Annotated in this window: 49 protein-coding genes and 1 tRNA gene (1 of these 50 running past the window's edge); 11 read left to right on the top strand and 39 right to left on the bottom strand. The window is 36.5% G+C overall.

Annotated features, from left to right (window positions below):
* The 5 genes in view from yqeK to TS1_RS04470 are tightly spaced (at most 21 nt apart) and all read right to left on the bottom strand, a layout consistent with a single transcriptional unit that may run on beyond the window.
* On the bottom strand, window positions 1–28 hold the start of the coding sequence (yqeK, locus tag TS1_RS04490; protein ID WP_068708266.1) for a bis(5'-nucleosyl)-tetraphosphatase (symmetrical) YqeK. 581 nt of this gene lie to the left of the window's left edge; only the first 28 of its 609 coding nucleotides appear in the window; the start codon lies at window positions 26–28; the stop codon falls past the left edge of the window.
* Window positions 18–659 carry a nicotinate-nucleotide adenylyltransferase gene (locus TS1_RS04485; protein WP_068708264.1) on the bottom strand — a complete coding sequence of 214 codons (642 nt, stop codon included), beginning with the start codon at window positions 657–659 and terminating at the stop codon, window positions 18–20. The genes yqeK and TS1_RS04485 overlap by 11 nt, the downstream gene beginning before the upstream one ends.
* Window positions 660–680: 21 nt before the next feature.
* Window positions 681–992, bottom strand: coding sequence for a ribosome assembly RNA-binding protein YhbY (gene yhbY / locus TS1_RS04480; RefSeq protein ID WP_068708262.1), 312 nt, complete (start codon window positions 990–992; stop codon window positions 681–683).
* Between the two features lie 9 nt (window positions 993–1,001).
* Complete coding sequence (gene yqeH, locus TS1_RS04475; protein ID WP_068708260.1) at window positions 1,002–2,111, bottom strand: ribosome biogenesis GTPase YqeH; 1,110 nt, start codon at window positions 2,109–2,111, stop codon at window positions 1,002–1,004.
* On the bottom strand, window positions 2,108–2,635 hold the full coding sequence (locus tag TS1_RS04470) for a YqeG family HAD IIIA-type phosphatase (RefSeq protein ID WP_068708255.1): 528 nt from the start codon (window positions 2,633–2,635) through the stop codon (window positions 2,108–2,110). The genes yqeH and TS1_RS04470 overlap by 4 nt, the downstream gene beginning before the upstream one ends.
* A 249-nt stretch (window positions 2,636–2,884) precedes the next feature.
* Between TS1_RS04470 and TS1_RS04465 the strand changes: the two genes are divergently transcribed.
* Together TS1_RS04465 and TS1_RS04460 are read left to right on the top strand one after the other, a co-directional pair.
* Window positions 2,885–4,084 (top strand): ATP-grasp domain-containing protein, encoded by a 1,200-nt coding sequence (locus TS1_RS04465; protein WP_068708254.1) that lies wholly within the window; start codon window positions 2,885–2,887, stop codon window positions 4,082–4,084.
* A 14-nt stretch (window positions 4,085–4,098) separates the two neighbouring features.
* Window positions 4,099–4,851: an esterase family protein gene (locus tag TS1_RS04460; protein ID WP_068708252.1), complete on the top strand. Its 753-nt coding sequence runs from the start codon at window positions 4,099–4,101 to the stop codon at window positions 4,849–4,851.
* Window positions 4,852–4,903: 52 nt separating this feature from the next.
* On the opposite strand, the gene TS1_RS04455 is transcribed toward TS1_RS04460, so the two are convergent.
* A complete protein-coding gene (locus tag TS1_RS04455; RefSeq protein ID WP_068708250.1) occupies window positions 4,904–5,722 on the bottom strand; it encodes an alpha/beta hydrolase in 819 nt (272 codons plus the stop codon).
* 535 nt (window positions 5,723–6,257) lie between these two features.
* Here TS1_RS04455 and TS1_RS04450 point away from each other — a divergent pair.
* Window positions 6,258–8,834 carry a vitamin B12-dependent ribonucleotide reductase gene (locus TS1_RS04450; RefSeq protein ID WP_217994583.1) on the top strand — a complete coding sequence of 859 codons (2,577 nt, stop codon included), beginning with the start codon at window positions 6,258–6,260 and terminating at the stop codon, window positions 8,832–8,834.
* 21 nt (window positions 8,835–8,855) lie between these two features.
* Complete coding sequence (locus TS1_RS04445; RefSeq protein ID WP_068708248.1) at window positions 8,856–9,485, top strand: cob(I)yrinic acid a,c-diamide adenosyltransferase; 630 nt, start codon at window positions 8,856–8,858, stop codon at window positions 9,483–9,485.
* Between the two features lie 198 nt (window positions 9,486–9,683).
* Here TS1_RS04445 and TS1_RS12650 read toward each other — a convergent pair whose 3' ends face one another.
* The 3 genes from TS1_RS12650 to TS1_RS04430 form a co-directional block, all read right to left on the bottom strand.
* On the bottom strand, window positions 9,684–10,592 hold the full coding sequence (locus TS1_RS12650; RefSeq protein WP_217994582.1) for an IS3 family transposase: 909 nt from the start codon (window positions 10,590–10,592) through the stop codon (window positions 9,684–9,686).
* Window positions 10,583–11,266 carry a helix-turn-helix domain-containing protein gene (locus TS1_RS12645; RefSeq protein WP_217994581.1) on the bottom strand — a complete coding sequence of 228 codons (684 nt, stop codon included), beginning with the start codon at window positions 11,264–11,266 and terminating at the stop codon, window positions 10,583–10,585. Before TS1_RS12645 ends, TS1_RS12650 begins: the two co-directional genes overlap by 10 nt.
* 512 nt (window positions 11,267–11,778) lie before the next feature.
* Window positions 11,779–12,465 (bottom strand): fructose-6-phosphate aldolase, encoded by a 687-nt coding sequence (locus TS1_RS04430; protein ID WP_068708246.1) that lies wholly within the window; start codon window positions 12,463–12,465, stop codon window positions 11,779–11,781.
* Window positions 12,466–12,745: 280 nt separating this feature from the next.
* Between TS1_RS04430 and TS1_RS04425 the strand changes: the two genes are divergently transcribed.
* From TS1_RS04425 to TS1_RS04415, 3 genes are all read left to right on the top strand, one after another.
* The gene (locus TS1_RS04425; RefSeq protein WP_068708244.1) at window positions 12,746–13,963 is read left to right on the top strand and encodes an argininosuccinate synthase; all 1,218 of its coding nucleotides are present in this window, start codon (window positions 12,746–12,748) and stop codon (window positions 13,961–13,963) included.
* Window positions 13,960–15,339, top strand: coding sequence for an argininosuccinate lyase (gene argH / locus TS1_RS04420; RefSeq protein ID WP_068708242.1), 1,380 nt, complete (start codon window positions 13,960–13,962; stop codon window positions 15,337–15,339). The genes TS1_RS04425 and argH overlap by 4 nt, the downstream gene beginning before the upstream one ends.
* Before the next feature lie 221 nt (window positions 15,340–15,560).
* Window positions 15,561–15,645 (top strand) — tRNA-Leu (locus TS1_RS04415).
* Between the two features lie 74 nt (window positions 15,646–15,719).
* Here TS1_RS04415 and TS1_RS04410 read toward each other — a convergent pair.
* The 6 genes from TS1_RS04410 to TS1_RS04385 form a co-directional block, all read right to left on the bottom strand.
* Window positions 15,720–16,481 carry a MurR/RpiR family transcriptional regulator gene (locus tag TS1_RS04410; RefSeq protein WP_068708240.1) on the bottom strand — a complete coding sequence of 254 codons (762 nt, stop codon included), beginning with the start codon at window positions 16,479–16,481 and terminating at the stop codon, window positions 15,720–15,722.
* 140 nt (window positions 16,482–16,621) lie between these two features.
* Window positions 16,622–17,965, bottom strand: coding sequence for a 6-phospho-alpha-glucosidase (locus TS1_RS04405; protein ID WP_068708239.1), 1,344 nt, complete (start codon window positions 17,963–17,965; stop codon window positions 16,622–16,624).
* A gap of 4 nt (window positions 17,966–17,969) precedes the next feature.
* A complete protein-coding gene (locus TS1_RS04400; RefSeq protein ID WP_068708238.1) occupies window positions 17,970–19,580 on the bottom strand; it encodes an alpha-glucoside-specific PTS transporter subunit IIBC in 1,611 nt (536 codons plus the stop codon).
* A gap of 296 nt (window positions 19,581–19,876) precedes the next feature.
* On the bottom strand, window positions 19,877–21,094 hold the full coding sequence (locus tag TS1_RS04395; protein ID WP_281177360.1) for an ArgE/DapE family deacylase: 1,218 nt from the start codon (window positions 21,092–21,094) through the stop codon (window positions 19,877–19,879).
* A 343-nt stretch (window positions 21,095–21,437) separates the two neighbouring features.
* Window positions 21,438–22,730, bottom strand: a complete 1,293-nt coding sequence (locus tag TS1_RS04390; protein ID WP_068708236.1) for a PTS sugar transporter subunit IIC — start codon at window positions 22,728–22,730, stop codon at window positions 21,438–21,440.
* Window positions 22,731–22,741: 11 nt separating this feature from the next.
* A complete protein-coding gene (locus tag TS1_RS04385) occupies window positions 22,742–24,073 on the bottom strand; it encodes a glycoside hydrolase family 1 protein (protein WP_068708279.1) in 1,332 nt (443 codons plus the stop codon).
* Window positions 24,074–24,267: 194 nt separating this feature from the next.
* Between TS1_RS04385 and TS1_RS04380 the strand changes: the two genes are divergently transcribed.
* Window positions 24,268–25,050, top strand: a complete 783-nt coding sequence (locus TS1_RS04380; RefSeq protein ID WP_068708235.1) for a MurR/RpiR family transcriptional regulator — start codon at window positions 24,268–24,270, stop codon at window positions 25,048–25,050.
* A gap of 457 nt (window positions 25,051–25,507) precedes the next feature.
* The gene (locus TS1_RS04375; protein ID WP_068708234.1) at window positions 25,508–27,139 is read left to right on the top strand and encodes a peptide ABC transporter substrate-binding protein; all 1,632 of its coding nucleotides are present in this window, start codon (window positions 25,508–25,510) and stop codon (window positions 27,137–27,139) included.
* Window positions 27,140–27,202: 63 nt separating this feature from the next.
* On the opposite strand, the gene TS1_RS04370 is transcribed toward TS1_RS04375, so the two are convergent.
* Genes TS1_RS04370 through TS1_RS04355 form a run of 4 tightly spaced genes read right to left on the bottom strand, consistent with a single transcriptional unit; the run spans window position 27,203 to window position 30,473 of the window.
* Complete coding sequence (locus tag TS1_RS04370; RefSeq protein WP_068708233.1) at window positions 27,203–28,333, bottom strand: sodium ion-translocating decarboxylase subunit beta; 1,131 nt, start codon at window positions 28,331–28,333, stop codon at window positions 27,203–27,205.
* A 21-nt stretch (window positions 28,334–28,354) separates the two neighbouring features.
* The gene (locus TS1_RS12790; protein WP_068708226.1) at window positions 28,355–28,738 is read right to left on the bottom strand and encodes a biotin/lipoyl-containing protein; all 384 of its coding nucleotides are present in this window, start codon (window positions 28,736–28,738) and stop codon (window positions 28,355–28,357) included.
* Between the two features lie 26 nt (window positions 28,739–28,764).
* Window positions 28,765–29,052, bottom strand: a complete 288-nt coding sequence (locus TS1_RS04360) for an OadG family protein (RefSeq protein WP_068708224.1) — start codon at window positions 29,050–29,052, stop codon at window positions 28,765–28,767.
* A 17-nt stretch (window positions 29,053–29,069) separates the two neighbouring features.
* Window positions 29,070–30,473, bottom strand: coding sequence for an oxaloacetate decarboxylase subunit alpha (locus tag TS1_RS04355; protein WP_068708222.1), 1,404 nt, complete (start codon window positions 30,471–30,473; stop codon window positions 29,070–29,072).
* A gap of 395 nt (window positions 30,474–30,868) precedes the next feature.
* Here TS1_RS04355 and TS1_RS04350 point away from each other — a divergent pair, with 395 nt between their 5' ends.
* Window positions 30,869–32,173: a 2-hydroxycarboxylate transporter family protein gene (locus tag TS1_RS04350; protein WP_068708220.1), complete on the top strand. Its 1,305-nt coding sequence runs from the start codon at window positions 30,869–30,871 to the stop codon at window positions 32,171–32,173.
* A gap of 103 nt (window positions 32,174–32,276) precedes the next feature.
* Here the strand turns inward: TS1_RS04350 and TS1_RS04345 are convergent, their stop codons facing one another.
* The 11 genes from TS1_RS04345 to TS1_RS04295 form a co-directional block, all read right to left on the bottom strand.
* Window positions 32,277–32,909, bottom strand: a complete 633-nt coding sequence (locus TS1_RS04345) for a V-type ATP synthase subunit D (RefSeq protein WP_068708219.1) — start codon at window positions 32,907–32,909, stop codon at window positions 32,277–32,279.
* Between the two features lie 6 nt (window positions 32,910–32,915).
* Window positions 32,916–34,292, bottom strand: coding sequence for a V-type ATP synthase subunit B (locus TS1_RS04340; protein WP_068708217.1), 1,377 nt, complete (start codon window positions 34,290–34,292; stop codon window positions 32,916–32,918).
* Window positions 34,285–36,066: a V-type ATP synthase subunit A gene (locus TS1_RS04335; RefSeq protein WP_068708215.1), complete on the bottom strand. Its 1,782-nt coding sequence runs from the start codon at window positions 36,064–36,066 to the stop codon at window positions 34,285–34,287. The genes TS1_RS04340 and TS1_RS04335 overlap by 8 nt, the downstream gene beginning before the upstream one ends.
* 18 nt (window positions 36,067–36,084) lie before the next feature.
* Window positions 36,085–36,396 carry a V-type ATP synthase subunit F gene (locus tag TS1_RS04330; protein WP_068708211.1) on the bottom strand — a complete coding sequence of 104 codons (312 nt, stop codon included), beginning with the start codon at window positions 36,394–36,396 and terminating at the stop codon, window positions 36,085–36,087.
* Window positions 36,386–37,378, bottom strand: a complete 993-nt coding sequence (locus TS1_RS04325) for a V-type ATPase subunit (protein WP_068708210.1) — start codon at window positions 37,376–37,378, stop codon at window positions 36,386–36,388. Before TS1_RS04325 ends, TS1_RS04330 begins: the two co-directional genes overlap by 11 nt.
* A 15-nt stretch (window positions 37,379–37,393) precedes the next feature.
* Window positions 37,394–37,978: a hypothetical protein gene (locus TS1_RS04320; protein WP_068708209.1), complete on the bottom strand. Its 585-nt coding sequence runs from the start codon at window positions 37,976–37,978 to the stop codon at window positions 37,394–37,396.
* A 23-nt stretch (window positions 37,979–38,001) separates the two neighbouring features.
* A complete protein-coding gene (locus TS1_RS04315) occupies window positions 38,002–38,472 on the bottom strand; it encodes a V-type ATP synthase subunit K (protein ID WP_068708207.1) in 471 nt (156 codons plus the stop codon).
* Window positions 38,473–38,474: 2 nt separating this feature from the next.
* The gene (locus TS1_RS04310) at window positions 38,475–40,439 is read right to left on the bottom strand and encodes a V-type ATP synthase subunit I (RefSeq protein ID WP_068708205.1); all 1,965 of its coding nucleotides are present in this window, start codon (window positions 40,437–40,439) and stop codon (window positions 38,475–38,477) included.
* Window positions 40,429–40,749, bottom strand: coding sequence for a hypothetical protein (locus TS1_RS04305; protein WP_068708203.1), 321 nt, complete (start codon window positions 40,747–40,749; stop codon window positions 40,429–40,431). The genes TS1_RS04310 and TS1_RS04305 overlap by 11 nt, the downstream gene beginning before the upstream one ends.
* A 369-nt stretch (window positions 40,750–41,118) precedes the next feature.
* Window positions 41,119–42,477: an allantoinase AllB gene (allB, locus tag TS1_RS04300; RefSeq protein WP_068708201.1), complete on the bottom strand. Its 1,359-nt coding sequence runs from the start codon at window positions 42,475–42,477 to the stop codon at window positions 41,119–41,121.
* Between the two features lie 239 nt (window positions 42,478–42,716).
* A complete protein-coding gene (locus TS1_RS04295) occupies window positions 42,717–44,681 on the bottom strand; it encodes a beta-glucoside-specific PTS transporter subunit IIABC (protein ID WP_068708196.1) in 1,965 nt (654 codons plus the stop codon).
* Window positions 44,682–45,189: 508 nt separating this feature from the next.
* Between TS1_RS04295 and TS1_RS04290 the strand changes: the two genes are divergently transcribed.
* Entirely contained in the window at window positions 45,190–46,074 is an 885-nt protein-coding gene (locus tag TS1_RS04290; RefSeq protein WP_068708195.1) for a DUF368 domain-containing protein, read from the top strand.
* 57 nt (window positions 46,075–46,131) lie between these two features.
* Here the strand turns inward: TS1_RS04290 and TS1_RS04285 are convergent, their stop codons facing one another.
* From TS1_RS04285 to TS1_RS04245, 9 genes are all read right to left on the bottom strand, one after another.
* Window positions 46,132–48,660: a sigma 54-interacting transcriptional regulator gene (locus tag TS1_RS04285; protein ID WP_068708194.1), complete on the bottom strand. Its 2,529-nt coding sequence runs from the start codon at window positions 48,658–48,660 to the stop codon at window positions 46,132–46,134.
* A 162-nt stretch (window positions 48,661–48,822) separates the two neighbouring features.
* Window positions 48,823–49,650, bottom strand: a complete 828-nt coding sequence (locus TS1_RS04280) for a PTS system mannose/fructose/sorbose family transporter subunit IID (RefSeq protein WP_068708193.1) — start codon at window positions 49,648–49,650, stop codon at window positions 48,823–48,825.
* The gene (locus tag TS1_RS04275) at window positions 49,647–50,459 is read right to left on the bottom strand and encodes a PTS mannose/fructose/sorbose/N-acetylgalactosamine transporter subunit IIC (protein ID WP_068708191.1); all 813 of its coding nucleotides are present in this window, start codon (window positions 50,457–50,459) and stop codon (window positions 49,647–49,649) included. Before TS1_RS04275 ends, TS1_RS04280 begins: the two co-directional genes overlap by 4 nt.
* 192 nt (window positions 50,460–50,651) lie before the next feature.
* Entirely contained in the window at window positions 50,652–51,149 is a 498-nt protein-coding gene (locus TS1_RS04270) for a PTS system mannose/fructose/N-acetylgalactosamine-transporter subunit IIB (RefSeq protein WP_068708190.1), read from the bottom strand.
* Between the two features lie 11 nt (window positions 51,150–51,160).
* The gene (locus tag TS1_RS04265) at window positions 51,161–51,580 is read right to left on the bottom strand and encodes a PTS sugar transporter subunit IIA (protein WP_068708189.1); all 420 of its coding nucleotides are present in this window, start codon (window positions 51,578–51,580) and stop codon (window positions 51,161–51,163) included.
* Window positions 51,581–51,776: 196 nt separating this feature from the next.
* Window positions 51,777–53,195 (bottom strand): PTS transporter subunit EIIC, encoded by a 1,419-nt coding sequence (locus tag TS1_RS04260; protein ID WP_068708188.1) that lies wholly within the window; start codon window positions 53,193–53,195, stop codon window positions 51,777–51,779.
* Between the two features lie 15 nt (window positions 53,196–53,210).
* The gene (locus TS1_RS04255; RefSeq protein ID WP_068708187.1) at window positions 53,211–54,863 is read right to left on the bottom strand and encodes a glycoside hydrolase family 13 protein; all 1,653 of its coding nucleotides are present in this window, start codon (window positions 54,861–54,863) and stop codon (window positions 53,211–53,213) included.
* A gap of 67 nt (window positions 54,864–54,930) precedes the next feature.
* A complete protein-coding gene (locus TS1_RS04250; RefSeq protein WP_068708184.1) occupies window positions 54,931–55,929 on the bottom strand; it encodes a LacI family DNA-binding transcriptional regulator in 999 nt (332 codons plus the stop codon).
* Window positions 55,930–56,014: 85 nt separating this feature from the next.
* Window positions 56,015–57,484: a sucrose-6-phosphate hydrolase gene (locus TS1_RS04245; RefSeq protein WP_068708183.1), complete on the bottom strand. Its 1,470-nt coding sequence runs from the start codon at window positions 57,482–57,484 to the stop codon at window positions 56,015–56,017.
* Window positions 57,485–57,671: the final 187 nt, after the last annotated feature.

Below are 57,671 nucleotides of genomic sequence, written 5' to 3'. Positions count from 1 at the left end.
GTGCTCTAACTTTTTTATCATACTCCATCAAGATACAACCCCTTTTCTTGAATATAGTGTAACACATTTTTAGGTAGAAGGTAGTTAACTGAACATCCTTGCGTTATTTTTTTCCGCAAATCAGTTGAGCTGATATTCATATCGGGTACATCGATCCAAATAATCGGATAAGGTGTTTCCCTGGAATAACCAGGCCTTTTTACACCCACAAATTGAACAAGTTGGGTTAATTCATCGATTTTATGCCATTTTGGTAAATAATCGACCATATCCCCACCAATAATAAAGTAGAAGTCAGTATCTGGGTATTTTTGTGTTAAAAATTGCATAGTTTCGAAAGTATAGCTTTTGCCTTCACGCTCAAGTTCGCACTTTTCGATAGCAAGTAAGGGGTTGCCTTCAATGGCAAGTTCTAACATCTTTAAACGATGACTTGCAGCAATTGTTTCTTTAGGATCCACGTGTGGAGGTTCATTAGACGGCATCAAGTATACTTTTTCTAAGCCTAATGACGTTCCTACTTGATCAGCCATAATTAAATGTGCCAGATGCACAGGATTAAAATTTCCTCCTAAAATACCGACTTGTCTTCTGTTTGGCTTTGTTTGTTCTTCAACTTTTACAAATGTTTGTAGGTTGTTAACTACTTGTTGTTTCAATTTCCTACGCGCCTCCAATAATTACACTTTTTTCACTGCAGAAGAAATTTTTTGATTTTTTTCTTTAGTAGAAATTTTAAAAATAACTAATACGCGTCCGATAATTTGTACGATTTGACAATTTAGTTTTTGTTCTAAAATAGCTGCCACATCTCGTACGTCTTCTTCGGTGTTTTGTAACAAACTCACCTTAATAAGTTCTCGTTTTTCTAAAGCTTCTCCGATTTGGACGATAAGCTGCTCATTTAACCCACCTTTACCAATTTGAAAAATGGGTTGTAAGTGATGCGCTTGTCTTTTTAAAAAGCTTTTTTGTTTTCCTCTTAATTCCATAACTTCCTCCTAAACCAAGGCCTGACGTGTAATCACATCAACGCCTTTGGGTGCCCATCCACTGACAATTCCAGTATCTTTTACTGTAATCCAACCCAAACCAGCAAATACAATATCTGTTTTTTCTTTAATAGAAAACTCAAAACGAACAAGTTCAGGAAAATGCTCTTTTTCGTCTGCTCTGGGTGGTTGTAGTAATTCGCCTACATGATTTTTGTAAAAAGTGTCAGCTTTTTCTAATTTTGTGCGATGAATCATCAAATCGTTTGATACAAAAACGGTAAAAGAACTCTTTTCCCCTTGTATAAAATCAAAACGAGCTAGCCCTCCTAAAAACAGTGTCTGTCCAGGATTTAATTGATAGACTTTCGGCTTGATTTCTTTTTGTGGGGCAATGATTTTTAGATCTTTATCGCCTAAATAATGCGCCATCTGGTGCTGATGAATAATCCCAGGAGTGTCGATTAAAGAATGCCCATCTTCCAAGGGAATCTCAATTTTATCTAAAGTAGTACCAGGAAATTTTGAAGTCGTTATTAAGCCTTTAATATCAGCAGTCTTTTGAACAATCTGGTTAATTAGGGTCGATTTGCCTACATTTGTGACCCCTACTATATAAACATCGCGTCCTTTGCGATACTTTTCGATCATTTCCAGTAAGGAATCTAGCGCATCATTTTTTTTAGCACTCGTCAATAACACATCAACTGGGCGCAAACCTTTATCATGTGCTTGTTCTTTCATCCATTGTTTCAATTTATTTTTTTTCAATGATTTAGGTAGTACATCTATTTTGTTACCTACTAATAATACGGGATTATCTCCTACAAAACGGTGTAGCCCAGGAATAATTGAACCATTAAAATCAAAAATGTCTACCACATTGACAATGAGTGCATCTTTTTGTCCGATTTCATTTAGTAACTGCAAAAAGTCATCATCCGTTAACGAAACATCTTGAATCTCATTATAATGGCGCAACCGAAAACAACGCTGACAGTAGACTCCTCCACTTTCCAATCCTTTTTCCAGAACTGATTTTGGAGTATACCCCATCTTGTTTTTTTCTTCTGTTTGAATAACGGCTCCACAGCCTACACATCGAAGTGTCTCTGTCATTTTAATTCACCTTGCCATTTCATTTCAGGATTTTTCTTTAATAAAGACTTCATAATTTTCCGCTCAAAAAACCGATTAAAACGTGTTTTCCAACCATCTGTAGTGACAACTGGTTTGACTAAAATACTGCGAGTACCCGCACAATTTGCAGCTTTAATATCGGTCATCAGCTGGTCTCCTATCATCACGATCTCACCTTTGTCGACATTTAGTTGTTTACAAGCTTTATTAATACCAAAAGCCAGTGGTTTTAACGCTCGAGCCACATAACTTAATCCTAGTCGATCAACAACAAGACTGACCCTTTCAGCACTATTATTAGACACTACCATAACAGGAATACCGGCTTTTTTCATCTCTTGCAGCCATGTTTGTAATTCAATGGTGCCTTCTGGATAGTCCCAGGCAATTAATGTATTATCCAGGTCGGTTAACACGGCTTTTATTCCCACAGCCTTTAATTGTTCAGGCGTAATCTTATAAATCGCATCAACCATCCAGGTCGGTTTATATTTTGAAAACATTTAACATTTTTCTCCTCAAATTGAACTTTTTATGACTCTTGTCATAAACGTTCTTATCTCACTCTTTCTATTACTTCACAAATGTTGATTATACAATAAATTCTTTTAAAGGGAAAGCTTTCTCTTTTGCCTTGTAGTAATTTTGCGTTCAAAAAAATGCACTTAATTTTTAGAAAAATCAGAGTTTTCTAAAAATGATCGCTTTCTTATAAAAATTATGGTACTATACTCAAAAAGGAAGTGGATCATATGGACCAACCGAAAAATTTTATCGTTATTTCGCCACACTTTCCTGATAATTTTTCCACTTTTAGTGTCCGTTTACGAGAGCGTGGTTTCAATGTTTTAGGGATTGCAGATGTCGCCTATGAACAGCTGAGCGATACGTTAAAAAATAGTTTAACGGAATATTATCGAGTAAATAATATGAACGATTACGATCAAATGTATCGAGCCGTCGCTTTCTTTGCCCATAAGTATGGAAAAATCGATCGAATCGAATCCCATAATGAACACTGGTTAGAATTAGATGCTCATTTGAGGACCGATTTTAATGTTTTTGGTTACACTTTAGCAGAACTTGAACCTGCTAAAAAGAAATCCAGCATGAAAAAAAGATTTCGCGAGCTAGGTCTTCCTGTAGCAAAAGGACGGATATTCTCTGATCAAGAAGACGCCTTTTATTTGGCTGAAAAGCTGGGCTATCCAGTTATCGTAAAACCAGATAGCGGTGTAGGAGCAGGTGATACTTATAAAGTAAACGACTCTGATCAACTAGCAGTATTTTTTGAAAAGCGCGATCCAACAGTTGATTTTATTATGGAAGAATTTATTCCAGGAGATGTCGTTACTTTTGACGGATTATGTGATCAGGATGGGAATATCGTGTTTTATTCTAGTTTAGAATACAATATCGCTGTTTTAGAAACAGTCGAAAATGATAGCGATATGTACTTTTATTTACCTCGCGAAATTCCAGAAGATTTAATTGAAATGGGAACAAAAATTGTGGAGGGTTTTAATATTAAAGAGCGCTTCTTTCATTTCGAATTCTTCCGAACCTATCCAGAAGGTATTTTAATGCCGCTTGAAGTGAACATGCGCCCGCCTGGTGGTCCCACTATCGATATGTACAATTATGTAAATGAATTTGATATCTTTGCAGAATATGCCAACGTCGTTAAAGAAAACCAGTTTAAATCGCCCAGTAAACGATTATACAACTGTGCCTATATTTCTAGAAAAGCTAATAAAGATTTCAACTACCTTCATGATAACGAAGCTATTCGGCAAGAATTGGGTAAAGCCCTTGTAGGAATTCAGTCTGTACCTGATATCTTCTCAACAATTTTAGGAACAGAAGGTTATATTGTCCGTTCACCAGATTTAGAGGAACTATTTGAACACATCGCCTATATTAGTAAAAAACAAGACTCGTTTATTTCATAAAAGGAGGAAGCATCATGCATTTTGAACAACATAGCTTTTACAGTCGTTACTTAGAAAAAGAGATGCCTTTTAACATTTATGGGCACGCGGGCAAGCCGGTCCTTGTTTTTCCATCATCAGGCGGCAGCCAAAACGAGTACGCTGACTTTGGCATGATCGATGCTTGTCGTTCATTTATAGAATCAGGCCTTCTCCGTTTTTACACAGTTGCTTCTTATGATAACAAATCTTGGCTTGATCATAATAAATCCAGTCATGAGATGGCCCAGGCACATAATCTTTATGAAAGCTATATTATAAATGAATTTGTTCCTTTAATCTTTTATGAGACAAACGCAACGAAGGTGATTGCTACAGGATGTAGTATGGGTGGCTTTCATACAATGAACTTTGCTTTGAAGCATCCAGATATTTTTGGCACGGCCATTGCATTAAGCGGAGTTTATGATGTACGCTTTTTTACCGGAGATTATTATAGTGATTTAGCTGTGTATTTTAATTCTCCAATGGATTACCTATCCAATATGCAAGACCCTTGGTTTATTGAACGCTATCATGATAATACTTATATTATTTGTGTAGGCCAAGGAGATTGGGAGCTGCCTCATCTTTTGCAAACACAAAATTTCCAAAAAATATTTATGGAAAAGGGACTAGATGCTTGGTTTGATTACTGGGACGCTGATAGTGCGCATGATTGGGAATGGTGGAAAAAACAAATCACTTATTTTTTTGAAGAATTAAACACACAAAAATTATTAGTTTAAATAAAAACCAGCTACCGTTAGCTTTTATGTACGGAGCTGGTTTTAAAATCCCCTAATTTTTATCAAAAACAAAATTTAAAAACTCCCCAAAATGGTCTGCCCAGTATTTTTCAAAATGAGACTCTCCAGCAAAAATGCGTAACTGCACGCAATTTAGATCGTGGCTATTTTTCAACAGGGTATTATAATAATTGATTGAACTATCAATATAGGCTTGATCGGTATCTTTTGTTGTTAATAATTGATCGATTTCATTTCCTTCATTCGTCCCTGATTGGATATAGACCTTTGTTTTACTATCTATAGGATACTTTGCTATATATTGGGTAAAAGATTGCTCATCTATCCAAGAAGCTAACGAAAAAACACCCAGATTACCAAAAACCTCTGGATAAGCAGCTCCAGTAAAAGCAGTAATTACAGCACCTAATGAGCTACCAGCTAAAATGGTGTGTTTACGGTCTTGTTTCGTTCTATAGTGTTTATCGACAAACGGTTTAACCATTTCAACAAGCCACTGGGCATATTTTTCACCCATTCCACCTGCAAAAATGGACTGTTCATCATTTTGGATTTCCACTTGCCAAGGCATATATTCATCAAAACGGCTCTCTTCACTATTATCAATGCCTACAATAATCATTGGAGGCAATTTTTTTGCATATTTTAACAGCGGAATCAACTTCCAAGAATAACCGGAATAAGATTCACGACTGAAAAAAATATTTTGTCCATCATGCATATATACTACCGGATAATCATTAGCTTCCGTCTCATAATTACTGGGTAATAATACTCGTACGCGACGCTGCTTATCCGTATATGGCACTTTTAGGTAGTGGGTATAAAGGGCTAAATAATTTGAATCCATCTTCTATCCTTTCTTTTACTATTTTTGCTACCGGCTCTTTCATAACTAATTTTATAAAAAATTGAAAAACATGGGAATTCGACAAAGAGCTGCTAACTCCTTATCCATTAAAACAAAAAAGTCCATCGCTTTTTAACAGACCAAAATTTAAAAGTTTCAACCACGACTTTCTCAAGCAGATTTTAATCCAATTAAACCATGAAAAATAGTGAGATACAAATTTAAACCAACATCACATTAGACGCAACCGCGTTTATCTAAGTTTTTTGTAGTTGCTAGTAAATAAAAAATCATCTAAGAAATTTTTCTTTTTTTATTACTTCCTCCAACACAAACCATCTCATACCATGTTTTCTATTCTTTCTTATTCATTAATCCTTCGCTGGCAAATAAAAATCTTCGACCAAACTATTGTAAAAAAAGCGCTAAAATATTATACTGAATTGTACAATATATAGATAAAAGCAAAAGAAAAACACAAGATATAGTGTTTATAAATGCTTTTTTAAAGGAGTTTTTTGGTGTGAGCACACAAATAAAAGAACCACAACTTGATATTAAAAAATTAAATCAGGATATCGAACAATTTGAACAAGTTTATCCTATTACAAATGAAATGCACATCAAACGAGAAGGTGTATCGCGCTTAGTTATGCTCGATCGTTACGCTTATAAAGACACGGAACAACGTACACTTTCTATTGGCGATTTAGTTGTTTTAACGGTTAAAAGCGATCCAAATTATCCAGCGCGTGGAGTTGGAATTGTACAGTTTATCGATGACAATAAACAGCAAGCAGACATTTTAGTGGAAGAATCTTATCGTTTTGCAATTGAAGATCCAGACGAGCAAGCTTCTGGTATAGTCACACGGAATTTAAATGAAATTGACAAACCGCTTGAGATATTCTATGAACAAATCACTAAGCGTGTTGCTCATGCTTTAGCTGATGTCGACCAAACTATTGGTAACAAAACAATGATTGAAGAGGCATTTTACCAACAATTAAAAGATATGAATTTCGTACCTGCTGGACGTGTTCTTTACGGTGCTGGTTCGCAGGCAAATGTCACCTATTTCAACTGTTACGTAATGCCTTTTGTTCCTGATTCTAGAAGTGGAATCGCTGAACACCGTAAAAAAGTTATGGAAATTATGAGCCGTGGGGGCGGCGTTGGCAGTAATGGGTCTGCACTACGACCAAGAAACGCTATCGTACGCGGGGTGAACGGAAAATCATCCGGTTCTGTTTCCTGGTTGGATGATATCGCCAAATTGACTCATCTAGTTGAGCAAGGCGGTAGCAGGCGTGGTGCTCAAATGATTATGTTGGCGGATTGGCATCCAGATGTAATTGAATTTATTATTTCTAAAATGCAAAATGCACGTATTTTACGTTATTTACTAGAAAATACTAATGATGACCAAATCAAACAAGCCGTCCATGAAAAACTGAAATTTACTCCCCTTTCACAAGACGAACGAGAAATGTATCAATTTATTGTTGGCCAAAAACAAAGTATAGAAACCTTGTCTGCTGAAACAATTAAAGAAGCTCAGACCAAGCTACATGATGGTGGTACCTATAGTGTTAATAACCCTGAATTTTTATCTGGTGCGAATATTTCACTTACATTAACAGATGATTTCATGCAAGCTGTTAAAAATGATGAAGAATGGCCGCTTCGTTTTCCTGACTTATTTAATTATAATCAAGCAGAAATGCAAGACTATGACGAAAAATGGGCAGAAATTGGCGATGTACGCCAATGGGAAGATTTAGGTTACTCTGTTACGACCTATCGTACAATTAAAGCAAGAGAATTATGGAAGTTAATTAATATTTGTGCCACTTATTCTGCAGAACCTGGCATCTTTTTTATCGATAATGCCAATAACAAAACTAATGCTATAGCCTACGGGCAAAAAGTGGTTGCAACAAACCCTTGCGGTGAACAACCATTAGCCCCTAATTCGGTCTGCAATCTAGGGGCAATCAACTTAGCGAATATGGCCAATAAAGCAACCGCTGAAGTCGATTATGATAAATTAAAAGAAACCGTCAAGACAGCTGTACAAATGCAAGATGATGTGATTGATTCGACCCCTTACTTCCTAGAAGAAAATAAAAAACAAGCGCTAGGCGAACGGCGCGTCGGGCTTGGCGTGATGGGGTTAGCTGACCTACTTATCTATACCCACCATCGTTATGGTTCAGAAGATGGTAATCAGGTTGTTGATAAAATCTTTGAAACAATTGCGACTACAGCCTATAGAGAATCGATTCGTTTAGCTAAACTAAAAGGCAGCTTTCCCTTCTTAACTGGTAAAACCGAAGAAGAAACACAAGACCTGCGTCAGCGTTTCATCCAAACAGGTTATATGAAAGACATGCCTCAAGATATTAGAGAAGACATTCTAGCGCATGGAATTAGAAACTCTCATCTTTTAACAGTTGCTCCTACTGGTAGTACAGGGACAATGGTCGGCGTTGCAACTGGTTTAGAACCTTATTTTGCATTTAAATACTACCGCAGCGGTCGTTTAGGAAAATTCATAGAAGTCAACGCGCAAATTGTCCAAGAATATTTAGACGAACATCCTGAGGCAGATGCCAACCAATTGCCTGAATTTTTCGTTTCTTCGATGGAATTAGCGCCAGAAGAACACGTGGATGTGCAAACAACCATTCAACGTTGGGTTGATAGTTCAATTTCCAAAACAGTCAATGCGCCAAAAGGTTACACAGTTGAACAAGTAGCAACTATTTACGAACGCTTGTATGATGGCAACGCTAAAGGTGGTACAGTGTACGTTGATGGTTCAAGAGATTCACAAGTACTCACTTTACAATCTGAAGAAGATGCCATTGAACAAACACAGTTATTTGACACAGAGGACGTCCGCATTGTAGACGACTCTGAGGAATTAGAACAATTAGTCGAACAAGCGGAAAATGAACATATTCAACAAGAAGGTCATACAGATGACGTTGTGTATGGTTCTGAGGTTGGAGATACTTGCCCAATTTGCCGTCAAGGAATCGTTAAAGATATAGGCGGCTGCAACACTTGTACTAATTGTCAAGCACAGCTACGTTGTGGTTTGTAAGAAGCTAAGGAGGAAAAAGCGATGCAAATCTATACACGTACAGGCGATCAGGGAAGAACCCAACTGATTGGCGGTTTGCAAGTAGAAAAAGACGACGCTCGTATTGAAGCTTATGGAACAATTGACGAATTAAATAGCTTAGTTGGTAGTGTCGTAAGTCTACCGCAATTAGATGCCTCTTTTAAAGAAGAACTGGTTCAAATTCAACACTATCTATTTGATTGCGGCAATGATTTAGCGACGCCCACTTTTAAAGAGATGGGAAAAATTTCGCCTAGAACAAGAAACGCGAATGACCCATACTACCCTTATGTAGTCAAAGAAGAAAGTATCAAATGGCTCGAATCACGCATAGATGCTTACACTGATATTCCACCAGAAGTCGATTACTTTATTCTACCCGGGGGGACAAACGAAAGCGCCCAACTACATCTGGCACGTACCGTAGCTCGACGAGCAGAGCGTAAAATCGTTACTTTCCAACAAGAGGGACAAGTAAATCCTTTTGTGCTAAAATTCGTTAATCGTTTATCCGACTACTTTTTCATTTTAGCTCGAGTGATTAATAAACAAGCAGAAATCGAAGACATACGCTATAAACGTAGTAAAAAAGTCTTTCACACAGATTTAACAAAAGATGATATCCAATAAAATAAACCTAGGCAAGAGTTGATGGGCACCCCGTCAAGTGGACACGGAAATATAATAAAATTTTTAGAGAACGATTTGCTGGTTTTTGGCAAATCGTTCTTTTGTTTTTATGATGATTAAACTTTGACTACGATTGACTGAAGTATACTTTTGACGAGCGAACCCCCAAATATTTCACGCATGAAAAGTATACGACGATTATGCGGCCATCAAAAGTTGCTGGTGGACTTGTAACGGGGTTTTTGATTTCAAACAACGTTGATAGCGGCCGTTGTTGTAATAGTGAATATAGTTTTCAATCATTGAAACCAGATGTTCGCGACTTGTAAATTGCCTACGATAGTACTTCTCCCGTTTTAATGTTCCCCAGAATCCTTCCATGGGACCATTGTCGATACAACGAGCCACGCGAGACATGCTTTGTTTCATGCCATGTTGTTTTAAACGAGCGTTCATCGGTTGACTCGTATATTGAAACCCACGGTCACTATGAAAAAGCGGGTGGGCATCTGGCTCACGACGTACTGCCTCATCGAAGGTGTCAAACACTAACTGATTGTCATTTCTGTCGCTAATGACAAATGAGACAATCCGACGATCTGCCAAGTCCAGAATGGCACTAAGATAAACTTTTTTCACTTGATTGCCTTCGTAATACTTAAACGCACTGACATCGGTTAACCATTTTTCGTTGGGCTTATTCGCATGGAAATTCCGGTTTAAATAGTTCTTGGTAATATGATAAGGATTTTTGGCAGCCTGGGTACTCCCGTTAGGATGATGCTTGACTGTGGATTGAATTTGAAGGCTCCGACAAATGCGTAATATTCTTTTATCATTGACGTGTAAGCCATAATCTTGAACCAAGTCATCCCGAATTCTCCGATATCCCTTGTCGTTATCTGCCTCGTAGATATATCTGATTAGATCTGCCAAATGCTCGTTAAAGATGGTTTGCGCAGATTTTGGTTGCTTTAGCCAACGATAATAAGCGGATCTTGAGACGTGTAAAAAATCACACATTGGTTGAATCGGATAATTTTTGACCTCGTGAAGCTCTTTAATTGCTTCATATTCAAAAACGTGGCGGATAAGGTCTAGTCCCACTTCCTTTCTAACGCCCTGACTTTTTTTAAGAGGTCATTTTCCATTTCTAATTGTTGGATACGACGTTCTTTTTCAGCTAAGCGATCCCGCATTTCTTCTTCTGGGGTTCGACTAGGTTTTGTTCCCACACGATGTCCACGCCGATCTTTTAATCCTTGTTCGCCCATTTCGTCATATTTCAGTACCCAGTTACGAACTTGTTGGTAGGACACTTGATATTTGATGGCTGTTTCTCCATAGTTACGATCGTGCAAAATACAGTAATGGACGATCTCTATACGCTCTTTAAAGGTTGTTTTTCTAGATTGACTCATTTGACTTCCACCGCTTCCTGATTTGAAGTTTCCATGAGTATTATATCCCTTAATCCAGTCTCGTAGTTGTTTATCACTTCTAAGTTTATATTTTTTTGTAATATCATTAAGGCTTCCTGCGCCGCTTAAGTAATCATTGACTGCTTGGAGCTTTGTTTCAATACTGTAATGAGCATTCTTCTTTTTTGGTAGTAGACCCGTCGGACCTTCATTTTCATAAATCGTCAACCAATGTCTTAAAGTATCATTACTGATCCCCAATGTACTAGCGATATGATTCAAGCTATCTTTACCGCTCAGATAGCTTTTTACTGCTTCTACCCGTTTTTCTAGGATAAGCTTCATCTTCCTCTTTGACACACAAAATCCCCCCTATATAGGACTTTTATATTTCAGTGTCCTATATAGGGGGAGCATATCAAGTTGAACTTGTCTAGGTTTATTCATAAAAGAACAGAAACGATAAATGTCAAAACAAAAGCTGCCTTTTTTATTCTAATAAGGCAATAGTTTTAACTTTTTATGTCTCGTTTAATTTTATCAGACAAAAGTTCAGGAAAGTTTTGGCCTATTTTAGATTAACGGACACAAGTTTGCGTAACTTGTGTTCGATTTTCTTAAAAAAAGTTAGTTCTACTGCTTTTTAGTAATAATAGGACAATTGTTACCCTTTCTTATGGCCCGTTCAGCTTTATCGGACAAAAGTTCTGAAAAGTTTTGGCTCATTTTAGGCTATCGGACATTAGTTTTTATGAATTATGTTCAACTCGCCTTCCTAGAAAATAAGTTGTTTAAAGTGTTATCCTCTTCCATAATATAGAACAAAGCTCTATTAAAATAATGATTCACCTATCAGTAGTTATGAATGATCGTTAATCATGCAAGTCAGCCATCGTACTTCCCTTACCAAAAATAGTTTCCCAATCTTTGGCAAAATCATCCACGGCTTGAGAAATTGAAGGCATCGCTAAGGCTTGTTCGATAATATCTGGAGCAACAGTGACTGCCTGGGCTCCTTGCTCTAAAGCAGTCGTAACTTGTCCGATATTTTTAAAACTAGCAGCTACAATTTTTGTTTGACTATTGCTGCGATCAATTTCATGAGCCATTGCAGCTATTGCCTCTTTAGCATCAATATTGAGATTTTCCATCCGGTTATAATAAGGAGCAATATAATCAGCTCCCGCTGCAACAGCCAAATAAGCTTGAAATTTTGTATAAATAGCTGTAGCGGTTACATTAAACCCTTCTTTTTTTAATGATTTAATCGTTTTTAAACCTTCTGGGCTTAGTGGTATTTTCAAGTAAGTTTCTTCGCCTAATTGTTCCAAAATTTTTTTGGCATCTTTTAACATTCCTGCTTTATCCTTAGCCACCACTTGTACATGTAATGAACATTGTTTTCCGATAATTTCACTAATTTTTTTCATATGTGCAAAAAAGTCTATTTCTCCTTCTTTTTTAATGATAGAAGGATTTGTTGTTACGCCTGCCAGTGGAAGAATTGCTTCATATTTCTTTATCGTTTCAATATTGGCTGTATCTAATAAAATTTCCATTTTCTTCTACTCCCTATCTTTTTTACGCAGAAGAAACCGCTTACGATTTTTCTGCATTTTTATTCCTCACAAGATAAACATAGCACAAACCCAAGAAAATCGTCAATAAAAGCTAGAGAGAAACATGACTGTTTTATCATCGACTTAATATTAATATACATTCATTTGTATATTTTTTAGCTAAAAGCAATAATTATGAATATTTATTCGTAATTCTATTGATAAATTTACATTGTTTTGCTATTATAAGTTTTAAATTCGATTTGGGAGATGCATAGATATGAAAGAAAAAGTTGTGTTAGCCTATTCAGGTGGTTTGGATACCTCTGTCTCAGTAAAATGGTTAACGGACCAAGGTTATGATGTGATTGCTTGTTGTTTAGATATCGGCGAAGGTAAGGATATTCAAGAAATACGCAAGAAAGCGTTAAAAGTAGGAGCTGTTCAATCTTATGCCATTGATGCAAAAGAAGAATTCTTGCAAGACTTTGCTTTGGTTGCTTTGCAAGGAAACACTTTCTATGAAAATTCTTATCCCTTAGTTTCAGCTCTATCCCGTCCTTTAATTGCAAAAAAATTAGTCGAACTGGCACACAAAACAAGTGCAACTACCATCGCCCATGGTTGCACCGGAAAAGGCAATGACCAGGTGCGTTTTGAAGTAGCGATTGCTGCACTGGACCCTTCTTTAAAAGTGATTGCACCTGTACGCCAGTGGCAGTGGTCCCGAGAAGAAGAAATTGCCTATGCCCAAGCAAATAATGTCCCTATTCCTGCTGATTTAGATAATCCTTATTCTATTGATCAAAACCTATGGGGACGAGCTTGCGAATGTGGTGCCCTTGAAGATCCTTGGGCTACCCCGCCTGAAGGTGCTTATGAGCTAACCAATGAATTAGACAATACCCCAAATGAAGCTGATATCATAGAACTAACTTTTAAAAAAGGCGTACCTACTGCAATAAATGATAAACAAATGTCTTTAACTCAGCTGACTTCTACACTGAATACTTTGGCAGGAAAACACGGGATTGGGCGAATTGATCATGTAGAAAATCGTTTAGTAGGCATAAAATCACGAGAAGTTTATGAATGCCCGGGGGCTTTAACAATGATGCATGCTCATAAAGAATTAGAAGATCTCGTTTTTGTGCGCGAACTAGCCCATTTCAAACCAACGATTGAAAATCAATTAGCTCAGACAATCTATGATGGACTTTGGTTTAATCCGTTAACGAAAGCACTCGTTTCCTTTATTAAAAGTTCACAAGAAGATGTAAATGGCGTGGTACGCCTAAAGTTATTTAAAGGAAATATAATTTGTCAGGGAAAAAAGTCATCTAACAGTTTATACAATGAAAATTTAGCCACCTATACTTCTGCTGACACTTTTGATCAAGAAGCTGCCATTGGTTTTATTAAATTATGGGGACTACCTTCAAAAGTTCACGCCGAAGTACAGAATCAACAACTAAATGTAAAGGAGAACACTGAATGAAAAAGCTATGGGGCGGTCGCTTTACCGGTGAAAATAAAGATTGGATTGATGCCTTCGGCGCCTCCATTTCATTTGACTACTTAATGGCTAAACAAGACATCTTAGGAAGTTTAGCCCATGTGAAAATGTTAGGAGCTTGCGGTATCATTACAGAAGACGAAATGCAGCAGATACAAAACGGGCTAAACAGCCTACAAGAAAAGCTAGCCAACAATGAAATTACTTTTACGATTCAAAACGAAGACATTCATCTTAATATCGAATCACTTTTGTATGAAGAAATTGGCTCTGTTGCTGGAAAACTGCACACTGCTCGTAGTCGTAATGACCAAGTCGCCACAGATATGCATCTGTATCTAAAAGAAACAGTAGAGATAATTATTGAAAAAACTCACCACTTGCGAAGTGTGCTAGTCGATAAGGCAGCAGAAAATGTGGAGACCATTATGCCAGGATACACCCACTTACAACATGCCCAACCTATTTCTTTTGGTCACCATTTACTGGCTTACTATCAAATGATTACACGTGACCAAAAACGTATGCAAGAAAATTTACAGCGTATTGACATTTCTCCACTAGGCGCAGCTGCTTTAGCAGGAACCACTTTTCCAATCGACCGAAAAATGGCAGCCGAAGAATTAGGTTTTTCTTCTATTTATGACAATAGTTTAGATGCCGTTAGCGATCGTGATTTTCTAGTAGAATATTTAAGTAACGCTTCTATCTTAATGATGCATCTTTCGCGGTTTTGCGGAGAACTTATTTTATGGTGCTCTTATGAATTCCAATTTGTTGAATTATCCGATACTTTTTCCACTGGAAGTTCAATTATGCCTCAAAAGAAAAACCCAGATATGGCAGAGTTAATTCGCGGCAAAACAGGACGCGTTTATGGCAACTTATTTCAATTATTAACGGTTATAAAGGGATTACCTCTTGCTTATAATAAGGACCTACAAGAAGATAAAGAGGGCATGTTTGATACTTCTGAAACGATCATCCATAGCTTAGAAATCATGGCGGGAATGATTGAAACAATGGAAATAAACAAATCAAATATGCAACAAGCCACAGAAAAGGACTTTTCTAATGCGACAGAACTCGCTGACTATCTGGCAAATAAAGGAATTCCTTTTCGCCAAGCTCACGAGATCGTAGGTAAACTCGTTTTAGAATGTATTCAACAAGGGACTTATTTACAAGATATCCCCCTAGAAAAATATCAACAAGTCTCTCCGGCTATTAAAGCAGATATCTATGAAAAATTACGCTCAGTAACTGCAGTAAAAAACCGCCATTCTTCAGGCGGCACAGGATTCGATCAAGTGAAAGAACAAATTGAAAAAGCAAAGACAGAATTACAAATAGAGTAGCAAGAAGCTCTGGCACAAGTAAAAACCAAACGAAAATATCCGAACGAGATTTACAGGCTTACTAATCGTTATGATTTATGACGAGTAACCACAAGAGTGTGCCTTTGATCGTTCGGATGTTTTATGTTTAAAAATTTATAACCCCACCCTTTTACAATAAAGACTGTCTCAAAACCCATTGACAATGCTGTATACACTGCTATAATTGAGTTTGTCATTAAGCGGATGTGTTGGAATTGGTAGACAAGCATGATTCAGGTTCATGTGAACGAAACGTTCGTGTGGGTTCGACTCCCACCATCCGCATCTTTAAACCAATCAAATAACAATTAAAAAGCAGTGAGAAAAGCGTGATATCCCATGTTTTTCTCACTCTTTTTTTATAGTTGTTCTAAATCAAACTGTTTGTAATCTACATAAGCGCGGTAAAATAAATCCATAATTTGAAATAATGGCATCATACTAAAAATTCCATCAGAGGACTGCCCTATTTCTGTTGACTGATAATATAAATTATAGGTTGCTTTTGAAGCTAGACGATTCATACTCATATTGGTAACAGATAAAATCGGAATATTTTTTATCCTCATCAGATTTAAGATATTTTCTTGGGGTTTGTTTTGTCCACTTAATGAAAGAATAATCATTAAATCTTTTTCTGTAATAGATCCATTTAAAGCAATACTCAATTCCTTTTGTGATTGTAAATGAATCGGAAAACGTTGCAGAGGAATTACACTACGCATAAAGTTTTGCAACACTTCCCTTTGCCCCCAGCCGGTTCCGTAACAATAAATCGTTTGTGCTTGGTCAAATGCTTCCAAAACGGGCATCATATTTTGCTGGTCAAACATTTTAGCTGTTTGTAATAAGTCCTCCTGCTGCATAGCTACAAAAGACTTTTGTTCTTTAGGTTGTGATTTTTGTTGTTTTAATGCGTATTTAAATTCACTATAACCTGAAAATCCCAATTTTTGAGTGAAACGTAAAATAGAAGATTTCGATGTTAAGGTAACCTCCGCTAGTCGAGTAATCGATAATTTTTTACATTCGTTCAGATGATTTATAATATATTTAGCAATATGTTGATCATTTTCATTTAAACGATCATAGTGTTCATTGATTAAAGTCTCTATATTCAAAAAATTCAACCTCCACTTTTTTGTGTTTTAATTGTAACACAGCGTAGGCATAGAGCTAGAGTGGTTATTAAAATAAATCTCCTTTTATAACAAAAAAAGTCTCAGACACCATAGCATCCGAGACCTTATCCTTTATTCGCTTATTTTAATTCTGGCCAGAAATCTTTATTGGCTTCGATCAAATCATCTAAAATTTGTTTGGCTACACGTGCATTTGGTACGATACGTGATAGCGTTAGAGCTTGCCATAATTTTTGATAAGAACCTGTAATCCAAGCATCTACTACCAATTTTTCAACCGCTACTTGTTGTTCCATCAATCCTTTTTGGAAGCGAGGGATTGAACCTTGCGTCATTGGTTCTGGTCCTTGTGAGCCTACAATACAAGGAACTTCGACCATACCTTCTGGATCAAAGTTTTCTACAGCTCCATGGTTTGGTACGATTAAAAGCATCCGTTCTTTGGTATTATAAGCAATTGCACGAGCTAAGTCGACAATATAACTTGCATGATCATCTGCAACTAATTTTGCATCTTCCGCTGTTTTAATATTGGCAATGCGGTTACATTCACTGAAGACGTGTTTTTCCCGATGATCCATAACTTCATTAGCCCGTGTATAATTGATATCGCTGTGCTCTGCTTCATCTTGGGGATAGAAATAATACTTCAAATAGGTATTCGGCAACGTGTCTGGATCCAACCATTGGACCTCTTTGGCTTTACCAAAGGTATATTCCCAACTTGGCTCTACTTCTTCATCAGAAGTTCCTTCCAGTTCACTTGGTGTAATGTAACCATGCTCTTTAACCCAGTCAATCAGTTTGGGCATCAAATCATTGCCTTCTTTATCCCGGATATCCGTCCACCAGCCAAAGTGATTTAAACCGTAATAACGAACATCCATTTCTTTCCGTGATTCTAAGCCGAGTACTTCAGCCATGCGAAGTTCAATTCCCACTGGCATGTCGCAAATATTAATAATCTTGCTATCTGGACGCAATCTTCTCGTAGCTTCTGCGACAATGGCTGCGGGATTGGAGTAGTTTAGCATCCATGCATCTGGAGAATATTTTTCCATATAGTCAATAATTTCTAATACTCCACCGATCGAACGCATCCCATAAGCAATCCCGCCAGGACCACATGTTTCTTGTCCAATCACATTATATTTCATAGGAATTTTTTCATCTTTTTCGCGCATAGCGTATTTTCCTACACGAATATGAGCCATCACAAAATCGACATCCGTAAAAGCTTCTTCTGGATCCGTCGTTGCTTTAAATTCAATTTCTGGGGCGCGTTCGTTAATAATCACTTCAGTCGCATCAGCAATTTGCTTTTGCCGTTCTTTATCATTATCATAAAACTTCAGTGAACGAATCGGAAACTTATCTAAGTTTTCTAATAACATCATCACGATGCCTGGTGTAAATGTGCTACCGCCGCCTGCTACTACAATTGATTGTTTTTTCAAAGTCATAAAATTATTCGTCTCCTTCAAAGTCTTTATTTTCGTCTTCTACAATTTCCTCAAAAAACTCTCTTACTTTTGGCACATCCAAACCAACTATGACTTGGAAAGCTTTTCCATTTCTTACGACTCCGTGCGCACCGCCTCCTTTAAAGAAATCATCTTCTAGTACTTGACCTTCATCTGCGACAGAAACCCGCAGTCTTGTCGCACAATTTGTCACATCGGTAATGTTTTGCGCGCCCCCCAGTCCTTCTATAAACTGAGCAGCTTTCTGCGCATTTGGATTATCACTTTCTCTCACGCTAGACATAGCTATGCCGCCTGCCGCTTGTTTTTCTTTAAAATCTTTTTTGCTATACATTTTGACTTCGCCGCTGTCTTCCCGACCAGGAGTTTTGATATTGAATCGAACAATTGCCCAGCGGAAGATAAGGAAATAAACGGCCGAGAAGACCAAACCAACGCCAAAGAAAATTAACACCGCATCAAGGTGGTTATTTGCCATAGGGAGCATAAATTGTGAAAAGTTTGCGATTAAGCCACCCCCAATAATTCCGGAAAAGCCCAATGCATAAATCGTCATACTCAAACAAGCTGCTAAAACAGCATGGACAGCAAATAACTGTGGTGCTAAAAAGAGAAAAGTAAATTCAAAAGGTTCAGTAATACCAGCAAAAACTGCAGTTAAAACTGTTGGAACAACTAATGCTATTGTTTTCTTCCGATTTTCCGGCTTAGTCGTTGCAATAAAAGCTGATCCTATACCAACAGGCGCAAAAACCTTTGAAACGTTATGGAGACCAAACCCGCCTTCTGGAAAGATCTCTCTTAAAGGACCGGTAAAGTCAGCAAATTCGGATAAATGTTCAAACCAGTAGTTAATTAATCCACCATTAACAACAGCTGGACCTAATTCAAAAGGTTGGTAAATAAAGTGATGTAAACCAGTTGGAATCAAAATACGTTCTAAGAAAACATACACCCCAACGCCTGCTGTACCACTTGCTGCCATAAAACCTTGCAATTGAGAAATTGCATCTTGGATTGGTGGCCAAACAAAAGCTGTTAAAAAGGCTAAGGGTAAAGCTGCGATGAATCCTAAAATAACGATGAAAGAAGAACCTGAGAAAATACCTAGCCATTCTGGTAAAGCTGTATCATAGAATTTATTATGTAGCCAAATCGCAACGCCAGAAATTAATAATGAACCAATAATACTAGTGTCTAAAGTCGCTACACCACCAATTGATTTAAGACCAATGGTATTTTCTACATCTGTTAAATTAACACCAAAATTCCATGTTTGTAGAATAGCGCTTAAAAATGTATTCCAAGTCATATAAATAACAAATGCTTCCATAACGGCACGGGCATTGGCTTTTTTAGCCAAACTGATGGGCAAGCCGATAACAAATAGCAGCTCCATATTGTTGAAGACGGTCCATCCACCTTCTTCAATGACGCCCCAAATATTACTCCAAAAAGTTCCTTCTGTCGCAATGGAGCCAACAATATCTGGATTCTGAAAAACCGTTGATAAAGCTAAGATAATTCCGTTAAATGCAAGCAACAAAACTGGAACAATCATGGCCCCGCCGAAGCGTTGAATTTTTTGCATCATTACTCTTTCACTTCCTCTTAAATTAGTTTGAAATCGTTTTACTGATTTAAGTCTAGCAAATTCTAAACAAAATGATAGGGGTTTCAAAAGGAATGGAACTGTACTTCTTAATTCTATATTTTTCCTAACTTGTGGGAAATTTCCCGCATCCAAATAAACGTTGTCTTTAGAAGATGAAACACTTTAGCATATAAAAATAGCGCGGCTAAAAAGTTAGATGAACCAAAATAAAAAGCAAGCGAATGACCGATTAATAGGTTACATTCACTTGCTTTTAATCTTTGAATTCAGTTTTTTTATTTTAAATATTCGGTAAACAATTTTTTATAGATATCAATATAATCAAAATACATAGATTTTGATAAGCTTTCATTATCTTTATGCATGGTATCATTTCCTGGTCCAAACATCACATAATCAAAGCCATTAGGTTGATCGATTAAGAACTTGGAACCGTCCGTTCCACCAGACATTCCCAAAGTTAAAATTTCGTCTTTTGAAAATTTCAAGCCCGTTAATTCTGCTGATTTTTTAGCTTGTTTGATTTCTTCGTCTGACATTTCTTGGTTTTGTAAATAAGGTTTTCCAATTTTTTGAATTAATTGAATCAAAGATGAATCCTCTTTTCCAGTAATCGCAATTGTGTTCATTGTCACCGAATAATCAATTTGAGCGTCTGTCTGATCATTATATTCATCAATAACTTCTTTGAAAATATCCTCTAACTGGGCATTTGTAAATTCAGGAATGGTACGCATATTAATTTGTGCTTGAGCAAAAGCTGGAATAGCGTTAATTTGGTTCCCGCCTTTGATGACATCGATGTTAAATACTGTGTCTCCCAATACTTCATTTTCGATACCATCTGTTGCCTGCTTGACCTTTGTTTCAATATTATTTAATACATGTAATAAATGTTCGACAGCATTAATACCAGCTTTTGGCATCGAACTATGGGCTGCTTGTCCTTTAGAATCTATTGTAATATTTAGTTCACCTTTATTAGCGTAAACGCAACGGTAACCACTTGGTTCAGCGATTAATAAAGCGTCCACATCTTTCATATACCTTTGCTCGGTTAACTTTTCAGCACCAGGTTGTCCCACTTCTTCGCCAGCAGTAGCAAGTAATTTAATCGTTCCATTGATTGGCGTGCCTGCCTCTTTTAATTCAACCATTGAAATCACCAAAGCAGCAAGACCTGCTTTCATATCGGTTACGCCCCGGCCATAAAACATACCATCTTTTTCCACTAATTCAGATGGATCTGTCTCCCAATTGTCCTTATCTACCTCAACAACATCCATATGACCAGAAACGGCTAATACAGGACGTCCTTTGCCAAGAGTTGCAACTAAATTGGCCCGGTTATTGCCAAAAGTCAATATTTCATTTTGAATACCTGCGTCATCTAGCACTTTCTTTAAAATATCCGCAACTTCTTTTTCGTTACCATTTACTGATTTAACTTCAATCATCTTTTGAAGTAAATCTACTTTTTCCTTTTTTCCAATCTACCCACTTCCTCTATAAATAAATTACAATTTTATTATAACGCCTATTATAGTCAAATGACAAAAGTTAACTTTCGCTAAGTAAAGTGAACGGACATTGTTTTAGATTTTCCGTATTCGTTCGATGGGTGAAGGATATATAGTGTTCATTCGATAGCTGAATGAATAAGGAATTAACGTTATAATGTTCATTCGACCAATGAATAAACAATGGTTTGGCATTATAATGTTCATTCAAGCGATGAACGAACACTATTTTTGCTTTCCATTGTTCGTTCAACTGCCAAACGACAAAAGAAAAACAGCAAGAAAAAGTGGGTCAAACTTTTCTTGCTGTCTTATGTTATTCATTCATTTCAGCTTGTCGTTTTAATACACGTTCGCTGACTTTTAAAAATGGTAAATAAATGATTACTCCCAGGGCAATTAAAATTACCTGTAATACCGGTGCTCGCCAATCACCGGCTGTCGCTAAATAACCACTAATTACAGGAGGCGTCACCCAAGGAATAAAAACGACTGTTTTGCTGACCCAACCAATCGCTGTTACTGCATAAGCAAGCAATGCTTGGACAACAGGAACAATAACAAAGGGTATAATCATCGGGAGATTAAAAACAATTGGCAACCCAAAAATCATTGGTTCATTAATTTCAAAAAGTCCTGGTGCTAAACTTAATTTGGCGACTTCACGATAAGACTTCATTCGCGAAAAAATAAGAATCGCAATCAACAAGCAAAACGTGGCGCCAGTTCCGCCCATTTGGACAAAAGAAGTTTGAAAACTAATCGTTAAAATATTGGGAGGTTCCGTTCCTTGTGAATAAGCCAGCATATTTTCGTTAATGTTTTGAGTCAAAAAGGGTTCAGTAAAAGGACCATTAATAACTGATTGATGAATTCCAAAGGTAAACAGTAAATTACCAAAGTTATACAAAAATAGCCAACCTGCTAAACTGGTCCCCACTTTTCGCAATGGTTGTTGGATCAGTGTCACAATTAAGGTAATTAAATCCATATGAAGGGTCAACTGTAAAATTAAAGAAAGTGCAGCAAACAAAGCCACAGTGATAAGGGCTGGCAACATTGTACTAAAAGATTTTGAAACAGCTGGAGGGACTTGTTCGCCTAGACTAATGCGTAAAAATTTCATTTTGTTTAATGCCAATAAGATCTCGGTAGCAGCTAAACCAATAATGATTCCTACAAACATTGCTTCTGTTCCTAAATTTTCGTAAGTTAACGCCCCTGTCGTTTCAACTGTACTATCTTTAAAAGGAACCTCGACTGCTAAAGGCATGATTGTAATATAAGTAGCTAATGCAACTACTGCCGCTGAAATGGGGTTAGCAAAACCTTTATTTGAAGATAAAAAATAAGCAATTGTCGGACATAATAATAAACCAGCAACGTTTAGTGTTCCATTATTTATGCTATTACCAAAATCTTGAGCCGTTGCCAGTGTTTCTCCAGAAAAAATAAAAGGAAATAATACATTATTAATTAACACAGCTAAACCAGCTAAGATAAACATCGGGATAATGGTCGCAAATGCGTCGCGTAAGGAACGTAAATGAACTTGATTCCCAATTTTTGATGCTATTTCGATAAACTTATTCATAAATCTGCTATTCATCTCTTATCCCCTCACTTCAAAAGATAATCGCCATTAGTATGAATGACTTGTTTTAACCAATCATAACTTTTTTTAGGGACGCGTTTTAAATCCTTTAAATCATGGTTTTCTCGATTAACATAAACCACGCCATAACGTTTACGCATATCTCCTTGTGAACTTAAAATATCAATTAGACCCCAACCAAGATACCCTAGCACATCGACACCATCTTGATTCACTGCTTTCATCAAAGCAAGTAAATGTTCTTTATGATAAGCGATGCGATAATCGTCTTCAATTGGGTGCTCACCATCCCACTCTTCAATAACTCCAATGCCATTTTCAATTGGAAAAACAGGCAAATGGTAGCGTTGGTATATTTTATTTAAAACGTCCCGAAAACCATCCGGATCAATCTGCCAATTCCATTCTGTGGTATCAATATAAGGATTATCTTTTTTACCAAATTGCATATAAGCATTTGGCGCAGTATCTTCAGGCACTTTCGTATGATCAATTGTCGTACTTGAATAATAACTAAAGGATAAATAATCACTACGTAAATGAGCAATTTCCTCTAGCTCTATTTCGCTAATATTCAAATTAAATTTTTGATTGTCAATAAATTTCAAATAAGAATCCGACCGCTTGCCTTTAGAAAACATCTCTAAATAATGATGATTCATAAACTCATCAAATTCGCGAGCCAAACGTACATCTTCAGGATGACTGGTCGCTGGATAAACTTCCTGATAAGCTAACATACCACTAATTTTAGCATCAGTATTTGTATGAATATAATTGGCAATACTAGCATGACAAAACATCGTATTATGTTGAATTTGATACAGCTCTTCTAATGTTTTTTCACCCGCTAAATAACCGGCCACTCTAAATCCTTCGTCTGGCATGCTAAAGATATTTTGTTCATTGAAAGTCAACCAGTGTTTTACCTTATGTCCAAAACGATCCACCATCTCTTTACCATAACGAATAAAAGCATCTACCACCTCTTTAGAAATAAACCCATTATATTTCTCAGCCAAATATAGCGGCATGTCAAAGTGATACAAACAAATCATTGGCTCAATTCCACGTGCAATTAGTTCATCAATGAATTGATCATAAAAAGCAATTCCCTCTTCGTTCCATTCGCCGTTTCCTTGTGGGTTAACCCGACTCCAAGAGATTTGAAATCGGTACATATTCATTCCTAAATCTTGCATATAATCAAAGTCTTCTTGGTAACGATGGTAAGAATCTGTCGCAACTTTCCAATCTGAAGCATTTTTGCTAGCTTTTCTTATATCATAGACAGACTTTCCTTTACCTCCTTCATTCCAAGCACCCTCTGTTTGCATACTAGATACGGAATTTCCCCAATAAAAATCATCACGTAATCTCATTTAAATTCTCCCTTCTAAAAATTTGTAAGTTCAGCATAGCATAATAACAAGCGCTTACACTTTCGAATTTATCACTGAACTTTCATAAAATATAATAAACTTTCATTTTATGAAAATTAAAGATACAATTTAAAAAAGGAGTGGATTTTATGAGCGGCGGATTAATTCTTTCTTTTCAAGATGTCTTAAATCATTATCAAACAGGAGACACAGAATATCTTATCACCCAGTACCTTTTAAATCATCTTTATAAACGTTCCATCACAATTACTGATATTGCTAAGGCATGTCACTTGTCTGAAGCTAGCGTAACGCGTTTTGCTAAAAAACTAGGTTATGAAGGATTTAGCGAATTTAAAAAAGATTATTTTTTGATGCAATTAGAAGAAAATGAATTAGAGCTTGATCTTTTAGTTAAAAAAGAAAAGCAACCTAGCCATGATTTATTACTAAACGAACTACAAACCGTTAGTGACGAATTTCATTCCTTTATTGAGCATTTTGATTTTAAACAGCTTGAAAAAATCAGCAATAAGATCCAAGAATCGCAACGAATTTATCTATTTTCTACTTTGATTCCTGGTAACATAACAATGATTTTGCAAACTTTTCTTTTAAGTTGCGGCAAAGAAGCAGTATATCCAGTAGACAGTAGAAAGCAACATGAAATTATCCCCCAATTAAAAGCAGATGATCTAGTCATGATTGTTTCTCTTGAAGGCTCATTAGTCATGCAAAAAGATCTCACTTTATCTATTATTAATTCAAAAGCAGATAATCTTTTAGTTACCCAAAATCCTCATATGAAGCTATCTTTTTTATTTGATACTGTTGTTTCATTAGGAACTCATGACTTAGAACGCACGGGAAAATATAAATTATTAGCTTTTATGGAACTACTGGAAAATCATTACATGTCAAAAAATAAATAGAGACTAAAAAAGCAAAAATGTTTTACGCTATGTGAAACATTTTTGGCTTTATAAAATGAAAATTTATCTGAACGTTTTTAATAAAAACGGACAACTTCAAGCAAAGTAAAAAAATTCGATATAAGTTTTCCACAAATTCCTTCGAATTTTTCACCACTTTCTAGTGATCATTCCAAATAGATTAAATTAGTTGCACTTTTTTATCTTCCTTCACATAGTTTAATAAGGACTGCTTTTCACATTCACAATTTATTTATATAAAAATATCAGAAAATTGGCTCTATTCAGATTATTATGTTGACAATTGACTGCTTTCCGGTATGATAAGCTTACATAGACTTACAAAGAGAACTTTTTGCGCAAATTAAGCTAGGCCTTCCAGCGAGTGCCAACATAGATTTGTCCTATTCCAAGTTGAATTAGTTGGAATTTTGTTAGAGAGATTGGAGGAGTTTCAATGAAAAAAATGTTGATAAAAATAGGGGTTTTATTAGCTGCTACCCTATTTTTTACGAGTTGTAGTACAGGTCAGTCTAAAGAAGCAAACCAAAAAAATCGCCCGATTAACTTGATGTCAGAATCAGAATTGACAACTTTAGATACTTCTAATATGTTGGACTTTCCCGATGCCATTGTTCAGACAGCTGCTTTTGAAGGGTTATATGCACTTGATAAAGACGATGAAGTCGTCCCTGCTGTGGCTAAAGAAATGCCCGATATTTCTGAAGATGGCAAAACTTATACTATCCGACTAAGGGAAGATGCTACTTGGTCCAATGATGATCCAGTCACCGCTCAGGATTTTGAAACGGCTTGGAAAAAAATGATTGATCCAGAAAATGCCTTGGTTTACAGTTTTTTATTGATAGACACTATGGAAAACGCTGAAGCTATCTCTGAAGGAAAAAAAGATGTAGATGAACTGGGAGTAAAAGCGCTTGATGATTATACATTAGAAATTAAACTGACCGAAGCTAAACCCTATTTTACTTCTTTACTCGCCTTTCCCACTTTTTTCCCACAAAATCAAAAGGCAATCGAAGAATTTGGAGATGAATATGGTAGTACTAGCGAAAAAGTGGTTTATAACGGACCATTTATTGTAGAAAACTGGGACCAGTCGAAAACCGATTGGGATTTAACCAAAAATGAACATTATTGGGATCAAGAAAACGTCAAAGCTGAAAAAATCCATTATGATGTGGTGAAAGAATCTTCCACTGCTTTAAATTTATATAACGATGGTCAACTTGATGTTGCCACCTTAACAGGCGAGATGGCTAAACAAAATGCCAATCATGAGGACTTTGAATCTTATCCTACAGCAACGATGAATTACATTCGCTTAAACCAAAAAAGAAAGAACAAAGATACTCCTTTAAAAAATGAAAATTTACGTAAAGCCTTAGCCTTAGGCGTAGACAAAGAAAATTTGGTAAATAACGTCATTGCGGATGGTTCCAAACCCTTATATGGAGCAATTACCAAAGATTTTGTGACAAATGAAGAAACAGGAAAAGATTTTCGTCAAGACGCTGGAAAATTAATGAAATATGATAAAAAACAAGCCCTAGCGTATTGGCAAGAAGCCAAGAAAGAATTGGGTGATGAAGTAACACTGGAATTGCTAGTTACGGATGAAGGAAACTATAAAAAAATGGGAGAAAGTATCCAATATCAATGGCAAGATTTATTTGACGGGCTAACTATCAATGTCAAATCAATGCCGACAGAGTCCGCGTTAAATTTAGGACGTGATAGCGATTATGATATGTTTTTAATTTATTGGACGCCCGATTATAAAGATCCTATCTCAACTTTAAATACCATGTATTCAGGAAATGATCGAAATTATTCAAATAAAAGCTATGACAAACTGCTAGACGATGCCTCAAAAAAGTATGCGAATAATCCTGAAAAGCGTTGGGAAACGCTGGTAGAAGCCGAAAAAGAATTAATGGAAAACACAGCGGGCATGATTTCGATTAGTCAAAATCAACAATCCGTCTTACAAAGTAAAGAGATTAGCGGCATGCAGTATCACACTTTTGCCGCACCTGTGACATTAAAAAATATTCAAAGAAAATAAAAAAAGGGCGAAATGATGATCCGATATCATTTCGCCTTTTTTGATGAAATTAAAAATAACAATTTAACCGAAGAAAGATAACAGCACGCCAGCAGTAACTGCAGAGCCTATTACGCCAGCAACATTAGGACTCATTGCATGCATTAACAGATAGTTATTTGGATTATATTTGATTCCTTCTTTTTGGACAACTCGAGCTGCCATTGGAACAGCAGACACGCCAGCTGCACCAATTAATGGATTGATTTGCCCGTTCGTCCATTTATACATTAGTTTTCCTATTAATAACCCAGAAGCAGTACCAACTGCAAAAGCTATTAATCCCAATATAGTAATAACAATAGTTGTCCATGTTAAGAAGGTTTCTCCTGTTGCCTTTGCTCCAACAGATACACCTAAAATCACTGTCACACTGTACATAAAAGCATTTTGTAATGTTTCAGTTAATTTAGGTACTCGACCACTCTCACGAATAAGATTTCCCAACATTAACATTCCGATTAATGTGGTAGCAGAAGGAATGATTAAACTAACAAAAAGCGTAGTAACAATCGGAAATAATATCTTCTCTTTTTTGGACACACTGCGCAATTGTTCCATCTTAACTTTACGTTCTTCTTCGTTAGTAATTAATCGCATAAGAGGTGGCTGTATAATAGGTACTAAAGCCATATAGGAATAAGCTGCTAAAGCAATAGCAGGCAAAATATGCTCAGCTAACTGACTTGTTAGATAAATCGCTGTCGGACCATCTGCGCCACCAATAATTCCAATAGAAGCTGCTTCTTCTGGTGACATTCCTACTACAATGGCTAAAAAGAAAGCACTAAAAATACCAAATTGCGCTGCGCCGCCTAATAATAATGTCTTAGGATTTGCTAATAGCGGGCCAAAATCCGTCGATGCCCCCAAACATAAGAATATTAACGGAGGATAGACTCCTAAATCAATCCCTTGATAAAGATAGTACAAAAGTCCTCCAGATTCGCCATCTGTTGGCGGAGACATGAGTCCACCCAATGGTAAATTAACCAGCAATATCCCAAAAGCAATCGGTATTAATAAATAGGGTTCATATCCTTTTCGAATGGCTAAATATAAGAAAACAAGAGCAACAACAATCATAACCAATTCTTTAAAGGACATGTTTGCTATTCCCGAGTTTTGAAGCAATTCGCTTATTGTATCAAACATTTTATGGCACCTCCTCAGGAATTATATTTCAAATAAAACATCATCAGATTCAACCGATTGTCCTTCAGCTACATGAATAGCTGAAACTGTTCCGTCAGCAGGAGCAACGATCTCATTTTCCATCTTCATCGCTTCCAAAATCATAACCATGTCGCCTTTTTGTACGCTTTGCCCCTCTTTTACAGCAACTTTCAAAACATTACCGGGCATTGGGGCAGTTACTTTTTGACCGTTTCCTGAATTTGACGAAGGAGTTGATGGTGCTGGTTCGCTTTTTTGGACAGTTTTATTTTGTTCTTCATTTTTACGAGGATTATTTTTAGGTTCGCTTCTTTCTCCTTCACTAATTTCTTCTATGGTAACTCTATACAACTTACCGTCGATTTCTACTTCATATTTATTCACTTTCGTTCCTCCATTTACGAATAATTTTATTTCTCTTTATTTCTTTTATTTTTATCCACTAATAAGCTCATAATTAGAGCAACTTTTTCAGGCGGGATCGTTCCTTTTTCAGCCGATTGTTCAGAATTTTTTTCTTGATTTGATGTTACCTCGGGCTGAGGATTACTAGCCGGAGCTGCCTGGGTCTTAGATTGCTTTTCAACCAAAATTTTTACAACAACTAAAATTCCCCATAACCCCATTAGTACAGCAAAAACAGTAGCCATTGCAACGATCATTAATACTAAACCATCTAGAATTGTAAAGTTTGCCATTTGGACACCCTCTCTTTTTATATCTGCGTAACTTTGATTTTAGTCATACCGTTGTCGTTGTCAGCTGGCTTAGGAGAATATTTGTTTTTTAAGTAATTCAATCCAACTTGTGGGAATAAAGCGTAAGTCAACACATCTTCTTCAGTTTTAGCTAGATCACCTAATTCAGCAGCTAAGGACTCCATCTCTGGTTGCAAACGGTCAGCAGGTCTTTGGGTCATGACTGTTTCATCCCCAATGATATTTTCTTGTATTGTCTTATCTACTGGCGCTGGTGATTTCCCATATTCTCCTCGGATATAACTTTTTATTTCATTAGGTACCATTTTATATCGTTCTCGAGAAATCACATTAAAAACTGCTTGAGTACCTACCATTTGGCTCATTGGTGTCACTAGTGGCGGATAACCTAAATCCTTACGTACCGCTGGGACTTCTTTAAGTACTTCATCATATTTGTCCGTCGCATTGGCTTGTTTAAGTTGTGAATAAAGATTCGATAACATTCCTCCTGGCACTTGATAAAACAAAGCTTTAGGTTCTACGTCCATCATTTTATAATCAAAAATACCTTCATCAATATACTTTTGTTTGATTGGCTTGAAGTATTCTGCCACTTCTTCCATTAAATCCAAATCAACATCAAGGTCATAACCGTATTCTTTTAAAACATAAGCCAAAGTTTCCGAAGCAGGTTGACTTGTTCCACCGGCAAAAGGAGAAATCGCAGTATCAATAATATCAGCCCCAGCCTTTACTGACTCTAAATAAGTCATTTCTGAAGTGCCACTTGTTGAATGAGTATGAATTTCAATTGGAATATCGACTACTTTTTTCAATTCCCCCACTAATTCTTGCGCAACTTCTGGCGTCATAATTCCCGCCATATCTTTTACACAAATGGAGTCAGCACCCATTTCTACTAATTTTTGAGCAAGTTCTCGATAATAACTTACCGTATGGATAGGGCTTATGGTATAACAAAGAACTAATTGGGCATGTTTATTGGCTTTTTTGACTGCTTTAAGTGAAGTTTCCAGGTTTCTAACGTCATTTAAAGCATCAAAAATACGAAAGATATCAATACCTGCTTCCGCTGCTTTTGAAACGAAGCTTTCAACAACATCATCCGCATAATTACGGTATCCTAATAAGTTTTGACCGCGCAAGAGCATTTGTAATTTTGTATTTTTGGCTCTTTTGCGAATTTCCCTTAACCTTTGCCAAGGATCTTCATTTAAGTAACGAATAGCTGCATCATAGGTCGCTCCACCCCAACATTCCAATGCTTCATACCCTACTTGGTCTAGCTTTTCAATAACCGGCAACATGTCCGCTGTTGACATTCTAGTCGCCATCAAGCTTTGGTGAGCGTCTCTTAAGACTGTCTCAGTCAACTTTATCGTTTTATTTTTACTCATGATTTTGCCTGCTTTCCTCCTAATTTTTATTATAAATTTATATTATTGCCAACATACAATTCCATTTTACGTGATACATAAGTCCAGTCAATCAACATTACTAAAAAAAACACCTAAAACACATTTTGAAAATATAATAGCTTATTTTTCTGATAAATTTATTAGTAAAACTTAACAAAATACTCATTAGTGTTTTTTCAGTGTGCTTTTTACAAAATCCCATTGAATCCGATTACGCTTTATTTTACTATTGTTCTGTGATTAAGCGATGTGAGTCAAAAACTTACATTATTTACATAATTATATAGAAAGCGAGGTCTTAGTTTATTCGATTTAGTTCCAATAAGTTTTTTTGTTTATGAATTTAAATTTAAAAAATAAGGAGATTAAAATTTATGGCTAATAATGAAAAAAAGAAAGGGTTAAAATTATATGGCGCTCCCTGGTATGTAACAATTATTGCCTGTTTACTTATTCTTTCAGCAATGTTTTCAGGAGCTTTAGGAACGGATATGCCAAGTACTTTTGCCCTTATGCTAGCAATTGGAATTCCGTTAAATGAAATAGGTAAACGACTACCTATTTGGAATAAATACATTGGTGGTGGAATTCTTTTAGCTTTTATCGGTACCTCTGTCATTGGTACTTATAACTTAATTCCGGAAACTTATACTTCATCTATTGATAATTTCACCAGTGAAATTAACTTTCTATCATTTTACATTGTTGTATTAATTACTGGTTCTGTATTATCTTTAGAAAGAAAAGTATTAGTAAAAAGTTTTGCTGGTTATTTCCCAGCCATTCTTGGTGGCCTAGTAGGAGCTATGTTACTTGCCATATTAGGTGGACTGTTTTTTGGTATTACACCGGGCGAAGCTATCACTCACTATACACTACCTATTATGGGTGGCGGTAATGGTGGCGGGGCTATTCCTTTATCTGAAGTCTATGCAGGCATTACAGGTGAAGGAAGCGAAGTCTACTACAGTTTCGCAATTATTATTTTAACTGTTGGAAATATCTTTGCTATTTTTGGTGCTGCTTTATTAAATAAACTTGGAGATGCATTCCCTAAATTAACAGGCGATGGCAAAACGTTGATTCGCGGCGCTGAAGAAAATGATCTTGCTGATGAAGATTACACGCCATCTCTTGGAGATGTAGCGGCTGGTCTGCTAATTGCTCTTGGAGCTTACACTGTAGGTTTATTGTTTAGTAATGTATTGTTACCGGAAATCTTTGGTTTTCCAATTCATGAACTTGCTTATATGGTTATTTTCGTCGTTATCCTTTGTGCCTTAGGTGTAGTTCCACTTAATGTACGCATGGGAGCTAAACGTTTGCAATCTTTCTTTACCAAGCATTTAACCTTATTAATCATGGTAGGTGTTGGAGTTGATCTTGACTTAAATGAATTACTTGCAGCTGTCACGCTTCCAAATATTGTTGTTGCCTTATTTATTATAATAGGTGCCGTTGTTGGTTCTGGCCTTGTTGGTTATTTAGTAGGCTTTTATCCAATCGATACCGCTGTTACAGCCGGCTTATGTATGGCAAACCGTGGCGGTTCAGGAGACTTAGCTGTATTAGGTGCTGCTAACCGTATGGGATTAATGGCTTACGCTCAATTGTCTAGTCGTCTAGGCGGTGCTATCATATTAGTTATTGCTAGTGTGTTGTTCTCGATATTATTATGATAATAGACATACAATTTTAATAAATAAAGAAAAAGCCCTTTGGCAATTTCAATAACGAAATTGTCAAAGGGTATTTTTTTGAGCTATGTTGATAATTAAATTTTTAATCCCCCCGCATATTTTTTACTTTGATCATCCGAGTGACGCCTGCTCGTTCATCTTCTTCTAACTTCATACGGATATAATAGATAGTTTCTTCTAATTCAGGAATCGTCATATATTCTAATGCATTAACTCTTCTTCGAGTCTTCTCAATTTCATCTGAGAGCAACTGACAAGACTTTTCGATCTCTGTTAATTCTAATAGCTGTGGCAAGACGTCAGTAAACCCATCAATGGATTTATCCAAAGGAGCATTAGAATTTAAAAAGCCATATTCCAAAGGAGCTTCTAGGAAGTCCTCATCATATTGAAAATTCATAATCGGTACAGGTACACTCATGATATTTTTTTTAGCCATATCCAAAGTAACGTCTGCGGCTGGTAGAATAAACAACTCTTCGATAAAATTTTCATTCAAAGAAGCACTGGCTAAACGAAAAGCTTTCATAGCACGAACCATTTTCTCTTCGACTTCTTTACGTAATTCATTATTTTTTCGAATTAACGCAATAAACTGCCGCATTAGTTCATCTTGTTTATCTTTTAAAAGCTTATGACCGCGCTTAGCTGTCGATAATTGATCAGAAAGATGAGATAATTCCATACGTGTTGCTTGCACATTTAATTTTGCCATGAAAACCTACTCCTTTTCCGGCAGATACTCATTAAGCATATCATCTTTTATTCGTTTCAATTCGTTACGAGGAAGCATATCTAGTAATTTCCAACCTAAATCCAAGGTTTCTTCAATGGTCCGGTTCGTTTTGAACCCTTGATTAACATACTTTTCTTCAAACTCGTCGGCAAATTTAGAATAAATTTTGTCTGTTTCAGATAGTGCATCTTCACCTAAGACAACTGCCAGCTCTTTGGCTTGCTTCCCTTGCGCATAGGCAGTAAACAGCTGGTTCATAGTGGCGGAGTGGTCTTTTCTTGTTTTCCCTTCTCCGGTACCCTTATCTTTCAAACGAGATAATGAAGGCAATACATCAATTGGAGGTTGAATCCCATTTTTATATAGATCTCGTGATAGGATAATTTGTCCTTCCGTAATATAACCTGTTAAGTCGGGAATAGGATGAGTGATATCTTCTTCTGGCATCGTAAGTATTGGGATCTGAGTGACAGAACCGCTAGTCCCTTTGATTCTTCCAGCTCTTTCATACAAGGTAGCCAAATTGGTATATAAATACCCAGGATAGCCACGTCGCCCTGGGACTTCACGACGGGAGGCAGAGATTTCGCGTAAAGCTTCGCAATAATTTGTCATATCGGTCATGATGACTAATACATGCATGCCCTTTTCATAAGCCAGATATTCAGCAGCAGTCAAAGCTACTTTGGGAGTGGCAATACGTTCGATTGCAGGATCACTTGCTAGATTCATAAAAACCACAGAATGGTCAATGGCTCCTGTATCGCGAAAATCTTGCATGAAAAATTCGGCTTCTTCAAAGGTAATACCAATCCCAGCAAACACTACCGCAAATTCGTCATCTGAATTTAGCACCGTTGCTTGGCGCGCAATTTGTGCCGCCAATTCTTTATGGGGTAAACCGGAAGCAGAAAAAACGGGGAGCTTCTGTCCTCTTACTAAAGTATTTAAGTGGTCAATCGTTGAAATCCCAGTTTGAATAAATTCATCTGGATAGTCACGCGAATATGGATTGATTGCTTCTCCATTAATATCAAAGGTATTTTCAGGTAAAATTTCAGCTCCGCCATCTTTAGGACGTCCTAATCCATCAAATTCACGACCCAGAATATCTTCAGATACACCAAATTCTAAAGGATGACCAAGGAAGCGAACCGTTGATTCCTTCATATTTACCCCTGAAGTTCCTTCAAAAATCTGAATTAATGCTTTATCTTCTTCAATTTCTAAGACTTGACCCTGCCGAGTTTCGCCATTTTGCATGCGTACTTCGATAAGTTCTTCGGATTTTACCCCTTCAACGTTTTCTACTAACATCAAAGGACCGACGACTTCAGAGATTGTTTTGTATTCTTTAATCATTGGCCATATCTCCTTTCTGCAGGATATCTCGAATTGTTTCTTTTATTTCAGTTTGAATATCGCTAATTTGTTGTAGATTTTCTTCAGGAATATTCTTCATGCGCGCAATTTTATCTCTTAATGTAGAGGTACCTTGTAAAAGTTCGGATAAATACCCTCCTAAATCTAAGGCATTGATTCCTTCATCATAAAAAGAAATAATAGTATTTAGCATCTGATATTGCTTATCAATCGAAGAAAAAGTATCGACATCATCAAAAGCATTTTGTTGGAGATAATCTTCTCTAAGCTCTTTAGCGATTTCTAAGACAAATTGGTCTTTTTCAGAAAGGGAATCGACACCGACTAAACGTACGATTTCGTTCAAATCGGATTCTTTTTGTAAGATTCGCATACTTTCACCAACCAAACCGGACCAATCAACCCCCAGTTTCTGATCAAGATACTCATTTACATCATCAGAGTAAAGTGAGTAACTTTGTAACCAGTCAACCGCTGGGAAATGTCGTTGCTGAGACAATGTAGAATCCAATCCCCAGAATACCTTAACTACACGTAAAGTATTTTGTGTAACTGGCTCTGACATATCCCCACCAGATGGTGAAACAGCACTAATAGCGGTAATGCTTCCTTGTCGATTTTCAGAACCCAAAGTCACTACGTTTCCCGCACGTTCATAGTATTCTGCCAAGCGGCTTCCTAAGTAAGCTGGGTATCCTTCATCCCCTGGCATCTCTTCCAGACGACCCGACATTTCACGTAACGCTTCTGCCCAACGTGAGGTAGAGTCTGCCATAATCGCCACAGAATAACCCATATCTCTAAAATATTCAGCAATCGTTATACCCGTATAAATTGAAGCTTCACGAGCCGAAACGGGCATATTGGATGTATTGGCAATTAAAATGGTCCGTTTCATCAAAGATTCTCCGGTCTCTGGGTCGAGCAGTTCAGGAAATTCATTCATAACGTCGGTCATCTCATTACCGCGTTCGCCACAACCTACATAAACGACCAAATCAACATCAGCCCATTTCGCAATTTGGTGCTGAACAATTGTTTTTCCAGCGCCAAATGGTCCTGGTACTGCTGCCGCTCCACCTTTAGTTACTGGAAAGAATGTATCAATTACCCGTTGGCCAGTAGACATTGGTGTATCAGGGTTAAGTTTTTCTCTGACCGGACGGAAACGACGAACCGGCCATTTCTGTAACATACTTAGTTCTTTATCTCCATGAGTTGTCTCAATGACACAGATAACTTCATCAATTGTATACTCACCATCATAGATAGCTTTTACTCTTCCACTTATTCCTATCGGCACCATGATCTTATGTGTCACTAATTTAGTTTCCTGCACATTTCCTAAAATATCACCTTCCACCACTTCGTCACCGACTGCAGCTTGAGGATGAAAATGCCATTTTTTCTCATGGTCCAACGCAGGAATCTTCACTCCACGACTTAAAAAAGTGCTTTTGGTTTTCTTTTCAAAAACGTCTAAAGGTCGTTGGATTCCATCAAACATTTGGGAAACAATCCCGGGTGCTAGCTCAACGGAAAGAGCTTCACCAGTTGTTTGTACTGGCTCACCTGGTCCAAGACCAGAAGTTTCTTCATAAACTTGGATGGAAGCGACATCGCCTCGCATTTCAATAATTTCTCCTACAACACCGAGATTCCCTACATAACAAATATCTTGTATACTAGCATCTTCCATATTATCAGCCATTACTAATGGGCCCGAAATTCTCGTAATTTTACCAACTTTCACTAGAGCTCATCTCCCTTCTTATAAAATATTTTGTCCTACGGCTTTTTTCATATTCTCTTGTACAGATTCAAGTCCAATTCCTCTTGAACCATCATGATCAGGGATCATAACGACCGCTGGTGAAAGTTGACCTTTAATTGCTTCAACTTTTTTGGCAATCTGTTTTGCACAGGATTCTGTAATATAAATCACACCATAGTCTTGTTCTACCATTTCATCAAATGTTTGGTTAATTTCTGTTAAATGATTACCATATTTGACCGTAAAACCGAATAGTTTGAAGGGTAAGACAGATTCTTTGTCGCCGATAACCCCAATTTTATAACTCACTGATTTCACGCATCCTTTCTCTTACTTGCTCTTTCGTAAACCCACTTCTTTTTCCTACAATGAGTAAACGTAAATTCATGACTTCGATATCTTTGGCATTTAAAAAGGCTAACAATGGCAAGGGGCCAAAGGCTGTTGTCTGAGCTGTCTCATACAAAGACGTTAGATAGTTGTCTTTGATCAAATCTAATTGTAAAAAATCAATGGTATCTTTTTGCAAAGCTGGTTCCAGCAAGCGACCATAATCTGTTCGTCTCAAAAAGGCCTTATACTCTTCAAAGGGCTGATCAACAAAAGTTAAAAAACTCTCCTTTTTAATTGACCCAGAATCAGATAACACGGCCGATATAAAGGCATAGCTGCGCTTTTGTAAAAGACACCTAGCCATTGTACTAATGTTATTAAAATCAATAAATGCAGTCACTTCATCTAATAACTCTGGATACTTCAATTTTTCTGCTAGGCGACGCTGTTCGATCAAAAAATGACGATCATAAATAACATCTATCCCTTGTAAAATAGCTGATTCCTCAAAATAATGATTCACATCTTGGATGGCTTTCACGATTGTTTTAGGAAGCACCCCTGATACTCCATTTTCAATGGCAGCCTTAACTTCGTCAATGGAATAAAAACCATCATCCATAACTAAATGGTCATAATTTTCTTGTGTTTTTTCTGCTTTGGTTAAAACTTTCAAATTATGGAAGGTATAACGCATTGTATAAATCCATACAATTGTTGGATCAGGAACTAGCTCTATCATCTCTTGATACGTTCGATGTAATTCTTCATCTAAGCTTCTTTCAAAATGAAATTGAAAATGATCCGTTAAGTATTTACTATAGATTGTTGAATTTAGCAATTCTCTAATTTTGTCAAATGTTTCTGCAGCGATGAGTTGATCAAACGTTTCTTTGGTAAGTAGTTCCGTTTCTTTTAAGCGCACCGCAGGATTGACTGTATGATATAAATCTTTCATAGCTACCTCCCTCCTCTACGTAAATAACGCTTGCATGATTTTACCACTTGCTGATTTTTTAACTTCAGCCAATAGTTCATGATAGTAAAAGTTATACTGAACGCCTGCGACTTCAAGTAAAAAACCATGTTCGGGATTTGAACTTTTCGTCCCCAATGAAAGTTCCATACCTTCTGATTGGTTGATTTGTTCAATCCATTCAGCAGAATAAACAGCATCGTCCGTTAAACCGCCTGGAATAATTTTTCCTTGAGTGAGGTCATTTTGCTTAAGAGAAGTAAGTAAAAAATCTCGTGCGACTTGTATGTCCCACTGCGCCATTTCTTGATAGGCATCTTCAAAGATCTGCTCTAAATATTGCTGTTTGCTCTTTAAACGTGTTTGACGAGCTTGTACAATATTACGATTTTTTTCTTGTCGAAATTGTTTTTGCAACCGGTCTTTTTGAGATGCCAACTGTTCTTCATGCGTCTTTTCGATCTTTTGTTTTTCTGCTTTAAAGGACTGCTCAATTTCATCCATGCGTTCGTTTTTTAACGCTACTCTTTCATCTTCGGCTTGTTGATTAATGTCACGGATAATTGTTTCAATTGCATCCATGTTTTTCTCCTCCTTTGTTTTTATTAGATACTACCAAATAGCAAGAAGGAAATAACAAACCCTAAAATAGCGTACATTTCAACCATGACGGAATACATAACCCCTTTAAAGAAATGTTCTGGTTTTTTAGCTAGAATTTGAATCCCAGCAGCCGAAACTTTCCCCTGAGGAATAGCAGAAACTAAACCAGCAAAAGCCACAGGCAAAGAAGCCCCTAGATAAGCCATACCATCTACTACTGACATGTCTGGTGATAGATTAGTAAAAATCATCGCTGCAATCGCAAACCCATAAAGACCTTGTGTTGCTGGCAATAGTTGTAAAATCAAAGACTGACCGAATTTCTCTGGTTGACTGGTCATTAATGCAGAAGACGCTTCCCCAGTTTTACCTACTCCGATGGCTGAGCCAATACCTGGAAGAACCGTCGCAAGTCCCATCGCCAAAATTGCAAATATCATTCCATCATTGTTTTCTAATAAGTAATTAATCATGTTTATTCCTCCGATTTTTTATGAATATTTATATATTTTTCTTCTGTTTTGAATGGTTGGAATATCTTTCCACCACCTTCGTAAAACTTGCCAAAGTACTCGACATATTGCAGCCTTGCTGCATGTACATAAGCACTTAACAAGGAAAGGAAAATATTGAGTGCCTGCAGCACTACAAGTAAAACAATACCAATAGTAAATCGTGCCACTGGAGGCAAAGTTCCTACCAATAAATTAAAGGCCATTGCGATACTTCCACCAGAAATTCCTAGAGCCATTAAGCGGCTGTAACTAACAAAATCCCCGATATAACCTGTAATTCCATATAAATCATAAAGCCCGCTAAAGAAACCTCCCACTTTGGATTTGGATTGAATAATGGGGATGCCAACAATTAGCAAAGCATTAACGATGGCTAACACAATACCGCTATTTTTTATTACTTCAGAATCCACCATCATCGTTCCAAAAGCAATCATAAAGAGCCCGATTAAAATTCCATGCCATGAAAATCCTTCACGTACAGCAGAAAGATAATCTTTTTTCTTGATATTTTCCTTTGCTGCTAAAAATAGTCCCGTAAAAAGCTGAATTCCACCAAAAACCAACGAAATCATAAAAATCGTCATGAAATCTTCTGTCGGATTAAGTAGTTGAAAAGGTAATTCGGCCCCAAAGGCTGAGCCATAAATAATCCCCCAAAAGATAATAGAAAAAGAAAGAATTTGAAATAGACGCAAAAACTTTTTAATATTTCTTTTTAAAGGAATAAAGTGTAGACCAATCGTAGAAGCAAGCAAAATAATTGCCCCGTAACCTAAATCAGCCACCATCATACCAAAGAAAACAAAATAAAATGGCGCCATCCACGGTGTTGGATCAATTTCCTCATATTTAGGCATTGCATACATGCTAGTCAAGCTTTCAAAGGGCTGAATCAATGCTTTATTTTTTAATTTTGTGGGAACCTTGTTATCTTCAATTTGCTGTGGCGTTGGTTCTGCCAAAGAGAAGTAGAGCTCATCTTCTGCAAACACTTGAAATAACTCTTTTTTTATTGTAGGTAAATCTTCGGCCGCAATCCAACTTCGAATCACTACAACATAATTCGAATGTACCAGATTTTCCTTAGCTTTTTCCCGTTGTATTTTTGTCAGTAAAATCTCTTCGTTTAGTTGCAAATAAGCCACTTGTTGTTTCAAAGTACCAATTTTCTGAGACATTGTTTTTTGTCGTTCCCATAATCGAGACTGTTCTTTTTTGGCTTCTGCTAGTACTTTTTTAGGTGATTTACCGTAAGGATTTTGTTCAAATAATACACCTAGGGCTGTTAATTGTTTCTGAATCGTTTCTTGTTCTGTTTTTATAAACAACCCACTAAAAAATAGTTCATTTTTTTGCGTGCTATTTATTTCATAATATACCTTTGACTTTTGCAAATACTCTTGAATATCTTCCCACTCATCATTTGCTGCTCGACCTAAAAAGAAAGAAACATACTGTGATTCATCCGCTGGGTCTACATCAAAGTTATGCCATTGCACTGACCAATTTTCTGCTTCTTGCCAGTATGATAAGGAAGTATTGACTTGTTCCCACTGCTCCTGTAAATTTTTAATTTCACTTAAAAATTGGTTTAGCTGCTCTTTATCATAGGAACCTTCTAAACGTAAAATATCCATCTCTTCCCGCTTTAAAGTCCGAACTTTTTGTTTTGCGGAACCATGGTTGCGGATAAATGTAAGAGCTTCTCTTACCATTGATAATTGTTCGGAATATTTAAGCAAAGCGGTATCATCAAATGTTGGACTTTCTGGGAAGTATTTATGTAACCACTCTTTATTTTCTTGAGTATGAAGAATATCTTCCATCTCGACATTTTGCATCCCTTGTAGCATCTGCAAAATTTTATCTTGCTGGCTCTTTTCAGCTAATATCGACAGTTTACTTACCGGATTAACGACCATTTTTCTCGATCACTCCCTCGATAATTTGCTTTACCACTTTTGCTTGATTTTTTTGATAAGTATGTTGAAACTTTTCATCTTCTTCGTTAATTTCTTGTTCTAACGATAATTGTTGTTGATGAAGCTCTTCTTCATTCTTTTCTTGGATTTCCATCAATATACGATCCCGTTCATCTTTTTTTTCACGTTCCATTTTTTTTAACTGTTCATTTTTTTCTTGTTCATATTCTTTCAAGTTTTCCCACATTCGTTGTTTTTCGCGTTCATTTTTTTCTTCTGCTTGTTTAATTCGTTCCAATGCTTCCTGCATGCTATCACCCCGCTTTTAAAAAAAGATAAAGAAAAATGATTGAGAAACGCTCCTCAAAATAGCTCTTCTCACCCCTTGAAGAACGATCCTTGAAGCAAATGCTCAACCATTAGTTATTTTATTCACATTTTTATCACCCTTTTAGTATAGCAAAACATTTTAAGTTTGCAAGCCTTTACTCATTAGAAAGATAAAAAACATTTCCTAGCTAGGATACTTTAAATCATTGGAATTTCAATTAATATTTCAACCAATTCAAAGGCTTTTCTTTATTTTTTTCTTGTTATTAATCCTCAATAACACTCATTCTACAAAGTAAATGCTATTTATCTACTGTCAATTTGAATAATTCTTTTACTATCATTCCATCTACTTCTTAATAAACTCTCCCAAAAATTTATCTGTCACACCGATTTCTTGGCTATATATCGTTTGTCCTCTTAAAATGGTTTGATAAACCTGAGCACCAATTTCTCTTCCAATATAAGGACTGATCTTATTACGATATTCGAGATCTTCAGCTTTTAATGTATATGGAGCGTTCGGTTGAATTAAAACAAAGTCGGCATCTTTTCCAATACTAATACGACCTTTTTGATCTAAATTGTAAAGATCAGCCGGATGAGAGGCGGTGATTTCAGCAAATTGTTTTAACGGCATCCCCCGTTTTTGCACCGCTTCATCGAATAAAATATCGACATCATTTTGTAAACCGGAAATTCCACCCCATGCATGCATAGCATCGGTATCTTTCAAATCCGGCGTACAAGGCGAATGGTCGGAAGTGATAAAGCGAATATTGCCTGCTTGAACATGTTTCCACAACGCATCTTGTTGACTTTGTTCGCGGATAGGCGGGGAGCATTTCACTACCGGACCAATGTCATCTAGTTCCTCAGTCGCAAAGTAAAGGTAATGCAGACAGGTTTCACAAGTCACATCAACCCCTTCTTCCCGTGCCTTAACCACTTCTTCTACCCCTTCTTTACAAGCGACATGGACGATATGCAAACGACAGCCGGTCTCTTTGGCCATTAAAATCGCTTTGCGAATCGCTTCCACTTCTGTAAAGGCAGGACGTGTCGCTACATATTCTTTCAATGTCGTAGCGCCCTTAGCCATGGCAATCTCGCCAAGTTTATCCGTAATCGGTGCATTTTCTGAATGAATCGCTAATACTTTGCCTGTTTTAGCAATTTGTCGCATTCCTTCATATAATGTGTAATCGTCCACATTTTGGAAGTCTCCAGGAATGGAAGGATCCCCACAAGAACCTAAGAAGCATTTGTATCCGGCGACGCCGCCGTCATCTAATTCTTGGATGCCTCCATCCAAATTAAACGGCACCAAACCGCCAAAAGAAGCGACATCTACTTTTAATTTATTTTCTCCAGCTTGATATTTAATATCTAAGGTTTCTTTATCAACAGTAGCAGGCACCTGATTCAACGGCATCTCCATAAAGGAAGTCACGCCCCCTTTAGCGCTGGCGGCCGTTCCTGTCACATAGCCCCATTCATCTCGATAACCTCCGCCAGGATCTGTAATATGCACATGGGCGTCCACCATCCCCGGGCTTACGATCAACCCTGTCGCATCAATCACTTTCTCTCCTTCAAGAGCGTCTCCAATTTGGTTAATTTTCCCCTCTTTTATCCCGACATCTGTCTTCACTTCGCCATCTTCTAAAAGAACTAACCCATTTTTGATGACTAATTCATTTTGCATTTAATTTTCCTCCCGCTTTTAGTCGGCGTTTCAGTCATTTCTATTTTAATTAAGTAAGCGAAAAAATTCTCCCGCTGTTTTTTATTATATATTTTTATTATTTAACTTACATTAAAAAATGAAAGTTGAAGAAAAGTTTTTAGCTTAAAAAGGTAATAAATTCACTAAAAAAGTCCCAATAAAAGACGATAGTTACCGTTCTTTATTGGGACAAATCATTCTATATTGCCAATCTATTCTTATCTTACTGCCGTTAATAAATAATCTCCAGGGCTAACTTGCGATTCTTCGGTAATTTCAATTGATTTAAAATCACCAGAATTCGTAATAACCACTGGTGTAATCGTATCATAGTTTTCGCCTTCTATTCCTGCTTTATCAAATTTGATAAGTAGGTCACCAGCATTAACGTGTTGTTTTTGTTCAACATGAATTTCGTAGTATTTTCCTTCTAACTCAACAGTGTCTAACCCTATATGAATAAGCACTTCTGTTCCTTCATCAGTAGTCATCCCTACAGCATGTCCAGTAGGAAATAGTGTTGAGATTACACCATTTGCGGGTGCTCTAACTTCACCAGCCTCTGGTTTTATCGCAACGCCTTTGCCTAAAGCTTCACTCGAAAATACTTCATCATTCACTTCAGACATTGGAACCAGTTGTCCTCTTATTGGACTAGCAATAATATCTTCTCTTGCACTTTCTTGTAATTCTTCTTTACTTACCAGACCTTCGTTTGCGTTGTTCCCATTTTCAGTTGATACTTCATTTCCATCACCATCTATGGAAGGAACAGGAAATACCATTTGCAATACAAATCCAACGATTGTACACAAAGCAAAACCAATAATTACATTCCAAAAGTTCATATCTATGTTACCATTTGGATTAATCGTATTAAAGATCGAGAAAACACCCAGGCCACCAGTACGATATCCTACAACACTCATAGCTCCAATATAAGCCCCACCTACTGCATTACCTATTAGAGCATATAAGAAGGAACGTTTCATCGGTAACATTAAACCATAAATTGTTGGTTCTGAAACACCAAAGATCAATGAAATTGCGCCAGGAACTGCAATATCTCTTACTCTTTTAGCTTTCGATTTAATGAGTAGCGCAATAACTACGCCTAGTACACCAAAGGTTGAAGATACCATAGCAGGTCCAATGGATTCGTAACCTTGTTCTGCCAACAAAATAAACATAATCGGCACAACGCCCCAATGTAAGCCAAAAATAACCAATAATTGCCAAGCAACGGCTAATAAAGCACCAAAGATCAATGGACTAAATCCTTGAACGGCAAGGAAAAATTGTCCAACTAAAGTGGAAGCCCAAGTTGCGATGGGTCCAATCACAATTAGTGAAATGACAAAAACAATCATCACTGTGAAAAATGGAGTTAAGAAGGAACGAACAACGCTTGGGATCACTTTTTTCACCCATTTTTCGACGACAGAACCTAACCACACAGACACAAGTATAGGAATAATTGCGGAATAATAACCGTTAGGCGGCATAATAATCGGAATTCCTATAAATGTGGAATAAATAGGAGCTTCAAATGGGGTTCCTGAAAACAAAGTATAAAGGACGTCACCGTTCATCAGTTCGTTTATATCCGGATGCAAAAACGCCACCGCAATCGCTAAAGCCGTAAATTCATTCATTTTTAGCTTACGAGCCGCTGTAATCGCGACCATCACTGGTAAGAACTGGAAAAAGCCATCCCCAGCAAAATTTAGAACCTGATATAATCCACTTTCGGCATCAACACCTACGGTTCCTAATAACGCTACAAGCCCTTTTATCATCCCAGTTGCAGCCAGAGCCATTAAAAACGGTTGAAATACCCCTGAAATAAAATCAATAAATCGATCAGCTATATTACGATTATCGTTACTATTATCCTCATTACTATCCTCACTAGAAGAAGCGCTGCCACCAATATTGGTCTGATTTATTATTGCTTCATAAACTTCGGCTACCTGTTCACCTATAACGACTTGATATTGACCCGCGCTTTTCATCACAGTGACAATACCCTCTCTACTTTTCAGATAATCCGTATCCGCTTTATTTTCATCTTTTAAATTAAAACGCAAACGCGTGATACAGTGACGTAACCCATCTACATTTCCTTCCCCACCGACGTGATCAATAATGTCACGGGCTAAATCATCATAATTATTGCTCATAATTTAACTCTTCCTCCTCCGTTTATTTTATAATTGCCCAAATAAAAAAACCCAAACAAGCCCATGACACAAAAATAATCGAACTATTTTTGTTCCATGTTTGCTTATTTAGGTTTTGCCTGGCTAAGCCAGTAACAATCCAAAAAATGTCTATATATAAGCTAGCATAAACCGCTTTCTATTGCAAGCATTATTTTTTACTAACTAATCATTTACAATTCATACATAAAGTGTATTCAGATTCAATTAACAAAACAACTCTGGAGATAAAAAGATAAGCATATTAAGTCTAAACGAATAATTATTAGTTTAAGTTTATTAATAGATTGTACTATTCCTACATTGCTGGAGTCAGTAATTTACTTATCGCCCTCTTTCGGGGTATATTATGTTTACTTTGTTTACTAAACGTTAATTTTGAAAAATATTTTAGATTTTCTTTACGCATAGCTTTTCGAATATATGCTAAAATAAACAGGACTCAGATAATAAGGAGAATGATATTCAAATGAAAAATGTATGGTTATTGATAAAAGGAATATTTATGGGAATAGCAAATATTGTTCCTGGGCTTTCAGGTGGCACAATTGCTGTTTCTTTAGGTATTTACGATGATATCATCTACTCCATCACAAAATTGAAATCGGAACTAAAAAGAAGTCTTCGTTTTTTTATTCCTCTTCTTTTAGGATTATTAATCGGCGTTGCGTTTTTTTCCAGAGCGATCACTTATCTTTTTGATTTCTATCCCTTACAAACGGCTTCTGCTTTCACTGGCCTCATTTTAGGTGGTTTTCCAATATTGTGGAAAGAATTTCAAACTTCATTATATTTAAAAGAAAAAAAAGCAAGTTATTGGCACTGGGGAATTTTTTTAGTGATGTTTGCGTTGATTACATGGATGAGCGTGGCTGAGGTATCAAGCGCTTCATCATATGAACTGTCTCTTGAACTACCTACATTATTCGGTTTGTTTTTTATTGGAATTATCGCTTCTGCTTCGATGGTTATTCCAGGGATTAGCGGATCCTTAGTGATGTTAATTTTGGGGTGGTACCAAGCCTTTCTTTCCATGATTAATGGCTTTATTGATGCTTTACGTGCCGCCGATATTAATGAGCTCCTTATTTATGGTACTTATTGTGCTTTTTTCGGTGTGGGCATGCTCTTAGGTATAGGCGTTATTAGTAAAATAATTGACCTATTATTTAAGAAATTTCCAAGTTACACTTATGCTGGAATTTTTGGACTTGTCCTTGCATCACCAATCGCTATTTTTGCCGATTTATCTATAAAATCTGCTGGTATTAATTTTTCAACTGTTCTCTTTTCTGTATTATTTGCAGTTGTATGTTTTGGCTTAACCTATTTATTGGGTAAGAAAAGTAATTAGAAATTTTATGAAAAAACGTTGAGTGTGTGCTCAACGTTTTTTCATAGACTTTACCATTTAGGAAGTTAGTAACTCATAAATAACATAAAGTTCCCAATCGGAAATTTGGATTTTATAAAATTGTTCCAGAGTATAAAAGACATTTTTGGCATTTTGATAAAATAAGCGATCGTTAATTTTCAATTCATCAATATTTTCAGGAACAGAATAATCCTCTACCCCTAATATAGTCCTTTCAATTAAAAGTGCAGCGTGCATTAGTAAATTAAATCGCATCTTAGCAGATAATTTTAAATTAAAACGACGTTCTAATTTTTCAACAACATCTTCTACTTGCCGAATGATAACATCAGGATTTAAAAAGACTAATTTTTCAGATAATCCTTCTTTTGAGAAAAATTGGATAAATTCATTTAACATATTTGAAATATCGTTAGGATGCACTAAGTTATTAAATGAGTTTTCGAGCTGTTTTTCTGCACCTTCATCTACCACGTCTAATAAGTTAATTGCCGGTATCTTCGTCTTATTATCTAAGTATGAAGTACTTAAAATTAAAACCGTTGATTTCAAATAATCCTGTTGATTATGAGCAAGATCTAATGTATTCAATAATTCATTAAATTTCAATACAATTAATTTAACATCCGGATCCACGTATTTTTGACAAATCGATTGAATCTTTTTCGCTACGTCACTACCAGAGATACTTGATATTATGATATTTTTTTCTACTTCAAATCCTTCGAAGTATTGAACTTCTGTTTTAAAATTATTTTCTGCCGATTTAGCAATATCGTAAAATAATTTGCCGCTGAGTAATTTTTGCCCAATGTCTAAAGCGTATGAAGTGGTTAAATTATTAATCACTAACAATTCACCTAAAATTTGTGGCTTTAAGCTTTTATATAATTGCGTTAACGACCCCATATCGACTAGCATAATAACACCTTGGGAAGTATCTCTTTCAGAAAGCCAAATTTTCACTTGAGAAATAATATCACGAATCGAAGATGTCAATGGCATATTAATTGCGTCAAAAACATAGTCTCCACATAACCGATTAGCTACGGCTTGGATACTTGATGCTGTGGTATTGCCATGGGCAACAAGTAAAGCATGATAGCGAATATCTTCTGAGACAGTATCGACTAATAAAATGGCTAACATTATTTTAGCAAATGATTTAATTTCAAAGTTAAGGTCTGTAGTTAAATTACTAGCTAATGCTAACGTTCGCGGGTATTCCTTTTTTAATTGTTGTTTAATTTTGTCTAGTAAAAAAGAAAGATCATTAGTTTCTTTAATTTTTATAATATTATATAAACAATGAACTGCATCTTCGGTTAATAGCTGGTTATCTATTGTGTTTTTATTTCTAGTTTGGATGTGATTTTTAACATGATAAAAAAGACTATCATTTTCTGGTGAAAAAAATTCTGTTAAAAAATCTTGATTAAACTGATAAATTTTTTGTTTTAATTGAGAAAGATTTCTCTCTTGATTAACAAGTTTAAAAAAATCATTTTGTAGAGATTGAATTACTTGCTTCTTTTCATCAAGTAACGGATCTGAAGGTGTAAGAAAAATCCATTCCTTTTCATGTGAATCCCCAATTTTAATTACTTCTTTTTCTCCGTTTTTTCTTAATGTATCCGCACATAACATGCGTACTTCGTTCATTAAACTTCCTACATTTCCTGATAGCCTTTCTTCGATCATTTTAGAAAAAACATTCTGGCTTATTTTTAAGTCTTTTTTTAAACGCTTTGCTTCGTTCAAAAATAAATATTTCACTAATTCAATTCTTTCAAAAAATGGCCGTTGATGAAAAGAAGGCAAGTGAATAGCAACAGAAATTCGGCGATAAAAAGTAGGTAACAAAACTTTTTCTGGCGTTTCTGTTGTCGCAAATAGTAAACGAACATTAGATGACACTGTTTTTTCTTCTTCTCCTATTGGTCTAAAGCGCCCAGTATCCATAAATTGAAAAAGTTTCTCTTGGTTTTCATTCGATAAACGATGAACTTCATCAAGAAATAAAACCCCTTGATTTGCTTGAGCGAGTAATCCTCTTTTTTTAGTTTCTGCTCCAGTGAATGCGCCTTTGGTATGCCCAAAAAGAATGGAAGAGATGAGTTCTGGATTGTTCGCATAATCTGCACAATTAAATACCAAAAATTTCTCTGTACCGTTTGCCTTATTTGCTTTGAGGTATTCAAAGATTAATTCTGCTAAGTAACTTTTACCCACACCACTATCACCTTGGATTAAAAGAGGTAATCCTAGAGGGGGATAAAGGACAGCTGCTTTGCATTTATCAATCGCTTCTTTAACACTGCCGTTACTTCCGACGAACTTTTGGAAAACATCTTCTGGACTATCCTTTTCAGAAGCATTAGCCAATTGCCAGTAAATTGGTTTTGTTCCTTTTTTTAAAACCTCCCCATTTGCTAAAAGTTCGTTTAAATAAAGGCTAGTAACTGAACGGCTTAAACCAATCGTTTTAGCAACTTCATTGGTGGTTAATTTATCTTTGCCGTTTTTTAAAGCAGCTAAAAGTGCTTGATATGTTTTTGTTTTCAAACTTTACACCTCCATCTTAATAAGATACCTAAAGTGAATCCAAAAATCACTGTTAAGTAGAAATTGGCGTGAACACTTATCTCAAAGAAAGATTGTCCACACCAATATTGACTTTATAACTTACGATGACTGATCAGATATTCTAGCGTGCTGTTTTTTTTACTATGCCACTCCCAGTAAACCAAGAAGTATACCCAAACACATAATTCCTAGCATAACGTAATTTACATTCACTTTTTTACGCAGCAGCCAAAATGCAATAAGTGTAACAGCTAAAGGAACAATTCCCACAAAGAGTTGATCCAAGTATTCTTGAATCTTCATGGTTTCTTCACTGCCTGCGACATTTACCTCTAAAATGGTTTCAAAATTAACATTTGAAGCCGTCATACTACCCATCATCATCAGCCCTAACATGCTTGATGCTTTCGTTAAAATTTGCATCCCGCCGGATTCGTAAAGTTTCTGTATAAAGCTTGCTCCGACCGAATATCCCCCATATAAAGCAAAATAGTGAATTAAAAAAGCAGGAATATTATACAAAAGTAAAAAAACAATAGCTCCTAAGGGTGTACCTGTATTAGCTAGAGAAATACCGATACCTGCTGCAACGACTCGCAGAATTCCCCAAAAGAAGGAATCGCCAATTCCCGAAATCGGACCCATCAAAGAAGCTTTTACCGCAGTAATCGAACTGGCATCAAAGTTCTCGTCTTCACTGTTTTGCTTTTCCATCGAAGAAACTAACCCCATGATAAAGTTGTTAAGATGCATGGTGGCATTAAACCAAGTGGTATGACGAACTAAGGCATCTGCTCGTTCTTCTTTGGTTTTATAAAAACGATTAATTACCGGAAGTAGAGTATAAATCACGCCGACTGCGTGGTATTGTGTCGCACCTGTTCGACTCGCATTCATGGTCCAAGAACGCCAAAATACCGAACGCATCATCTTTTTTTCTTCTTTACTCAAGTTTTCTTGTAATTTCATGCGAAAAAGTCATCCTCCTCTTCTTCTTTGGTCATCGTTCCTGCTGCATGGTTATTATTTCCATTCGTCGAAATATCTCTCATCTGTAAATCTCTTTGCGCACTAACCACACAAATGACAACGCCAATAACAGCCACGGCTACAGCAGGTAGTTCGAGATAAGCGGTTAACACAAACCCTAAAATGTAAAATACAGCTAACTTATTATCCCAAAGCAGTTTCATCAACATAGCAAACCCGACTGCTGGTAATAATCCTCCTGCAGCACTTAACCCATTCATTAAACGCTCAGGAATATTTTCAACAAAAGTATTGACCGGACCACTTCCTGCTAAAATTCCAATAAAAGCAATGGAAGCAATGATTAGGTAATAAATAATCCATGTACCATAATGCAAGCCGACAATCATTTTTTGATTATCTTCTCGCGCTGCCTTATCAAGAAAAGGTGCAAAAATGTTCATAAATACATTTTTTAAAAACATCACGACAAATGCAGCTAACATCCCAATTGGAACAGCTAAGGTCATCGCAGCATTTTGTTCAATATTAGAAATAATGGCAAAAGTGGTTGCAAGTGTCGTTGCAGTGACTGGCTCAGCAGCTATCACACCACCTATATTTACATTTCCTAAAAAAATGGCTTCTAAAGAGGCGCCCATTAAAACGCCAGTTCTCATATCTCCCATTAAAATACCGGTGACTAAACCAACCACGAGCGGTCGTTCCATCATGCTTTGTCCTGTTAAATAGTTACCGGCAAAGCAAATGAATACTGCCAGTGCAGCTAATGTTGCTTCTATCAACATAATTATTCATTCTCCTTCTCTTTTAGATTTTTTTCTTTAAACACAGAGAACGGTTTTATAAAACGTTGTTCCACTTTTTAATTTCGAATAATAGATCGATTTCTTATCTATCTTCCCAATGACAAATAACGTTCTACCAACTCTTTCTTCGATTTTTTTAACCACCACTCACTGATTCTTTTTATACTCAATTTATAATTTGCTTAATGCATCTTTTAAACTATACCTAGAATTTGTAGGTAAAACTTGATTATAACTATCCACCTGCTCAATTTTAGCTAATTCTTTCGCTGCCTCGAGCTCATCAGGATTTAATTGCACGCTAGGAAATAACATGGTTTTTGATTTTGGATCAGATTTATCAAAACGACCTGTATTCGCCACGTTTACCGCTTCGATATCTTCGACATTTTGGGCAATTTTTGTTGCATCACTGACACTATTTACAATGGCAAAAATACGACGGTCTTTACCACGTGGGTCATTAAAAACTTTGATTGCTTCATCTACCGAGCGAATGAGTAACTTTACCCCATTAGGAACAGCCATCTTTAAAGTCATCTGTGTTACTTCATTCTTTGCGGCTTCATCATTAGCAACCACAAGTAGTGGAGCATTTAATTCTTTCGTCCAAACCACAGCAACTTGTCCATGGATTAATCGATCATCGACTCGTACTTGAGTTATCATATTATTTCCTCCTAAAAAAATGATTCATTTTCTTTTCCCATCTTCGTTTTTACTAATTTGACTTGGCTTTCTTCAATTGCCCTTGTAATGAGTTCATCCGTCAGTTTTTCTTCTTCATGGCCAATAATTAATGTGAGTACTATGCTTAAATTGGTATTAGAAATAACATAAATATTTTCTTTTTTTTGGGTCAGTATTTCTGCCACCACTTTTTGATTGACACTTCCTCCAAATAAGTCAGTAAAAATAATGGCTTGCTCATTCTGCTTAATTTGCTGAATAAATTCAATAATCTTTGGAGTGTAATCCTCTTCTGTGACATAAGCGTTAACCACTTCAATCTGATTTCCTTTATCTGCCAAAATATTTAAAGAACTTTGGAAACCCTCCGCCAGTTTCCCGTGCGTGGCCACTAAATATCTTTTTTTCATTAACATCACCTCACTTATCTATAAGCAATAACTATGCCAAAAAATTAAGAGCTTACAATCCTTGATATTTCAAGAATGTAAGCTCCTAATCATTTGTTTAAACAGATTTATTTGGCTTTAAACATATTTAACGGTTGTTTATTTTTATAAAAAAGCTCTACCGCTGTTCGAGCGATAAAGCTTAATAGAATATAGTCTATTCTGCATCGGGATCAAGCAGTTCTTTCGGTACAGCAAAAAGATACGTTAATAGAAAAGCAACAATAAATGTAACGATTCCAACCAAAATGTAGCTGATTAATTGATAAGGTTCATAAATGTACATTAGCGGTGAAAGAATAACAGCCAAGCCATAGGAATTTGCTTGTATCCCAAGTGCGGCTAGGACTCCACCGCCAACCGCTGAACACCCTAACATAACAGCTAAAGGTTTCATTCCATAACGAACAGTGATACCAAATAGTGCAGGCTCACTTACACCAAGTAGTTGGGTGATCCCAGCACTTGATCCGATGACTTTTACTTTATTACTCTTTGCTCGCAGGCCAACAGCAAATGCAACTGCAGCGTTGGCAAATCCGTACATGGCACAAACAGTAATCAGTGGATTAAACCCAGTTGCGGCGAGTAATTGCGTTTCAATCATGATAAACAAATGATGCATCCCAGTCATTACAGCTAATGGATAAATAAAACCCACTAACAGACCGCCAACGCCAAAAGGTATTTGAATTAAATGCTCTACTAAGTAAACTAAACCATTTTCAACAACATGCAGTAGTGGTCCCAGTACTAACAGCCCTAATAAAACCATAGTAAAAATCACTACAAAAGGTGTAAACATTAAATCCAGAGCATTAGGCATTCTTTTGCGCACACCTTTTTCTAGCTTGGCTCCTAAAATCCCAATCACTAAAGCTGTCAACACACTTCCTTGATAACCTATAATTGGAATCGCACCAAAAGCCATAATAGGTTCAACACTACTATGAATATCAGCAACATTATTAGCATTTGGCAAAGATGGTGACACCAACATCATACCAATCACAAAACCGAGAACGGGGGTACCACCAAATTTTTTAAAGGCAGACCAACAAATTAATGCTGGTAAAACGGCAAAAACAGTATCTGTCAAAACAGTTAAGAGTACCATGACGTATTCAGGAATGTGATCAGCGGAAGTGCCAAAGAAATGTAGCACATTATCATCTAGTAAAACACCCTTTAAACCCAAAAATAGACCAGTCGAAACAATTCCGGGAATAATCGGAGTAAAAATATCCGCTAATGTACGAACGCCACGTTGAATTGGGTTTCCTTCTTTTTTGATTGACTCAACACTGGTTTCTTTGTCTTGTAAATCACCATTATCTTGCATAATTTCATTATATACCTTAGTTACAGTTCCGCTGCCTAAGATAATTTGATATTGACCAGAGTTAAAATAAACACCTTTTACTTCGTCAATATTTTCAACTTCTTTATCATTAATAATACTACGGTCCTTTACTTCTATACGCAAACGGGTAGCACAATGTGTAATCGATGTAATGTTTTCTTCTCCTACAGCACTTATAATTTCATTCGCTATTTTTTTATGATCTGTTGCCATAGCTCTCCCTCTTTTCTACTTGAATAAAATACTTTGGTAAGGCAAAAGAACATTTTCAGTTTCAACAATTTTATTTTCATGTGTATTTACAAAAATATGTTCCATCGCTTTTGGCCAGTTTACTTGTTCTTTTTCAGTACCAAGATTGGTAAAAGAATAAATACGTTCGCCGTTATATTCTCGTACATAAGCAATCACATTTTCCGGCACATTTGATAAAAACGCGATCGTACCGTTAGTTAAAATTGGACTGATGGCAGAATCTTGTCTTAAAGCAATCATTTTTTTATAAAATTCAAAAACCATATTATTTTTTGCATTAATTTCAGAATATTCTTGGGTCATAGCTAACCAAGGTCTAACTTGAGAAAAGCCGCCATATTTGTCGTTATTCCAAGGCATAGGTGTCCGCGTATTATCACGACTACGTAAATTAACAAAATGTAAGGCTGCTTCTTCTGAATAACCTTCTGCTATTGCGCGATAGAAATTATCGATGCTTGAGATGTCATTAAATTCAACAATACTGCTTCTTTGGAAGTTTTTCATTCCTAACTCTTGTCCTTGATAAACAAAAGGCGTGCCTCGTAAGAAGAAATAAAGTGCGCCAATGGCACAAGCCGAATGAGCATTTTGAAAATCTGGATGAACAAGCTTAGATAACGCCCGAGGTTGGTCATGATTTTCGATAAAGTTAGCCGCCCAACCGGCCTTTTGTAAGGTTTCTTGCGATTGAGCCAATAACTGTTTAAAATCTTTTACTTGCCAGTTCGAACGTTTAAACCAGTCTGTTCCTGATTCAACATCGATATCGGCGTAATGAAAATCAAAAATCATCGAAAAGTAGCCGTCTTTGCCAATAAACTCTTCGTATTCTTTATAATCAACACCAGATGCTTCACCTATAGTTACACAGTTGTATTTTTCAAAAGTTTCTTTTTTTAGTTCATTTAGAAATTTACCAATTCCTGGCCGATTGCGTGTCTTATGTTTACATGAAACCAAACCATCCGAACCATCTGCCGGTAAAGAGGCAAAATCCTGATCTTTTTTTATAAAAGTAATCGAGTCGATGCGAAAGCCTGCGATCCCTTTTTCTAGCCAACGATTAATCATTGCATAAATTTCTTGTCTTAGCTCAGGATTTTCCCAGTTTAAATCCGGTTGTTCTTTGCCAAAAAGGTGTAAATAATAAGCATCTTCTCCCAGGACTTTCTCCCAGGCAGAACCGCCAAATTGTGAACGCCAATTATTCGGACGTTTGTTTCCTTCTTTAAAAATATAATAATTACGATATTTGCTATTTTTATCTGCTAATGCTTGTTTAAACCACTCGTGCTCATCGGAAGTATGATTAACAACTAAATCTAATATTATTTTGATTCCTAATTGGTTTGCTTCATTTAATAACAAGTCAAAATCTTCCATTGTACCAAATTGCGGATCTATTGCTTCATAATCTGCAATATCATAGCCGTTATCGTTCATAGGAGATTTGAAGATGGGACAAATCCATAGCATCGTCACCCCCAATTCCTTTAAGTAAGGTAATCTTTGTCGAATCCCTTCCAAGTCGCCAATTCCATCTTCGTTGGAATCATTAAAACTTTTTGGGTAAATTTGGTAGATAACTTCATTTTTCCACCAATCTCTTTTCAGTTCTTGCATTAACAATACTCCTTTTCGTATGATATCGATACCACATTTGCCATAAAACCAAGAAAATCTGTTTATCTTAAGCAGATTTTCTTTTAACTAAAGTTAATTTTAACTGTGCCTGATCTACCTCATAAGAATTATTTTCAATTTTTGCTAATAATAACTTGGTAGATTCCATACCTAAAGCAGCTACCGGTTGGGCTATGGTCGTTAAAGGAACCCTTAATAAGGAAGTAGAAGGTTGATTGTCAAAACCAATTATCGCTAAATCATGAGGAAGCTGAAATCCTTTTTGTAACATTTGTTCCATAATTCCCATGGCTACTTCATCACTATTCGTAAAAATTGCCTCCGGACGTTCGACTTTTGGCAATTGTAATAGATCGTCAGCTACCTTCATACCATCTTGACTCGTATGCACTTGTCGAAAAATCCAATTTTTTCTGACAGTTAAATTTTTTTCTAATACGGCTTGCTCAAACCCTTCCGTTCGATTCCTACCGTGTCCTTCGCTGGTTAAAGTACCTCCTGTACAATAAGCAATTTTTTGATAACCTTTAGTTGCTAAGTACGATATGGCATTATAAACAGCCTTTTTTTGATCTGTAACCACTGTAGGAATATCTGCACCACTCACCCTCTCATTACACAAGACGATGGGTCCAAACTCTTGATAACTAGCAATCATCTGCGGATCGCCTTCTACTGAACACATGATAAGACCAGCAATGACATGTTGCTTTAATAGTTCCAGCGTGTTTATTTCCGCTTTTTTATCATCATAGGTTTGCATGATCAGCACATTATAATGATTTTTCTTGGCCTCTTTTTCAATCGCATCTACTAAATAGGAAAAAAAAGGATTGGTAATTCTTGAAACAAGGATTCCGATCATTGTCCCTTTTTTTGACCGAAGTTGAGTGGCAATCGAACTTGGCGTGTAGTCAAGCTCTTTCATTGCTGCTTTGATTCTCTTCTTTTTTTCTTCTGAGATATATGGATGATTATTTAAATATCTTGATACGGTGGCAACAGATAAGTTGGCTTTATTCGCTACATCTTTGATAGTTGCCATAGAAAGAACTCCTTTGTGGTATCGATTTCACACCAACTATAAACGTCCAACTTCTTTTTGTCAACACTTCGTTGGACTTTCTTGTTTAAATTTGCCAAATAGTAGCTGTAATATCGGCTTGACCTTCAGAGAAAAATTCAATCCCATTACTGCTTGGTTGGTTAAACAAACGCGTACTAAAAACTTCCTGACCCCCATTAACAAAAATCTCTGCTGAAGATTCATCTACAAACATCTGCAAATTAAAATTCGTTGTTTTGAAATCACACTTTCGAGTGACACCATAGGCTTTAGTCGCTAGCTTCCCACCTTTTGAGCGATCGAGAACTAACTTCTGTTCATCTGTATCATAATAAAACAATACTTCTTCATTTTCCCCGACTCTAAATTTTAAACCGGTTTTTCCTCGCTTTTTAAGTTGCACTGTCATTTTTAATTCATAGCTACGAAAATCAATTTCTTTCCAACTTTTCGTTTCGCTTGCTAAAGAAATATCCAACTTATCTTTTTCTTGACGCAATTTTTTTAACTCAGGTAAAGGCTTTTGCACAACTTTATCTCCTTTTATCTCTAAAACACGAGGAATTGTTAGGCAATGCGCCCAGCCATATTCATCCGTCACACTATCTACATCCGGTAAGCCAAACCAGCCGATCAGAATACGTCTGCCATTTGGATCGAGCATCGTTTGTGGTGCATAAAATTCAAAACCATGGTCAAATTCGTGAAAATCTCCATGATTAAATTCCCCATTTTGGAAATCAATCGGCTCGCCTAAAAGATAACCAGACTGATAAATATTGCGGAAATAATCGCCTCTTTCTTCCATTCCTTGTGGACAGAACATCAATACTGCTTTATTTTCCATTTCAAAATAGTCTGGACATTCCCACATATAACCGCAGTTATTTAGAAAACTTGTTTGTATTTCACCTTTTAAAGACCAATTCATCAAATCCGCTGACTTGTAATAAAGAATCTTTCCCTCATTGCACTGACTTTGTGCACCGATCACGCAATAGTAATTTCCATCTTTTTCAAAAACCTTGGGATCGCGAAAGTTTTCTGTATATCCTTTGGGAGCCCCAGAAATAAAAGGCTGTTCGAACTTTCTAAAATTCCCCTTCATATCCATTGTCGCAATACATTGATATGAAGTACGCTCCCACTTAGCATCTCTGGTATTTCCCGTATAAAATAAGAAGAGCTGGTCTTCATACGCAAAACCAGATCCAGAAAATACCCCATGGCTGTCATATTTGGTATCTGGCTTTAACCCAATTCCCTCATCTTCCCAATCGATTAAATTTTTAGACGAAACATGGTACCAATACTTTAACCCATGAACAGGACCTAAAGGAAACCACTGATAAAATAAGTGAAATCTTCCATTGTAAAAACTAAAGCCATTTGGATCATTTAATAATCCCGTTTTCGATTGAATATGAAACTTCTGCCTATAAGGAGATTCTTGCACCTGTTTTTTTAGTGCATCAACTTCCTCAAAAGACACCTCTTCTAACCGCCGATAACGTTGCTCTCTTGACCATTCCATCTATTGGCCCTCCTTTGTGCTTGTTATTTCGCTTACTTTTAATTTAAGAAACTGTGCAAAACGAAATATCTTATATCGTACAATAATCCACCACAAATGAAAAGAAGCTTTCTATAACTTCTTGTATAGAAGGCTTCTAAATTCACACAAAACTGTTATAGATTAACTCTATATAATCGTGCAAAAG

The organism is Tetragenococcus solitarius NBRC 100494, assembly GCF_001544195.1.
Taxonomy (GTDB): domain Bacteria; phylum Bacillota; class Bacilli; order Lactobacillales; family Enterococcaceae; genus Tetragenococcus; species Tetragenococcus solitarius.
Note: the sequence above shows the minus strand (reverse complement) of the source record. Positions and strands in the feature narration are given on the sequence as shown.

Coding starts and splice junctions, on each gene's coding strand:
- TS1_RS04275 (WP_068708191.1), bottom strand. CDS start 50,459: ATGTTGATAGAAGCAACATTAGCTGCACTGGCAGTATTCATTTGCTTT.
- TS1_RS04400 (WP_068708238.1), bottom strand. CDS start 19,580: ATGATGCAAAAAATTCAACGCTTCGGCGGGGCCATGATTGTTCCAGTT.
- TS1_RS04280 (WP_068708193.1), bottom strand. CDS start 49,650: ATGAAATTACAAGAAAACTTGAGTAAAGAAGAAAAAAAGATGATGCGT.
- yhbY (WP_068708262.1), bottom strand. CDS start 992: ATGGAATTAAGAGGAAAACAAAAAAGCTTTTTAAAAAGACAAGCGCAT.
- argH (WP_068708242.1), top strand. CDS start 13,960: ATGAAAAAGCTATGGGGCGGTCGCTTTACCGGTGAAAATAAAGATTGG.
- TS1_RS04310 (WP_068708205.1), bottom strand. CDS start 40,439: ATGGTCGTTAATCCGGTAAGTAAACTGTCGATATTAGCTGAAAAGAGC.
- TS1_RS04305 (WP_068708203.1), bottom strand. CDS start 40,749: ATGCAGGAAGCATTGGAACGAATTAAACAAGCAGAAGAAAAAAATGAA.
- TS1_RS04355 (WP_068708222.1), bottom strand. CDS start 30,473: ATGAGTAAAAATAAAACGATAAAGTTGACTGAGACAGTCTTAAGAGAC.
- TS1_RS04455 (WP_068708250.1), bottom strand. CDS start 5,722: ATGGATTCAAATTATTTAGCCCTTTATACCCACTACCTAAAAGTGCCA.
- TS1_RS04320 (WP_068708209.1), bottom strand. CDS start 37,978: ATGGATGCAATTGAAACAATTATCCGTGACATTAATCAACAAGCCGAA.
- TS1_RS04315 (WP_068708207.1), bottom strand. CDS start 38,472: ATGATTAATTACTTATTAGAAAACAATGATGGAATGATATTTGCAATT.
- TS1_RS04255 (WP_068708187.1), bottom strand. CDS start 54,863: ATGCAAGAACTGAAAAGAGATTGGTGGAAAAATGAAGTTATCTACCAA.
- TS1_RS04260 (WP_068708188.1), bottom strand. CDS start 53,195: ATGGCAACAGATCATAAAAAAATAGCGAATGAAATTATAAGTGCTGTA.
- TS1_RS04375 (WP_068708234.1), top strand. CDS start 25,508: ATGAAAAAAATGTTGATAAAAATAGGGGTTTTATTAGCTGCTACCCTA.
- TS1_RS04270 (WP_068708190.1), bottom strand. CDS start 51,149: ATGATAACTCAAGTACGAGTCGATGATCGATTAATCCATGGACAAGTT.
- allB (WP_068708201.1), bottom strand. CDS start 42,477: ATGCAAAATGAATTAGTCATCAAAAATGGGTTAGTTCTTTTAGAAGAT.
- TS1_RS04295 (WP_068708196.1), bottom strand. CDS start 44,681: ATGAGCAATAATTATGATGATTTAGCCCGTGACATTATTGATCACGTC.
- TS1_RS04265 (WP_068708189.1), bottom strand. CDS start 51,580: ATGAAAAAAAGATATTTAGTGGCCACGCACGGGAAACTGGCGGAGGGT.
- TS1_RS04345 (WP_068708219.1), bottom strand. CDS start 32,909: ATGGCAAAATTAAATGTGCAAGCAACACGTATGGAATTATCTCATCTT.
- TS1_RS04290 (WP_068708195.1), top strand. CDS start 45,190: ATGAAAAATGTATGGTTATTGATAAAAGGAATATTTATGGGAATAGCA.
- TS1_RS04465 (WP_068708254.1), top strand. CDS start 2,885: ATGGACCAACCGAAAAATTTTATCGTTATTTCGCCACACTTTCCTGAT.
- yqeH (WP_068708260.1), bottom strand. CDS start 2,111: ATGACAGAGACACTTCGATGTGTAGGCTGTGGAGCCGTTATTCAAACA.
- TS1_RS04445 (WP_068708248.1), top strand. CDS start 8,856: ATGCAAATCTATACACGTACAGGCGATCAGGGAAGAACCCAACTGATT.
- TS1_RS04405 (WP_068708239.1), bottom strand. CDS start 17,965: ATGACTTTGAAAAAACAATCAATTGTAGTAGCAGGCGGCGGTAGCACA.
- TS1_RS04350 (WP_068708220.1), top strand. CDS start 30,869: ATGGCTAATAATGAAAAAAAGAAAGGGTTAAAATTATATGGCGCTCCC.
- TS1_RS04360 (WP_068708224.1), bottom strand. CDS start 29,052: ATGGCAAACTTTACAATTCTAGATGGTTTAGTATTAATGATCGTTGCA.
- TS1_RS04470 (WP_068708255.1), bottom strand. CDS start 2,635: ATGTTTTCAAAATATAAACCGACCTGGATGGTTGATGCGATTTATAAG.
- TS1_RS04390 (WP_068708236.1), bottom strand. CDS start 22,730: ATGAATAGCAGATTTATGAATAAGTTTATCGAAATAGCATCAAAAATT.
- TS1_RS04430 (WP_068708246.1), bottom strand. CDS start 12,465: ATGGAAATTTTATTAGATACAGCCAATATTGAAACGATAAAGAAATAT.
- TS1_RS04250 (WP_068708184.1), bottom strand. CDS start 55,929: ATGGCAACTATCAAAGATGTAGCGAATAAAGCCAACTTATCTGTTGCC.
- TS1_RS04385 (WP_068708279.1), bottom strand. CDS start 24,073: ATGCAAACAGAGGGTGCTTGGAATGAAGGAGGTAAAGGAAAGTCTGTC.
- TS1_RS04340 (WP_068708217.1), bottom strand. CDS start 34,292: ATGATTAAAGAATACAAAACAATCTCTGAAGTCGTCGGTCCTTTGATG.
- TS1_RS04380 (WP_068708235.1), top strand. CDS start 24,268: ATGAGCGGCGGATTAATTCTTTCTTTTCAAGATGTCTTAAATCATTAT.
- TS1_RS04370 (WP_068708233.1), bottom strand. CDS start 28,333: ATGTTTGATACAATAAGCGAATTGCTTCAAAACTCGGGAATAGCAAAC.
- TS1_RS04245 (WP_068708183.1), bottom strand. CDS start 57,484: ATGGAATGGTCAAGAGAGCAACGTTATCGGCGGTTAGAAGAGGTGTCT.
- TS1_RS04325 (WP_068708210.1), bottom strand. CDS start 37,378: ATGAAAGATTTATATCATACAGTCAATCCTGCGGTGCGCTTAAAAGAA.
- TS1_RS04425 (WP_068708244.1), top strand. CDS start 12,746: ATGAAAGAAAAAGTTGTGTTAGCCTATTCAGGTGGTTTGGATACCTCT.
- TS1_RS04460 (WP_068708252.1), top strand. CDS start 4,099: ATGCATTTTGAACAACATAGCTTTTACAGTCGTTACTTAGAAAAAGAG.